The sequence below is a fragment of the Flexivirga oryzae genome (assembly GCF_014190805.1).
Classification (GTDB): Bacteria; Actinomycetota; Actinomycetes; order Actinomycetales; family Dermatophilaceae; genus Flexivirga; species Flexivirga oryzae.
The window spans coordinates 572,013-629,683 of record NZ_JACHVQ010000001.1 but is presented as its reverse complement, the minus strand read 5'-3'; the positions used below and the strand labels follow the sequence as shown (position 1 = coordinate 629,683).

Genomic DNA, 57,671 nt, shown 5'->3' with positions numbered 1-57,671 from the left:
TGCCGACCTGGTGCTCGCCGTGCAGCCCCAGCCGCACCGGCAGCGCCTCGACGCCGTCCAGGCCCAGGACGGTGAACGCGGGCCGGTCCTGGTCGTCCAGGCTCACGTCGACCGCGCGGACCTGCGCGGCCTCTCCCAGGCCGACGGTGACGACCCGTGCCCGGGTGCGGGCCGCCATCGCCGCCACCCGCGGGTCGTCGGCGTTGAGGATCGCCAGCCCCGTCCCGGGCAGCGCCTCGACCAGCTCACCCTTGGTCTGCGCGATGGCCTCCACCGACCCGAACTCCCCCACGTGCGCGGTGCCGACGTTGAGCACGATGCCGACGGCCGGTGGCGCGATGTGCGTGAGGTAGGTGATGTTGCCCAGGTTTGTGGCGCCCATCTCGGCGACCAGGAAACGGGTGCCCGTGGTGACGCGGCACACGGTCAGCGGCACGCCCACCTCGGAGTTGTAGGAGCCGACCGGCGCGACCGTCTCGCCGAGGGGTGCCAGCACCTGCGCCAGCAGGTCCTTGGTGGAGGTCTTGCCGGAGCTGCCGGTGATGCCCACGATCCGCAGGGACGGCGCCAGGTCGACGACGGCGCGCGCCAGGTCGCCGAACGCCTGCTGCACGTCGTCGACCACCACGGTGGGTATGCCGGGCAGCGCCCGCGACCCGAGCACGCCGACGGCGCCGGCCTCGAGCGCGGACGGTGCGAAGTCGTGGCCGTCGGCGTACTCGCCGATGCGGGCGACGTAGAGACTGCCCGGTGCGGCTTCCCGGGAGTCGGTGACCACGGGACCGTCGACCGTCCGGTCGTCGCCGTGCAGCGTGCCACCGGTGATCGCCGCGATGTGCGAGAGAGTGAGCGCGATCATGGCGTGGTCAGGGCTTTTCGCCGCTCATCGCCGGGTGCCTCCTGCGCCGGCCCCGGCATTCGCCCGGGTCATTTCTTCCCCGTCGTCTCGAAGGTCAGCGGGTAGGGCGAGGCCTGCTTCTGGTTCGCCGGGACCCCGGCCTTCTGCAGCGCGTAGCCCATGATCTGGGAGAACACCGGGCCGGCCAGCTGGCCGCCGAACGTGCCGTGGACCGGTCGCTGCAGCGTGACCGCGACGATGTAGCGCGGGTGGTCGGCGGGTGCGAAACCGATGAACGAGGCGGTGACACCGTTGTAGCGGCCCAGCTCCTGGTCGTAGCGGTCGGCGGTGCCGGTCTTGCCCGCCACCGAGTAGCCCTTGACCCCGGCCATCGGCGCCGTACCGGTCTCGGAGACGATGCCCTCCATCATCTTGGTGAGCTTGTTCGCGGTGGCCCGGGAGATGACCCGCTTGGCCTTGCGGTCGTCCTGCGGCGCGGTGTAGTCGTCACCCTCGCCGACCCCGGCGATGAGCTTGACCGGCTCCTTGACCCCGTCGTTGGCGACGGTGGCGAAGACGGACGCCTCCTGGATCGCGGTGCCGGCCAGGCCCTGGCCGAACATCACGGTGAAACGCTGGGTGGCGCTCCAGTCCTTGTATGACGTGAGCAGGCCCTTGGACTCGCCGGGGTAGCCGATACCGGTGGTCTGCCCGAGCCCGAACGCCCGCAGGTACTTGTAGAGCGTGCCCTTGGGCAGCTTGCTGCCCTCGATCATCGTGCCGATGTTGGAGGACTGGGCGAGGACGCCGGACAGGGTGAGCTGTTCGGTGCCGTGCTTCTCCGCGTCGTGGAACGTCTCCCCGGCCCGGGTCAGCAGCGGCGGCACCACCACGTGGGTGAACGGTGTCGCCTTGCCCTCCTCCAGGAGCGCGGCCATGGTGATGACCTTGCTGGTGGAGCCCGGCTCGTACGCCTGGGTGAACGGCTTGGACTGCAGGTCGCTGTTGTCGGCCGCGCCGACGTCGTTGTTGTCGAAGCTCGGGTAGCTCGCGATCGTCTTGAGGTTCTGCTGGGTGTCCATCACCACGACCTCGCCGGACAGCGCACCGGTCTTCTTCACGGCGGCGGCGATGGCGTTCTGGGAGTACCACTGCAGGTCGTTGTCGAGGGTGAGCTTGACGTTCTCGCCGTTGACGGCCGGGGTGTCCTGGTTGTCGCCGGTGGCGATGACGCTGCCGTCCGGCGCCTGCTCGTAGATGTGCTTGCCGGGGGTGCCGTTGAGCACTCCCTGCTCCATCTGCTCCAGGCCGCCGCCGCCCTTGCCGTTGGTGTCGACCCAGCCGATCAGTGGCGCCACCGAGGTGCCCTGGGGGTAGTTGCGCTCGGTGGTGGTCTCGCTGTAGACGCCCGGTATGCCGAGTTTGGCGATCGCCTGCCACTGGCGGGGCGTGGCCTGCTTGGCCAGGTAGGTGAAGCGGGAGTTCTTCTTCAGCGCCTGCTGCATCACGGTGAGGATGGGCTGCGGCTGGACGCCGAGGATGTCCGCGATGTCGGTGGCGGCACCGACGAGGCCGACCTGCTGGACCTGCCCGTCGACCCGTTTCCGGTAGGTCACCGTCGCCGTCGGGTCGTCGGTCACGTTGAACCGGTCGACGCTGGAGGCGAGCACCACGCCGTTGTCGTCGACGATCGAACCGCGCAGTGCGGGCAGCATCGTTGCGTGCAGCCGGGAGTCGAGTGCCTTCTCCGAGACGCCCTTGGCGTCCAGGCCCTGGATGCGCAGCAACTGGGCGGCGAACAGGCTGAAGACGATCAGCGTGACGACCATGAGCATGCGGGCACGGCGTCGCGGGTGTCCGACCCCCAGCGCCACCGGGCGACGCGGGCGCCTCGGCGGGGACGCGGCCGGGCGCCGCCCGGACCCCTTGGTCTTCGCCTTGGACTTCGCCTTCTGCTGCCCACCGGCCGCAGCGGTGCCGACGACCGGGCGCCGGCCGGACCGGGTGTCGGTGCTCTGCGGGCGCGCCCTCCCCCTGCTGCTGTTGCCGGCCCCGGACGCCCGTGTCGAGCCGCTCGGGCGCGCGCTGCGTACACCGGGGCGTCGGGACGTGCTCACGTGGTTACCTCGTGGTCGACTAGTTCGCGGACTTGGTGGACTTGGCGCTCGAGCCGGCGGTGGGCTTCGCCGTGTTGTCGGTCGTGGTGGACTTCGTTGTCGTTCCTTGCTTTTCGGACTTCTTCGCGCCCCCGCGCTCGGTCCTGGTCACCGCCGTCGCCTTCTCCGCGGGCGCCAGCTTGGTCACCAGCAGACTCGACGAGGCCGCACTGACGGCCACCCCCGCAACCCGCGAAGCAGGCGTCGAAGGCAGCGTGTCCACGGTAAGGGCGGAGTCCTTGCCGGACCGGGTCGCCACGCCGAGCTGCTTGCCATCCGACTTGCGCACGTAGCGGACCTTGGCCGCCGGCTCCAGCCCGAGACCCTGGGCCTGCAACGCCAGCTGCTGCGGCGCCGAGATGGTGTCGATCTCGCCGGCGAGCTGCTGTTGCTGGTCGGTCAGGCTCGCCGACCTCGCCTGCAGCTTCTCGATCGCGAAGGACTCCTGCGCCCGGTTGGTGTTGAGCAGCAGGAGGCTGATCAGGCCACCCACCAGCAGCAGGACGCACAGGACGACGAAGCCGGCGCCGGTGTGTTCGGCGGCGTCCTTGGTCTCGACGAGCCGGAGACGCGGCGTTTTCGGGGTCGGCCGCGCCGACCGGCTCGGTCGCGCGGCCCGGGTGGCAGGCCGTGGGAGGGCGGTCAGCTGGCTCATCGACGAAGTCCCTTCGATCTGGACTGCTGAACCCCACGGTTTGTGGGGAGAATACGTTCGGCGGCGCGCAAACGTGCGGACGCCGCGCGCGGGTTGTTGCTGATTTCTTCCTGGGAAGGCTGCTCGGCGCCGCGGGTCAGCAGCGCGAGGTACGGCGCGTGCTCGGGCAGCTCGACCGGCAACCCCGGCGGCGCGGTGCTCGTGGCACCGGCGGCCAGGGCGCGCTTGGTGATCCGGTCCTCCAGCGAGTGGTAGGACAGGACCGCGATCCGGCCGCCGACCGCGAGTGCGTCGACGGCGGCCGGCAGCGCGGCCTCCCAGGCCGCGAGTTCGCCGTTGACCTCGATGCGCAGCGCCTGGAACGTCCGCTTGCCCGGGTGTCCCCCGGTGCGCTGGGACGCCGCCGGGATGGTCTGCCGCAGCAGCTCGACCAGCCGGGCGGAGTCGGTGAACGGCTGCCGTTCCCGCTCGCGCACGATCGCGGCGGCGATCCTGCGGGCGAAGCGCTCCTCGCCGTACGTGCGCAGGATGCGCTCCAGGTCCGCGGCGGCGTAGCCGTTGAGCACGTCCGCGGCGGTCGGTCCGGTGCTCTGGTCCATCCGCATGTCGAGGGGTGCGTCGACGCTGTAGGCGAACCCGCGGTCGGTCTCGTCCAGTTGCAGCGAGGAGACGCCCAGGTCGAACAGCGCACCGTCGATCGCGGTCACGCCGCGCTCGGCGAGTGCGTCGATCGCCTCGTCATACACCGCATGGACCGGCCGGAAGCGGTCGCCGTACGGCGCGAGCCGCTCGCCGGCGAGCGTCAGCGCCTGGGTGTCGCGGTCGACGCCGTAGACGGTGACCTGCGGGCAGGCGGCGAGGATCGCCTCGCTGTGGCCGCCCATGCCGAGCGTGCCGTCCAGGAAGACCGCGCCGGGCTGGTCCAGTGCCGGGGTCAGCAGCTCGGTGATGCGGGCGGCGAGCACCGGCACGTGCCGGTCGGCGGCGCCTGCAGCGGTCACACCCAGCTCCTTGCCCGCGATGCGCGTGTCGATGGTCATCCGTCGTGCTCCCGGTGATCCCTGTGGCTTTTCTGGCTCCTGGTCCCCAGCCGCTCCTGGGCTTCGCCCGTGGCTCCGGCACCGGGGAAGGTGTGCCGGAACGTCGGGGTTGCCGAGCGGATGGAGGCCGGGGGTCAGAACAGCCCGCCAGGAATCACCTCCTCGCCCTGATCGGCGAAGTCGTCCTCGGTTGCCGCGAGGAAGTCGTTCCAGGCCGCGGTGTCCCAGACCTCGACCCGGTTGCCGGTGCCGATCACCGTGCAGTCCTTGGTCAGTCCGGCGTACTCGCGCAGCACGGCCGGGATGGTGACGCGACCCTGCTTGTCCGGGATCTCGTCGGAGGCCGCGGACAGCAGCACCCGCTGGAAGTTGCGGACGGCCCGATTGGTGACGGGTGTGTTGTTCATCTCGGCGGCGAGGTGCTCGAAGTCGGCCATCGCGAAGACGTAGAGGCAGCGCTCCTGGCCACGGGTGATGACCAGGCCGCCGGCGAGCTTGTCGCGGAACTTCGCGGGCAGGAACAGCCGACCCTTCTCGTCCAGCCGAGGGGTGTGAGTGCCGAGAAACATGCACCGCACCTCCTCCGTGGTCCCTGACGCGCGCGCCGCAGCTCATCAACGTGCCCCACCGTACTCCACTTTCCCCCACCTGTCGCCCCCGCGACGGTTCCCGAGAGGCTAACACTCCACATATGTGCAGGTCAGCGCGGTGGAGCGAGGTGGGGAGGTGCTCGGCCTCACTCCCCTGCCGGCCGCGCCGGAGCACGTCATACCCGGACATTCCGCTCCTCTCGACCGCGCGATTCCGCGGCGATCCACCCGAGGCCCGGCCGCCGCGGGCAACCGGCGGCGGGCGGTGGGGAGAAGTGGAGGAACACCGGCAGGGGGCAGAATGGGAGGCGAAAGGTTCGAACATCCCGGGGGTCGGGCAACGATTGGGTTTCAGTCGTTCGCTGAATGAGGTGACCGATCCGCAACCATCAGGCAGGATCGAGATATGTCCTTCACGACCGAGACGGGCCCCGTCACCCCGGCGCCCGTCACTTCACCTGCCGACGATCCGACCACCATCGAGGACGTCCAGCAGGTGGCGACCGCCATCCACCAAGCCGTTGCCTCGGTCATCGAGGGCAAGTCGGAGGTCATCCGCACCGCGGTCGTCGTGTTGTTCGCGGGCGGCCACCTGTTGCTCGAGGACGTTCCCGGGGTCGGCAAGACGATGCTCGCCAAGGCCCTCGCACGATCGATCGACTGCCCGATGCGCCGCATCCAGTTCACCCCGGACCTGCTGCCCAGCGATGTGACCGGGGTCAGCGTCTTCAACCAGGACAGCCGCACCTTCGAGTTCCGGCGCGGTGCGATCTTCGCCAACATCGTCGTCGGCGACGAGATCAACCGCGCCTCGCCCAAGACGCAGTCGGCGCTGCTGGAGTGCATGGAGGAGGGGCAGGTCACCGTCGACGGCCAGACCTACCAGCTGAAGGCACCGTTCCTCGTCATGGCCACCCAGAACCCCATCGAGATGGAAGGCACCTACCCGCTGCCCGAGGCGCAGCGGGACCGCTTCATGACGCGGATCTCGATGGGCTACCCGACACCCACCGCGGAGCTGGAGATGCTCGACGTGCACGGCGGGGCGTCGCCGCTGGAGCGGCTGCAGCCGGTCACCGATGGTGACACCGTCGCCCGGATGGCGCGCCGGGTCTCGGCCGTGCACGCCAGCCCGGCGCTGCGGCAGTACATCGTCGACATCGTCGGCGCCACCCGCGGCAGCAAGGCGCTGCGGCTGGGCGCGTCGCCGCGTGCGTCGCTGCACCTGTTGCGCGCGGCGCGCGCCGGCGCCGCACTGGACGGGCGCGACCACGTCATACCCGAGGACGTGCAGCGGCTCATCGAGCCGGTGCTGGCCCACCGCGTGATCCTGTCCAGCGACAACCAGCACCTGCACCGCGGCGTCGGCGGTGTCCTCACCGAGATCGTCCGTCACGTGGCGGTGCCCTCGGCCGCACGCTGATGGCCGCCGGACGACCCCACACCTTCACCGGCCTGGGCCGCGGGTTCATCAGCGCCGGCATCGTGCTGACCGTCGCCGGCCTGGTGCTCGGCTTCGAGGACATCGTGCGCGTCGGGGTGCTGCTGGTGCTGCTCGCGGTCGGTGCGCTGCTGTTCGCCCGCCGGCCCGCGCCGCGGCTGGAGGTGCGCCGCACCGTCAACCCGCCGACCGCCATACCCGACGAGCGGGCGGAGGTCGAGGTGACGTTCACCAACGTCGACCACCGCTCCAGCCGGCTCTACCTCGCCGAGGAACGCATCGACTACGTGCTCGGCGACCGGCCGCGCTTCGTCGTCGCCAAACTCGAGCCCGGCGCCACCCGGCAGGTGCGGTATGTCGTGCGCAGCCACCTGCGCGGTCGCTACCGGCTCGGCCCGGTGACCCTCACCCAGCGTGACCCGTTCGGGCTCACCCACGTGACCCGGTCGCTCACCAGCACCGACGAGCTGCTCGTCCTGCCGCGCGTCGTGCCCCTGGGCGCCGGTCACCCGCCCGGCTCCGGTGTCGGCAACGACGGCGAGACGCCGCAGATGATCGCGCTGCACGGCGAGGAGGACGTGTCGATCCGCAACTACCACGATGGCGACGACCTGCGGAAGGTCCACTGGCCGGCGACCGCGCACCGCGGCGAGCTCATGGTGCGCCAGGAGGACCGGCCGGCCCGCCGCTCGGCGCTCGTGCTGCTGGACTCGCGCGAGTCCGCACACGCCGGCACCGGCGCCGCCAGCTCCTTCGAGTGGGCGGTGAGCGCCGTCGCCTCCGTGCTCGTCCGGCTCGAGGAGCTGGGCTACCGGACGCAGCTGGTCACCCAGGAGGCGGTCCAGTCCCCCAACGCCGCGCTGATGATCGAGCGTCCGGTCCCGGAGCTGATCGAGGACCTGGCCTCGGTGCAACTGGGCACCGACGAGGACTTCGAGCAGGTGCAGTCCACCGCGCTCGAACACGTCTCGGCCGGCGGGCTCGCGGTCGCCGTCATCGCCGCCGGTGACGACGACACCGCCACCGAGCTGGCCGGGCTGCGGCAGCCGGGTGCGGCGGCGCTCGGCTTCGTCCTGGACCCGTCGAGTTTCGCGCACGGCCGACGCGGCGCCGAGCGCTCCGAACCGAGCGAGGCCGCGCAGCGGGTCCGGGAACGGCTGGCCACCGCCGGCTGGCGGGTGGTCATCGTCGACGCGAAACTGCCCATCCTCGACGCCTGGTCGACGGTCACGAACAAGGCCCTGGTGCAGGTGGGTTCGCTGTGATCACCCGGGCACGACTGGGCGAGGCCGGTCTGGCGCTGCTGGGCTCGGTGGTCGCGATGTGGCCGCTCACGACCCTGCTGCAGGGCGGCGCCTGGCTCTGGGGCCTGGTCCTGTTGTGCGCGTTCGTCGGTGCGGTCGGCGCCTCGATGCGGCTGACCCGTGCGACGCCGGGTGCGATCCTGCTGGTCCAGGTCGTCGCGTTGCTCGTGGTCGTCATACTCCTCAACGTCCACGACCACCTGGACTCCACGTTCTTCAGCGCGATCCACGACCTGGTGCAGGACGCGAACTCGACGGTGCAGCACTCCGCGGCGCCGGCGCCGGTCACGCCGGGCCTGCTGATGATGCTCGAGGTGATCGTCCCGGGGCTCGCCATCGGGGTCGACTTCCTCGCGGTCACCTGCCGGCAGCCCGCGCTCGCCGGCGTGCCGATGATGGTCATCTACATGCTGTCGACGTCCAACACGGGCGACGCGCTCAACCCGGTCTTCTTCATCCTGCTCGCCACCGCCTGGCTGACCATGGTCGCGCACGGCGGCGGCGTCCTGGTGCGCGCCTGGTCGTCGGTGCGGGCGCGCGCGCTCACCCCCACCGTGCACGACGACCAGCTGGGGCTGGGCGGGCTGGCCTCGGCCGCCCGCACCCTCGGCATCGTGACCATCCTGCTCGCGCTGATCATCCCGGTGCTCATCCCGCGCGCCGGCCCGCACTACTTCGCGCAGGGCCTCGGCCGCGGCGGCAGCGGGAACGGCGTCGGCGTCGTCGCCTTCAGCACCACCGTCAGCCTCGCCCGGGACCTGCGCAGCACCAACGGCGCACCGGTGCTGAACTTCCGCACCAGCGACCTGTCGCCGCCACCGTTGCGGGTCACCGCCGGCGGCAGCTACTCCGACGGCGAGTGGTCGGACTTCCCGAGCTCCAACAACCTGATCGAGGCCCAGAACGGCCGGTCGCTCCCCCTCCCGTTCGGCGCGGTGAAGACCGACGACGACTCGGTCGAGCGGCTGCAGGTCTCCAACAACACCATGGACGCACCGGACGTGCCGGCGCCGTTCCCGATCTCGCAGGGCAGCTTCGGCGATGTGCAGTGGGGTTACTCGCGCGACACCCAGCAGCCGTACGTGTCCAAGACCGTCAAGTCGTACGCGGTCGACTACTTCATCCCGCAGCGCGACGCCTACGAGTCGAGTCGCGCCACCGACCCCAAGGAGTTCGCCAACCAGCTGCAACTGGACCCGAAGTCGGCGGTGCGGGTGCGGGCCCTGGCCAAGAGCCTCGGCGGCAACGACACGTTCGACGAGGCGGTGCGGATCCAGAACTACCTGCGCTCGGACCAGTTCACCTACTCCCTGACGCTGGCCCCGCGCCGGACCGTCGACGGCAAGAAGCTGGACCCGCTGTCCAACTTCCTGGTCACCAAAAAGGGTTACTGCACGCAGTTCGCCACGGCGATGATCATGCTGGCGCGCGCGGACGGCATCCCCGCGCGGATGGCGCTGGGCTTCCTGCCCGGCACGCCCGCACCGAACGGCGTCTACACCGTCACCCAGTCCAACGCGCACGCCTGGCCGGAGCTCTACCTGCAGGGGCTCGGGTGGACCCGGTTCGAGCCGACACCCGCCGAACGGTCCGGCGCTGCGCCGTCATACACCGACACCTCGGTGGCAACGGGCGGCGGCCGGGTGCCCGGTCAGAGCACCAGCACGACCAGCGCCTCGCAGGCACCCTCCTCGGCGTCGTCGGCGGCGCCGACCGTGGCCGCAGCACCGAAGGCGAACAGTGGCACGAGCGACCCGCACCTGCTGCGCAACCTGCTCGTCCTGCTCGGGGTCATCGTGCTCGGTCTGCTCGGCGCGCTGGTGCTCCCGCTGGTCGCCCGGCGGCAGCGCGCGTCGATCAGCGCCCGGCTGCGCGAGCACCGACCGGTGGAGGCGCAGTGGCAGGTGCTGCAGACCCGGCTGCACGACCTCGGCATCCCCCCGCCGGAGTCCGAGTCGTCACCGCGTGCGACCGAGCGCTACTACCGGTCCCGGGCGGCGCTGCCGACCGAGGGCGTGACCGCGCTGCACACGGCGATGCAGTCGCTGGAGCACGAGCGGTATGCCGCGCCCGGCACCGCGCCGGCCACCATCGACCCGCAGGCGCGGGAGATCCTGCGCGGCATCCGCCGCCAGCAGTCGTGGACGCAGCGGTTCGCGTCGACGGTGCTGCCCGGCACCGGCCGTGCGGCGTTCGGGCGGGCCATGCGGCGGATCGCCGACTGGCCGTTCCGGGTGATCTTCCGGCAGTCCCGCGACGACTGACCGCGCGGGCGGGGGGCGCGCGCGGAGCGCGGGGGGCGCTCATAGGTCACCCCAGTGGGGACCTACGCGCGGCCGTACCCCGGAAAACCGGTCATACGTCGCCCCAGTGGGGACTCCGGCACGCCGCCAGCCGGATCCCCGGTCATCCGTCGCCCCAGTGGGGACCAACGCGCGGCCGTACCCCGGATCCCCGGTCATACGTCACCCCAGTGGGGACTCCGGCACGCCGCCAGCCGGAAAACCGGTCATACGTCGCCCCAGTGGGGACTCCGGCACGCCGCCAGCCGGATCCCCGGTCATACGTCACCCCAGTGGGGACCAACGCGCGCCGCACCCCGGATCCCCGGTCATACGTCACCCCAGTGGGGACCAACGCGCGGCCGTAGCCCGGAAAACCGGTCATACGTCACCCCAGTGGGGACCCCGGCACGCCGAACGACAGATGCGACACGTCGATGCGTCGAGCTCAGGCAGTCTCGAATCGGATGCGCTCCGGGAAATGGAGCCGCCACTCGTCGCTGATGACCGGCACGCTGACACCACGTTGGGCGAGTCCGTCCCGGACCCGACCGACGGTCTGGCCCGGCGTCGTCCAGATGTCCGGCGAGATCAGCGTGATGAACTTCCACTCGAGATGGTCGAAGTACTCGCGGCGTCGAATATCGCCCGCCCATTGCGCCTTGCGCTCGACGTGCTGGCGCCCGTCATACTCGACAGCCAACTTGATGTCTCGGTAGCCCATGTCGATGCGCCTCAACAATGTTCCGTCGTCGGTGTAGAACCGCAGATCGACGGTCGGTTCGGGCAGGCCGGCCAACACGATCAGCATCCGGGAGCGGGTCTCCTGCGCCGAGTCGACTCGTGACCGCACGAATGCACTCGCTCGACGCGCCACCGCGACACCGTTCGCATGTGACTCGCGGGCGAACCGCACGAGCTCGGCCGGCGTCACGGAGGTGCGGCGCACCAACGAGTCGCCGACGACGACCAACTCGACCAGGTTCGTCGTCGGTGCAAGGTCGACGAACGTCTGGTGGGGAGCCGTGCATCTGACACCCCGCTGAATCCACATCATCGGCGGCTTGCGGTAGCGGTGCGTGCGGATCCCGGGTAGCTCCGACCGCAATCCGTGCGGTACGGCGAGGTGAACGTCAGGGGTGTCCGGGGCAACGCCGCCCAGCCAGCTGACTGCGGAGTTGTGGCTGAGGCCATAGGCGCCCGGAACCATCTCGAGTGCGGCCTGCACCCGGGTCCGGAGATCGAGCGGCCGCTCCGACGATACGTAGCAGTCTCGGTGGAGACGGCGAAAGCTCTTGCCGGTCAGGGCTCGACGGCTCAGGCCGTTGTCGCGCCCGGAGCCGCTCCGGAACGGTGCTTGGGGGTCGAATTCCGTCATACCGCCCAGAGTGGTGCTTCCCGGCTGATCTCCGCAGAACTTATCCACAGGGCTGGGTCGACCGCGGCGGCTGTGGATGGCGTACCGGACTCCCCACCGGGGAGACCCATGAGCGGGTATGACGCCGCCCGCGTACCGCAGTCCCCACCGGGGAGACCCATGAGCGGGTATGACGCCGCCCGCGTACCGGACTCCCCACCGGGGAGACCTATGAGCGGGTATGACGCTGCCCGGCGTACCGCAGTCCCCACCGGGGAGACCTATGACCGGCGGAGCACCCGACACACGCGGAGACACGAAACCAGGAGGATGAACCCCGGACACGAGACAGCCCCCTGGACACGCGACAGCCCCGGCGACGCGGTGTCGCCGGGGCCGTTCGGTATGACGAAGCAGCGTCAGTCCAGGTAGTCGCGCAGAACCTGCGAGCGCGACGGGTGGCGCAGCTTGCTCATGGTCTTGGACTCGATCTGGCGGATCCGCTCGCGGGTGACGCCGTAGACCTTGCCGATCTCGTCCAGCGTCTTCGGCTGACCGTCGGTGAGCCCGAAGCGCATCGACACGACGCCGGCCTCGCGCTCGGACAGGGTGTCGAGCACCGAGTGCAGTTGCTCCTGCAGCAGGGTGAAGCTGACCGCGTCGGCCGGCACGACGGCCTCGGAGTCCTCGATGAGGTCACCGAACTCGCTGTCGCCGTCCTCGCCGAGCGGGGTGTGCAGCGAGATCGGCTCGCGGCCGTACTTCTGCACCTCGACGACCTTCTCCGGGGTCATGTCGAGCTCCTTGGCGAGCTCCTCCGGAGTGGGTTCGCGACCGAGGTCCTGCAGCATCTGCCGCTGGACACGGGCCAGCTTGTTGATGACCTCGACCATGTGCACCGGGATACGGATGGTGCGCGCCTGGTCGGCCATCGCGCGGGTGATCGCCTGCCGGATCCACCACGTCGCGTAGGTGGAGAACTTGTAGCCCTTGGTGTAGTCGAACTTCTCGACCGCACGGATCAGACCGAGGTTGCCCTCCTGGATCAGGTCCAGGAAGAGCATGCCGCGGCCCGTGTAGCGCTTGGCGAGCGAGACGACCAGTCGCAGGTTGGCCTCGAGCAGGTGGTTCTTGGCCTTCTTGCCGTCCTGCGCGATCCACCACAGCTCGCGCTTGAGCTTCATCTCGATCTTCTCGCCCGAGTTGAGCTTCTCCTCGGCGAACAGACCGGCCTCGATGCGCTTGGCGAGCTCGACCTCCTGCTCGGCGTTGAGCAGGGCGACCTTGCCGATCTGCTTGAGGTAGTCCTTGACCGGGTCGGCGGTCGCACCGGCGGTCACGACCTGCTGTGCGGGTGCGTCGTCCTCGTCGTCCTGACGGATGACGAAAGCGTCGGACTCGTTCTCCTCGTCGCTCTTGGCGTCGGCCTCGTCGTCATCGGCCTTCTTGCGGCCGGCGGCGGTCTTCTTGGCGGTGGTCTTCTTCGCCGCCGCCTTCTTGGCGGCCGGTTTCTCGGCAGCGGCCTCGTCCTCGGCGGAGGCGCCGGGAGCCTTCTTGGCCGCGGCCTTCTTGGCAGCCGGCTTCTCGTCGCTCGTGTCGTCCGCCGGCTTCTTCGCGGTGCTCTTGGCTGCCGCCTTCTGGCTGGTGCCGCGTCGTGTCGTCGTGGTCGCGACCGCGCGCGCCGCGTGCTCGGTGTCCAGAGTCACCGCGATGCCCTGCTCGTCCAGCGCCCGCAGCACGGTCTTCATCCGCTGCGGAGCGATCTCACTGACCTCCAGTGCATCCTTCAGCTGCGTGCTGTCGATCGAGCCGTTCGCAAGGCCGGCGGCCATCAACTGTTGCAGCGCGGGATGCGCGAATTCCGCCGGCAGGGCCGGGGCTCCGGGGGTTTTCGACACTGGGTCCACCAACTACCTTCCAAGACTTTCGGCCCGCAGGTATACGGACATCACTACGCTGCCGTCCGAGGAGGACGGCCGACCGAGGTTGGGGTTGCGACGCGATCGCGAAACCGGGCTGGTCCGACCCGGCCGCGAGCACTTCCTCACCATTATAAAACGAGTCTGGGCACAGAACATTCCATCGCCCCGTCGCCGCCCCTCGGCGTGGCGTGTGCACGCACCCGAAAACTGCTGGGCCGCAGGCAGATCCGCCTCGCTGAGGCCTATTCAGAAGGCTTGACCGCAAGCACCGGACACGCCGCGTCGAGCAGGATCCGCTGCGCGTTCGCCCCCAGGATCAGCTTGCCGACCGGTGACCGGCGCCGCAGCCCGATCACCAGCAGATCCGCGGACTCGTCCTCGGCGATCCGCAGCAGTTCGTCGGTCGCGTCCTGCCCGGGCGCGACCGTGCGGACCTCGTAACTGACGTCCTGCTCGGCGAGCGCCTCCAGTTGTGCGTGTGCGTCCGGGGCCTGGTCCTCCCCGTCGGAACGGGCCGAGTCCAGGACGACCAGCGGGGTCCCGCGCACCACTGCTTCGGATGCCGCGCGCCGCAGCGCCGCCGCGCCCTCCTTGGTCGGCACGTATCCCACGACGACAGCCACTGTGCGATCACCTCTTCCGGCACACCCCCGATCCGAGGGGTAACGCCGACGCTACCGGACGGCCGCCACGCAGGGGCACGCCGTTCGGTGACCTGGGTCACGTCAGCCGGCTGCGCGCACCGGCCATCGGTGTCCACGGGCGTCCGCCACCGTCTCGGTCACGATGGCACCCACCTGCTCGGTCTCGATGAGGAAACCGTCGTGTCCGTGACCCGAGCGCATCATCCGGACGTGCCCTCGTCCGTATGCCGCAACCATCTCCTCGGACAGCGCCGCCGGGAAGAGCCGGTCGGTGTCGACGGCCGCGACCCGCAGCAGCCCCTGGTAGGAGCCGAGAACCTCCACCAGGCTCCCCCGCCCACGGGTCACGTCATGGGTGGCCATGGCGGCGGTGAGCTGCACGTAGGCACCCGCGTCGAAGCGCCCGACGAGTTTCCCCGCCTGGTGGTCCAGATAGCTCTCGACCGCGAACCGGCCGTCACACAACGGGTCCTCGCCGACCTGGGCACGCGTGCCGAAGCGGTCGTTGAGCTCGTCGGCGCTGCGGTAGGTCGTGTGCGCGATGCGGCGGGCGATCCCCAGGCCGGCGGCCGGGAACCGGCCGGTGCCGTAGTAGTCGCCGCCGACGAAGTCCGGGTCGGACGTGATGGCGAGGTTCTGTGCCTGGCCCCAGGCGATCTGGTCGGCGGTCGCGTGGGCGGCGCTGGCCAGGATGAGCGCCGACCGGGTCCGGTCCGGGTGGCCGGCGGCCCATTCGACGGCGCGCATACCGCCCATGGACCCGCCGAGCACCAGGAACCAGGCGTCGATGCCCAGCTCGTTCGCGACGGCCGCCTCGACCGTCACCTGGTCACGGATCGTGGTTCGCGGGAAACGCGAACCCCACGGCTTCCCGTCGGGGGCGATCGAACCGGGTCCGGTGGTGCCGCGGCAGCCGCCGAGCACGTTCATCGCGACGACGAACAACTCGTCGGTGTCCAGCGGCCGGCCGGGACCGATCAGCCCGGGCCACCAGCCGGGCGTCGGCTGGCCGGGACCCGCCTCGCCCTCGACGTGGGAGTCGCCGGTGAGCGCGTGCTCGACGAGGACCGCGTTGTCGGCTCCGGGTGCGAGACGTCCCCAGGTCTGGAACGTGACGACGACCTCGGGCAGGACCTTGCCGCTCTCCAGGACGACGTCGGTCAACCGGATCGCGCGCGCGTCGGGATTCGCGTCGTGCGGCGGTGCACACCATCGCGTCGCCGGGTGTATGACGGTCACCTGCCACTCCTCGAGCCCCAAGGGGCCAGGTGGCCCCGCGCTTGCCGAACCGCATGGTGCGGTCGACCTTGTCCTCACCCGGGGCACCCCACCGCGGTGGAGGGTTGCCGCCCAGCCAGCCGGGGCTGTGTCCGCCGAAATCAGCGGACGCTGGGACTCATGACGGGTATGACGGTAGCAAAATCGCGGGACCACGTCGAAGTGGTCGCCGGGTGCGTCTCACGGGGCGGGCAGCGTTCGCCGGTCCGCGCCCCGGTGGTGTCAGGCCGGTCGCTGTTCACCGTCGCCCGGACGCAGCCCGGCGTTCAGCGCCTGCGCGAAAAGCAGCGCGAGACGGCAGTGCCGGTCGATCTCGAGCGCCCGTGCGACCGCGATCGAGGCCAGCGCGCCGTTGCCGCTGGTCCAGCGGATGCCGGCGAGCAGCATCAGCACCGGCACACTGCGGGGCGGTGGGATGCATGCCACCCAGTCCTCCAGTCGTTGACCGAGGGTCGCCACCGGATCGTCGAACGAGTCGACCTCCCGCAACCACATGGGTGGCAGGCCCAGGTGGTGCGGATCGATCGGCGCGTCCACGTCGATCAGCTCCCCGGGCAGGAAGTCGGGCATCAGCCAGGACAGCACCTGGTCGCGGATCGTGATCGAGCCGACGGCGACGGTCGCGGCCGCGAGCGTGTCGACCGGCACCGCGTGGACCGGGGTCAGGCCGTCGAGCATGACCCGGGGCAGCGCCTGCGCGGTGTCGATCGGCAACGGCTCCCCGGCGGTGATCCGTGCCTCGACGGCGCGGGCGACGAGCGGGTGCCGGACCTCGAGCCGTCGAACCAGGTCGGCGCGGTGCTCGGCCGGGACCACACCACGCGCGACCCGCTCGGCCACCGGCGCGACGTCGATCGCGGGCGGCACCGGCGCCCACTCCCGCGGACAGATGTCACAGGAACACTGCTCGGCACGCCACCGCGCCACCCCGTTCTGGACGAGCAGGACGTGCGAGATGTCTGCCGAGATCGCGCGCAGCGAGTCGCCCAGCTCCAGCACGAAGAGCCGGTCCGCGGCACCGAGCCCGTCGTAACAGACCACCAGGACCTCGTCCGGGTCGCTGCGCGCGAACGTGGTCACGACGTGCGCGACCACGTCGGGGACCTCGGCGCTGGTGGGCCGGTCGCACCGGGCGGTGAGGCAGATGTGCCCGGCGCGGATGCCGATCACGACAAGACAGTGCCGGGGGACGAAGCCGAGGTTGTAGGGCAGGTAGGCGACGATCTCGCCGATGCCGTGCACGCTGGAGGTCATGCACCGCAGCGTGCGACGGCGGCCGGGTGGCCGGACAGCGCCCGTCATACCGCCTGGGGAGGGCGACTCACCCCGGCAGGGGGATGTGGACGGCCGCGGTCAGGACAGCCGCTCGCCCTTGATCGTGTCGCCGCGCCGCTGCTCCCATTCCAGGAAACGGTCGGTGTCGCGGGTGAGCGTGCTCGCCAGCCAGGCCAGCACCACGGCGTCGTCGGCCAGCCCCACCACCCCGACCAGGGCCTCGGGCAAAAGGTCGATCGGCGAGACGACATACGCGGCGGCCGCCGCCAGCAACGCAAGGTGCCCCGCGCTGACGCCGGTGTATTCGCCGCGCGCGACCGCCTTGGTCATCCGCGGCAGGCACGCGACCCGGGTGGTGATCGTCGGCCCACCCGGCTCGATCGCTTCCTGCAGCGCATCGGAGATGCGCCGCATCGCGGCCCACCGCACGCTCGGCAGGCGCGGCATGTCAACGTCCCCCGGCGCGCAGCAGTCGCTCGGTGGGCGGGAATTCCTTCCGGGCACCCTTGGCGATGCGCGACAGCAGGAACGCGTCCAGCCCGGCACCCATGACGCCGCCGGCCACCGGGATGCCCTTGCCGAGCTTGGTGAACAGTTTGTCGCCGAGCTGGCCGATCAGCCGGAACCCGACCGCCTTGTTGACCACCATGACCGCGGGCGGCGGCAACTGGCTGCTGGCGAGGTTGGCCAGCCGCCCCGTGCTCACGACGCCGGCCTTGCGGAGCACGTCGTCGGCGTCGCCGCCCACCAGGGTGAGGAGTATGGCGGTGCGCGTGCCGGGATCGGTGAGGTCGTAGCCGCGCAGGTGCGCGATCGCGGCGACCATCCGGGTGTTGATCAGGTAGAAGCCGGTGAGGTTGACCGGCAGCGCGACCGCCATGGTGACGAATCCGCCGAGGCTGGTGACGAACCCGGCGCTCGCCGCGAGCCGCCGGTGCTGGGAGACGACCTTGTCGATCGCCCGCTCGCGGTCGGCGGGGTGGTCCTCGAGCGCGGCCCGGGCCACGTGTTCGGCGCTGTCGAAACCCGCCTTGCCGTCGATGCCGATCGAGATCAGCCGCTGCGACAGGCTGAGCGCGGTTCCCCCGAGCGGCCCCTTGTCGAGGGGAACGGGCTGCTTGCCCTTCTTCTTGCTGCTCTTCTTCCTGCCCACCATTCCCCCATCCTGCCAGCCCGTCGGAGCCGAGGAAGTGACGACAGTAGCCGGTCCCTCGGGCGAAGCCGGCGCGCGGCACGCGCGGGTCGTCATACACGGGTGCGGACCCGCCACTCCCAGGGCGTAACGTTGCGTTATGGCTTACCCCAAGGATTCGAGCGCGGAGCTCGCAGACTACGCACACCCCGAGCGCCTGGTGACCACCGGCTGGCTCGCCGAACAGCTCGCCGGTGACCACCCCGGCCTGGTGGTCCTGGAGTCCGACGAGGACGTCCTGCTCTACGACACGGGCCACATCCCCGGCAGCTTCAAGCTCGATTGGCACACCGACCTGAACGACCCGGTCACCCGTGACTTCGTCGACGGAGAGGCGTTCGCCAAGGTCATGTCCGAGCGGGGTATCGGCCGCGACACCACCGTGGTGATCTACGGCGACAAGTCCAACTGGTGGGCCGCCTACGCGCTGTGGGTGATGACGCTCTTCGGGCACGAGGACGTCCGGCTGCTCGACGGCGGCCGGTCCGCGTGGATGGCCGAGGACCGCGAGATGACCCGCGAGGTGCCGACCGCGAAGGAGGCCGACTACCCGGTCGTCCAGCGCGACGACGCCCCGATCCGCGCGTTCAAGGACGACGTACTGGCGCACCTGGGCAAGGCGATGGTCGACGTGCGCTCCCCCGGCGAGTTCAGCGGCGAACTGCTGCACATGCCCGACTACCCGCAGGAGGGTTCGCTGCGCGGCGGCCACATCCCCGGCGCCCGGTCGGTGCCGTGGGCGAAGGCTGCGCGTGAGGACGGCCGGTTCAAGAGCCGTGCGGACCTGGAGGGGCTCTACCAGTCGGAGCAGCAGCTGGCACCGGACGAGGACGTCGTCGTCTACTGCCGGATCGGCGAGCGCTCCTCGCACACCTGGTTCGTGCTGACGCACCTGCTGGGCTTCGGCAAGGTGCGCAACTACGACGGTTCGTGGACGGAGTGGGGCAACGCGGTGCGCGTCCCGGTCGAACAGGGAGACCCGACCACGTGAGTGCCGACCTCCCCGCGCCGCTGGCCGAGCTGATCGACGACTTCGGCTCGGTCGGGCCGAAGGATCGCCTGCAGCTACTGCTCGAGCTGAGCGAGGAACTGCCCGACCTGCCCGCGCGGTATGCCGACCATCCCGAGCAGTTGGAGCAGGTGCACGAGTGCCAGACACCGCTGTTCCTGGCGGTCGAGGTGACCGACGGGGACGTGCACCTGTTCTTCAACGCGCCCAAGGAAGCGCCGACGACGCGCGGTTTCGCGGGCATCCTGCACACCGGGCTGGACGGGCAGCCGGCACAGGTCGTGCTGGACGTTCCGGACGACATACCCTTCAAATTCGGACTCGCCGAGGCCGTTTCCCCGTTGCGCATGCGGGGAATGGTCGCCATGCTCTCTAGGATCAAGCGGCAGACCAGGGCTCAAGTGGCGGACTGAAGGGGGCCGCGGAGTCCACGACACTGAAATCCGAATGCGTTAGGTTGCGCCATATGAACTCCTTGGGCAATAAGAAGTTACTTGCCGTGCCCGCGGTCGTCGCGGTCATCGGGCTGGTGTTGCTGATCATCGGGCTGCTCAGCGGCTCGAGCGTGAAGCTCACCCAGTTCAGCAACGGCAGCACGTTGTCGATGGACGGCGGCTTCTCGGTCTACAGCCAGACCGCGGCCGATCGCACCGCGACCACCTGCAGCGTCGACGGCACCACGATGGGACGTCCGACCAAGGACTTCTCGGTGACCGTCGACGGCACGAAGTACTACGAGGTGGCGCGCAGCACGGCGTCCAAGGGCTCGGTCACGTGCCAGGACAACTCCGGTTCGTTGTATGCCGGGAAGCGTGCCGACAAGATCGGTGGTGGCTTCCACACCACGGGCATCGTCCTCGGCGTGATCCTGATGGTGCTCGGCATCATCGGTGCCGCGGTGCTGTTCCTGCTCGGCAAGAAGCGGGGCGGGGCCGGCGACTCGACGACCGGTGGCGACGGCTCCTACGGCCAGGCCGGGTACGGCCAGCAGCAGGGCCAGGGGTACGGCCAGCAGCCGGCATACGGCGCGCAGGGCCAGCAGCAGGCGTACAACCAGGGCTACGGGCAGCAGGGCCAGGGCTACGGCCAGCAGCAGGGGTATGGCGCGCAGCAGCAGGCGTACGGCCAGCCCCAGGACCAGCAGCAGGGCTACAACCAGGGGTACGGCCAGCAGCAGGGGTACGCCGGGCAGCAGCAGGGTTACGGCCAGCAGGCCGGCCAGGGCTACGGCCAGCAGCAGGCGCCGAACACGCCGTCCTACGGACAGCCGACGGCGCCGCAGCAGAGCTACGGCCAGCAGGCCCCGCAGGGCTACGGGCAGCAGGGTTACGGCCAGCAGCAGGGTGGTTACGGCCAGCAGCAGGGGCAGTCGCAGGGTCAGCAGGGCTACGACCCGCAGAGCCAGCAGCAGGGTTACGGCCAGGGCCAGGGCGGTTCGCCATACGGTCAGCAGCCGCCGCAGGGTGGCTACGGTCAGCCGGCACCGTACGGGCAGCAGCCCGCGCAGCCCGCACCGTCCGGCACGCCGGAGCAGGCCCCGCAGCAGTCCGCCCAGGACTTCGCGGACGCGCCGACGCAGGCGGTGTCGACGGACGACATCAACGCCCAGGCCGCGCCGTCCGGCGATTCCCCGTCGGCACCGGCCGACAACTCGGAGGCGCCGACGCAGACCGTGTCCAGCGATGAGGTGAACCGGCTTTCCTACGGCCAGGCGTCGACCCCGGCATACGAACAGCCCGGTTACCAGGGCGGGTCACCCAGCCCCTCGACCGGAGACGACCAGGTTCAGCCGCCGTCCTACGGCAGCGGCGACCGCTCCGACGAGCCGACGCAGGCGATCACCGGGCTCCCCCCGTCGACCGGCGCGCAGCCGGGCGATCAGGGTGACATCCACGAGCAGGCCACCACGGCCGTGCCCGCGGTCGACGACCAGCAGGCGCAGAACAACCCGTGGGTGCCGCAGCAGAAGCCGGAGGGCGAGTCCGGCGAGGGTGACGGTCAACAGGGCGGCGGTCAGCACTGACGATCTGCTGACTCCAGCTCGCGACGAGCCCCGCATCGGATATCCGGTGCGGGGCTCTTCGCATGCACCGAGGCGATGTGACGCAAGTCGGCGGACAACGGGGGCGGCTGGCCGGCGCCGGGCCGCGACGGCGCAGTGGTGGCGGGAGCCGTCGTACCGACGCGACATGATGGGTCCAGCGCACCGGCCGTCCGGTGTGCAGGACCCATGCTCGAGGAGACCCATGTCGGTGCGCGGTGCGCTGTATGCCGTGACGGTGCACGGTGACCGGGCGGTGTGCGCAGCGCCGGACGGGGTGCGGTTCGACGGTGCGGTTGCGGACCTGGTGCGCTTCGTCGAGCAGACCGACGCGTCGGTGGCCGACCTGCGGTGGGTGTGGTGGGCGGCCGCCGAGGCTGCGACCCCGCTGGTCCGGGCGGGGCTGCACCTGCGGCGCTGCTGGGACCTGACCGAGGCGCATCGACTGCTGGTGGGTGGCTTCGATGCCGGTGCCGACGAGATCTGGGCCGCCGCGGCCGGACTCGACCCGGCGGAACGTCCGGCGCCATCGTCGGGCGATCTCTTCGACCTGCGACCGGACGACGACGCTGTCGTCGGGTCCGACGGCTACCTCAATCCGTCGTGCCTGCAACCCGATTGGCGGTCGGCGCACCTGGTCGACCTGGCGCGGCTGGCGCTGGTGACCGCGGACCGGCAGGGTGCGCTGCTGGCGGCGCGCCCGCACGGGGTGAGCACGGCGACCAGCGAGTCCGGCGCGGCGCTGCTGTGCGTCGAGCTGACCGAGCACGGGTTGCCGATCGATCGCCCGGTGTTGGAGCGACTCATCACCGCGACAGCCGGTCCGCGGCCGAGGGACGAGGCGCACGCCGATCAGATCCGCGCCGCCCGGGATGAGCTCGTCCTGCAGCACGTGCCAGGTCGCGGGACGACCGACCTGCGCAATCCGGCGCACGTGCGGGATCTGTTGCGGTCCCTGGGTGTTCGTGTGGACGACACGCGGGCGTGGCACCTGGAGCCCTACCGTGACCTGCACCCGGTGGTCGGGGCGCTGCTCGACTGGCGCAAGGCCGAGCGCATCGCCACGACGTACGGGTGGTCCTGGCTGGATCGCTTCGTCGGCACGGACGATCGGCTACGCGGTGCGTGGACGGCGTGCGACGGCGGCGCGGGCCGGATGACGGCCGGCGCCGGCCTGCACAGCCTGCCCACTCCCCTGCGCCCGGGAGTCGCCGCCGCACCGGACCACGTGTTGGTGCGAGCCGACCTCGGCCAGGTCGAACCGCGAGTCCTGGCGGTCGTTTCCGCCGATCCGGACTTCGCGGCCGCAACCGCGCAGGACGACCTGTATGCGACCGTCGCCCAGCAGCTGCACCTGGACCGCCCGGCCGCCAAGATCGCGGTGTTGGCAGCCATGTACGGGCAGACGTCCGGACCGGCCGCCGACGCGCTGCAGCGGATGGAGCGCACCTACCCGCGGGCGCTGCGGTACCTGCGGGCGGCGGCCGAGCGCGGTGAGCACGGCGAACCGGTCGTCACGTATGGCGGACGCCTGGTCCGCAGCAGGCTGGCGGCGGACCAGGCGGGCCGGCGCGCGATCGGCCGGTTCACCCGCAACGCGGTCGTGCAAGGAGCCGCCGCGGAGTTCTTCAAGGCGTGGGCGCTCACCGTCCGGGACGCGGTCCGGCCGTTCGGTGGCCGCATCGTGCTGTGCCTGCACGACGAGTTGCTGGTGCACGCCCCGGCGTCATACGCGACCGAGACCGCGCAAGCGGTGGATGACGCGCTGCAGGCCGCCGCGCGCCGGTGGACGGGCGGCGCCCCGGTGCGGTTCGTCGCCGATCTGAAGGTCGTGCAACGCTGGTCGGAGGCGAAAGGCTGAACGCACCGGCGAGTCGGCGGTGGCGTGGCGGGAGTCGACCCTGGGGGGACCTATGACCGGTTTCCCGGCCGACGGCGTACCGGAGTCGCCCCTGGGGGGACCTATGACCGGTTTCCCGGCCACCCGCGTACCGCAGTCGACCCTGGGGGGACCTATGACCGGTATCCCGACCGACGGCGTACCGGAGTCCACCCTGGGGGGACCTATGACCGGTATCCGGACCGGCGGCGTACCGGAGTCGCCCCTGGGGGGACCTATGACCGGTTTCCCGGCCACCCGCGGACCGGAGTCCACCCTGGGGGGACCTATGACCGGTATCCGGACCGGCGGCGTACCGGAGTCGCCCCTGGGGGGACCTATGACCGGTTTCCCGGCCGACGGCGTACCGCAGTCCACCCTGGGGGGACCTATGACCGGTATCCCGGCCGGCCGCCCGCGGGCTATCTCAGAAAGTCCGGGCCGTCGTAGCCCTTGCCGGGCTCCTCGTCGGTGGTGTGCTCCTCGTCGCGCAGAAACTGCTCCAGCTCCGCGCCGATCTCGTCCGCGCTGGGCAGTTGCGCCATCTCGGTGGCCAGCAGGTTCTGCCGCTTCAGGCCCTCTGTGAAGGCGTCGTACTGCTCCTCCAGCCCGTGCACCACCTCGCCGACCTCGTCGTTCTCCTCGATCTGCTTGGCGATCTCGGCACGATTCAGCCCGGCGATCGCGGCTAACTCCTGGATGGGTATGGCGAGCCCGGTCAGTCCGGTGATCGCCTGCAAGGCGGCGACGGCGGCGTCGCCGAAGTCCATCTGCGCCAGGTAGTGCGGCACGTGGACGGCGAAACCGACGGTGTCGACGCCGGACTCGCCGAGGCGCAGGTGCATCAGGCTGTCCAGCGAGCCGGGGATCTGCACCGCGCCGAAGAGTGCTTCGTTGTCGGGGATCAGCGACGGTTTGCTGGCGAACTTCGTCATACCGACCGGGCGGGTATGCGGCACGCCCATCGGGATGCCCTGTGCGCTGACCACCAGCTGCACCCCGAGCCGGCGGATCAGCTGGCGGATCGCCTCGATCATCCGCTCCCACTGGTAGTCCGGCTCCGGGCCGGCCAGCAGGTAGAAGGGCGTGCCCTCGGCGTCGATCATCCGGTAGAGCAGCAGCGTGGGGTCGGCGTAGTCGGTGAAGTGGTCACGGTCGAAGGTCATCACCGGCCGCCGGCCGCGGTAGTCGAGCAGCTGGTCGACGTCGAACGACGCGACGACGGTGTGCTCGAGGGTGCCGAGCAGGTGCCCGGTCAGCAGTTGCTGGGTGTTGCCGGCGTCGATGAGTCCGCCGAGCGACACCACCATGGTGTGTGCGCCGAGCGCACTGGCGTGGGTGTCGGTCTCGAGCTGGTAGAGCTCTCGCGGGTCTTGCACGACATACTCCTGGATCGGGGGGCTTCATCAGTGCGAACGCCGCGCGGCGCCGCGGGATTCCCTCAGCGCCCGGTCGCGTCCTCCACCGCGTCCATGGCCTTGAAGATCCGCTTCGCCGAGACGGGTCGCGCGGTGCCCAGGCGCTGCGCGAAGAGGCTCACCCGCAGCTCCTCGATCTGCCAGCGCAGGTCCATCACGTCCGGGTCGGTATGGCGGGCGGCGGGCACCGCGGCCAGCACCTTCTGCCGCTCCTCCTCGACGACCGCGACCTCGTCGGCACGCTGGCGGTCACGCGCCAGGTCCCCCGGTGCCTTGTCGATCCGCACCAGCATCGCGCGCAGGTACCTGTCCAGGTCGCGCAGCCGCGCCAGGCCGGTGCCGGCGACGAACCCGGGGTGGACCAGGTCGGCCCGTTGCCGCTCCAGTTCGGCGCGCAGGCCGGTGAGCGACGACTGCGTCATCGCATCCAGCGCCAGCCGGACCTCGCGGGCGTGGTCGAGCACCGGAGCCAGCGCCTCGACGACCGCGACGACGCGGGGCGCGAGCTGCTGCCGCACGACCCGCAGCGCCTCGTCGAACTGCGCACCCTCGCGGACGGTGCCGTCCGGCAGGTCGCGGGCGACGATGTCGTCGACGGCCGCCGCGAGGACGTCGTCCATCAGGACGCGCATGCCGCCGTGCGGGTTGTTGCCGAGCGCCAGCCGCTGACGCGTCGTGAAGAGTCCTTCGATGCGTTTCCACGGCACATCGACATTGAGCAGGATCAGCCGGCGTATGCCGAGGCGGGTCGCGTGCGCCTGCTCGGACGCCGTCGGCAACACCTCCAGCGACACGGTGTCGCCGTGGTCGACGAGCGACGGGAAACCCTGGATGGTGCGCTTGCCGTGCCGCTGCTCGTACGTCGCCGGGAGGCGGCCGAGGTCGCCCCAGGCGGTGAGGCCGGTGCGCTCGATGTCCGCCGCCGCCCGGGACACGGCACCGCGCACCTTGCCCGCGAGCTGCTCCTGCAGCGCCTCGAGGTCCTTGCCCTCGGCGAGCTTGCGGCCGCGGGAGTCCTCGACCCGGAAGGTGATCCGCAGGTGGTCGGGGACGCGGCTCCAGTCCCACTCCCCCGGCGCCACCGCGACCCCGGTCGCAGCACGCAGCGCGTGACCGAGCTCATCGGTGATCGGCCCGGCGTCCGGGTCGAGCCGGGCCAGGACGCGACGGGCGTGGTCGGGTGCCGGGACGAAGTTGCGCCGGGTCGCCTTCGGCAGCGCCCGGATGAGCGCAGTCACGAGCTCCTCGCGCAGACCGGGCACCAGCCAGTCGAACCCGTCGGGTGTCACCTGGTTGAGCTGGTCGAGCGGCAGGTGGACCGTCACCCCGTCGGCGTCCGCGCCCGGCTCGAACTGGTAGGTGAGGCGCAGCTTCAGGTCGCCCTGGCGCCACGTCTTCGGGTAGTCGGTCGCATCGACGGCGTCCGCCTCGTCACGCAGCAGGGTGTCCTCGGTGAGCGTCAGCAGCTTCGGGTCCTGGCGTTGCTCCTGCTTCCACCACGAGTCGAAATGCGCTGCTGAGACGATGGATCCGGGGATGCGAGCGTCGTAGAAGTCGAAGAGTTCGTCGTCACCCACGAGGAGGTCGCGGCGCCGCGCGCGTGCCTCCAGGTCGGCGATCCGCGCCACCAGCTGGCGGTTGTCGCGGAAGAACTGGTGCCGGGTCTCCCAGTCACCCTCGACCAGTGCGTTGCGGATGAACAGCTCCCGGGAGAGCTCCGGGTCGACCGTGCCGTACGCGACCAGTCGCCCGGCGACGAGCGGGACGCCATACAGCGTGACGCGCTCGGCGGCCATCACGGCGCCGCGTTTGCGCGACCAATGTGGCTCTGCGTACTGCCTTTTCACCAAATGCTCGCCGAGCCGCTCGGCCCAGGCGGGGTCGATGCGCGCGTTCGTGCGGGCCCACAGCCGGGTGGTCTCAACGAGTTCGGCGGACATCACGTAGTCGGGCTGCCGCCGGAAGAGGGTGGATCCGGGCTGGATGGAGAAGCGCGCGCCACGCGAGCCCTGGTAGTCGCGTTTGTCCGGGTCGCGCAGCCCGATCTGCGACAGCAGCCCGCTCAGCAGCGCCTGGTGGATGGCGTCCTCCCCTGCCGGGTTGTCGCTCGGCATGAGGTGCTGCCGTTTGGTGATCTGCTTCAGCTGTGCGTGCAGGTCCTGCCACTCCCGGATCCGCAGGTAGTGCAGGTATTCGCGCTTGCACATGCGGCGGAAAGCACTGCTGGACAACGCCTTCCGCTGCTCCTTAATGTAGCGCCACAGATTCAGCAGGGTCAGGAAGTCGCTCGTCTCGTGCTTGAACCGAGCATGCGACTGATCGGCCTGTGCCTGCGCCTCGGCAGGGCGTTCGCGGACGTCCTGGATGGACAGTGCGGCGACGATGACCAGCACCTCGCGCAGCGAACCGTTCTCGGCCGCGGCGACCAGCATGCGCGCCATCCGCGGGTCGACCGGGAGCGCGGCCAGCGTCCGCCCGGTCCTGGTCAACCGTCGACCCTGTTGCGTCCCACGCTCCTCCACAGCGCCGAGTTCCTGCAGCAGCCGCACGCCGTCGGTGACCTGCCGCGGATCCGGTGGCTCGATGAACGGGAACCGGCTCACGTCGCCCAGGCCGAGGGAAGTCATCTGCAGGATGACCGACGCGAGATTCGTGCGCAGGATCTCCGGCTCGGTGAAATCCGGCCGGGCGTCGAAGTCGGCCTCGGAGTAGAGCCGGATGCAGACACCGTCTGCGACGCGGCCGCAGCGGCCGGAACGCTGGCGGGCGGACGCCTTGGAGATCGGCTCGATCGGCAGGCGCTGCACCTTGGTGCGCTGGCTGAAGCGCGAGATGCGTGCGGTGCCGGTGTCCACGACATACCGGATGCCGGGGACGGTGAGCGAGGTCTCGGCGACGTTGGTGGCCAAGATGATCCGCCGTTTCCCTGACCGGCTGAAGACGCGGTGCTGCTCGGCCGCGGACAGCCGGGCGTACAGCGGCAGGATCTCGGTCGACGGCAGCTCCAGAGCGGTCAACGCGTCTGCGGCGTCACGGATCTCACGCTCACCGGAACAGAACACCAGAACGTCCTGCGGACCTCCGTCCCCACGGGCTTCGGTCCACAGCTCGGTCACCGCGTCGGCGATGCCGGTGACCTGGTCGACGTCCACCTCCTGCCCGCTGAGTTCTTGGTCGCTCCTCCTCGGACTCCGCTTCGGCCGGGTGCTCGCACGCTCGCCCCCAACCTCCGCTGCGTCCTTCGTCACAGTCTCGACCTCGCGCACCAGCGGGCGGTAGCGGACCTCCACCGGATACGTGCGGCCGGACACCTCGATCACCGGCACCGGCGGGCGGCCCTCGATCGTGAAGTGGTCCGCGAAGCGCTGCGGGTCGATGGTCGCAGAGGTGATGATCACCTTCAGGTCGGGGCGGCGGGGCAACAGCTGCCGCAGGTAGCCCAGGATGAAGTCGATGTTGAGCGACCGCTCGTGCGCCTCGTCGATGATCAGCGTGTCGTAGCGGCGCAGGTCCCGGTCGTGCTGCAGCTCCGAGAGCAGCACGCCGTCGGTCATCACCTTGACCAGCGAGTCCTTGGTGGAGTGATCGGCGAATCGCACCTGATAGCCGATGGTTTCGCCGAGCGTGACGTCCAACTCCTCGGCGATCCGCTCGGCGACGGAGCGTGCCGCGATGCGCCGCGGCTGGGTGTGCCCGATCAGGCCGTCCAGCCCGCGCCCGAGCTCCAGGCAGATCTTCGGCAGCTGGGTCGTCTTGCCGGAGCCGGTCTCTCCTGCGATGACGACGACCTGGTGGTCACGGATCGCGTCGGCGATCTCGTCCCGTGCGGCGCTGACCGGCAACTGCGGTGGATAGCCGATCGTCGGCACGAGGGTGCTGCGGTGCTCGTGGCGTGCGCTGCGCTGCTCCGGTGTCTCGCGCGGCGGCCGGCGGTTGCCCTGTCGTCCGCCGCTGCGGCCGCGACGGCCGCGGGACCGGCGGCTGGAGGGCGCGGTGGGGTCAGGTGTCGTCATGGTGATCCCGGCCATTGTCGCAAACCCGGATGACGCGCGTCGCACGCATTTCGCCGCACCGCCCGGACGCACCGCCATACCTGCTCAGACCGAGCGCGCCACCACCTCCCCGAAGAGGTCCTCACCGTCGACGTCCAGTCCGCGGGCGACGAACCACTTGGCGACGTTCATGCAATCGCGTTGCAGCATGTCCATGCCGTGCGGGTTGCCGAAGAGGTCGACGGTCTGGGGCAGATCGATCAGCACCAGGCGCTCACCCGCCACCAGCAGGTTGTATGCCGACAGGTCGCCGTGCACGCACCCCAGCCCGGCCAGGCCGGTGATGGTGTCGCACAGCTGGACCCACAGCGACTCCAACAGGTTTCGATCCGGACGTGTCGCGGCCAGCCGAGGCGCAGGCGCTCCGTCGCTGTCGGTGATGAGCTCCATCAGGATCTCGGTGCCGTCGACCTGGGCGGGGTAGGGCACCGGCAGTCCGGCCCGGTGGAAGCGCACCAGCGCCTCCCACTCCGCCCACGCCCACATGCCGGCCGCGACGGTCTTGCCGAAGGACGTGCTCTTGGCGAGCGCACGTGCCTCGCGGCCGCCCTTCTTGGGCAGCTTGCGGCCCTCCGTGTACGCGGTGTTGCGGTGGAACGTGCGGTGGGTGTTGTCGCGGTAGCGCTTCGCAGCCAGGACCACGCTCCGGTCGTCGAGCGGCGCGGACCGCTCGAGCAGGAAGACGTCGGCCTCCTTGCCGGTCTTCAGCACCCCGAGCTCGGTGTCGACCGCGGCATCATCGGTGATGATCCAGTCCGGCCACGGTTCGGGACCGCGGCTGAGCGGCTGACAACTGCCCCAGGTGGACCAGCGCTGGCCGGGTTCGAGATCACCGATCTGCTGGTAGTCGAAGGTGAATCGCGCATCGAGCGCGCCGTCGAGGTCGTCAGTGGAGGCAGACGCCTCCGGGTGGTGCGTCATACGGGAAGCTCCGATCGAGAAGGCGGAAGGTGGGCAGACTGCCCCGGACTTCGGTCATGACTGACTCCTCTCGATCTGGACGGCTGCAGCCGTCGGTGCGTGTGCGCCCACCCTGTCGGCCCTTTCGCAGGCGGTCAACCGATTATTCGATCAACCACGGATCGACCGGCATACCGAACGGTCAGGCACCCTTGGCTGCGCTGAAGCCCTGCGCGAGATCGGCGATGATGTCGTCGACGTGCTCGATGCCGACGGACAGGCGGACGAGCCCGGGTGTCACCCCGGCGGCCAGCCGGTCCTCGTCCGGGCCCTGCGAGTGCGTGGTCGACGCGGGGTGGATCGCCAGCGAACGCACGTCGCCCATGTTGGCGACGTGCGAGTGCAACGTCAGCGCCTCGACGAACTTCCTGCCCGCCTCGACCCCTCCGGCGATCTCGAACGCCAGCACCGCTCCGGCCCCGAGCGGCGTGTATTTCTGCGCCAGTTCGTAGTATTCGTTGTCCGGCAGCGAGGCCCACCGGACCGACTCGACCTGGTCGTGCCCCTGCAACCACTCGGCGACCCTGCGGGCGTTCGCGATGTGTCGCTCCACACGCAGGCTGAGCGTCTCCATGCCCTGCTCGATCAGAAACGAGTTGAACGGCGAGATCGCGGCACCCATGTCGCGCAGCAACTCCACGCGCGCCTTGAGGATGTAGGCGAGGTTCGCCCCGAGCGGGCTGCCGACTCCGAGGTCCCGGGCGTAGACGAGGCCGTGGTAGGACTCGTCCGGGGTGTTGAAGCCCGGGAACTTCTCCGGATCCTTGGCGAAGTCGAAGTTGCCACTGTCGACGATCACGCCTCCGATCGCGGTGCCATGGCCGCCGAGATACTTGGTCGCGGAGTGGATGACGATGTCGGCCCCGTGCTCGATCGGACGCAACACGTAGGGCGTTGCGATGGTGTTGTCGACGATCATCGGCACTCCGTGGTCGTGCGCAACACCGGCGACCAGCTCGATGTCGAGGATCTCCGACTTCGGGTTCGAGATGGTCTCCGCAAAGACCAGCTTGGTGTTGGGGCGGAACGCTGCGGCCCAACCCTCCGCGTCGGTGCGGTCCTCGACGAACGTGGTCTCGATGCCGAGCCTGGCCAACGTGTGCTTCAGCAGGTTGTAGGTGCCGCCATACAGGCTCGGGCTCGCGACGATATGGTCGCCGGCCCCGACGATGTTCAGGAAGGCGAGCGTCTCCGCCGCCTGACCGGACGAGACCAGCAGTGCGCCGACGCCGCCTTCCAGGCTGGCAACGCGCTTCTCCGCGACGTCGGTGGTCGGGTTCATCAGCCGCGTGTAGATGTTGCCGAATTCCTTGAGCCCGAAGAGATTCGCCGCGTGCTCGGTGTCGTTGAACTGGAACGACGTGGTCTGGTAGATCGGCAGCGCCAGCGAGCCGGTGGTGGGGTCCGCAGACTGTCCCGCGTGAATCTGCCGCGTCTCGAACGACCAGTCGAGTGTTGCGTCGGTGCTCATGATGAACCTCCGTGCTCGATTCGGCCCCAGCGATCCGGGTTGTCGGCTGGCAGCCGTGACCTGGCCCAGATGTTAACCCGGTGTGCGGGAGGGCGTTCCGGCCCGCTCGACGTGCGGATCACCGGCGTGGGGGTCGGCCGCCCTTGACCTGCATTCGCTACTTAGTTAGATTGCTAGCATGCCAGCAAGCGAGAAGACGCAGTTCAACGTGTATCTCCCACCGGACCTGATCCGCGCGGTCAAGCACCGCGCGATCGACGACAGCATGAGCCTCTCGGCACTCGTCGAGCAGGCGCTGCGCAACTACCTTGATCAAGGAGCCATCCGATGACCCTCTTCGTGCAACCCATCCGTTTCACCGACAACCTCGACGATGTGACGAAACTCCTGGTGTCACTGGGGCTTTCGGTCAACATCACCAGCGACAAGGGCGGCTGGGTGGAGCTGTCCGGGCAGACAGGCACCGTCGCCCTGCACAGCGCCTCCGACTCGGCCATGGGCGTGCCGCCCGGCGCGACCTGCCTGTCCTTCGCGGAGACCGAACTCGAAGCATTGGCACGGCAACTCGTCGCGAGCGGCTTTGCCAACGACGGGCACCCGGACGAGTCGATGGTGTATGACGAGGCCTACGGCCGTGCGATCACGATCACCCTCGGCGGCGACCAGCTCGTCATCAACGGTCGGTCCGACGATCTGTACGGCTACTCCAGCACCGGCATCGAGCCCGGCATCGGCGACCTCCGGGTCACCCCGATCCGCTTCGTGGACGACCAGGCTCCCGACCGGCGGCTGCTCGAGGCGCTCGGTTTCACGGTCGTCGGTGACGCCGGCGAGCACTTCACCCAACTCACGCTCCCGGGTGCCGGCGGCTCGGTCGGCCTGCACCACACCGGTGGCGGGATTCCCGTCATACCAACGCCGTTCGCGGTGCAGCTGACCTTCGAGACGACCATTCCGCTGGCCGAGATCATCCAGCGCTCCGAGGCTGCCGGCGCGAGCGCGCAACTGCACGAGTCCGAGTTCGGCGACTACGTGACCATCAGCGACCCGGACGGCCAGGAGATCCAGGTGCACGCAGCCTCGGCATGACGACGGCCTGTGAGCGCGGGATCGCGCTCTCGTCGGCGATGTGTCATTCGCGGCCCAATCCTCGGCCGTCGTGACGAGATCCGTTCCCACAGCATGCTTCTCGTGCCGCGAGTCGACGACGTGGGAATGGCCGTACGGCGACCATCAGTCCGACGGCCTGCCGCGGAACCGTGCCACGACCCGGTAGAGGATCGGGTCCTCGTCACCGTACGGCGACAATCCGTCCGACTCCTGATCACTGACCACCTGGAAACCGCACCGCCCTTCCAACGCCGCCCGGAACTCGGCCGCGCTCTGGAAACGCCGGTAATGGTTCCCGAACGTCTTCTTCCGCTTCTCGTCCTTGTCGGTCCGGAACTCCGCCGCGAACACGTCCCCCGCACGCGCCACCGACCGGATGTGCGCCAGCACCTCCTCCTGCACCTCAGCGGTGACCGAGTGCAGGAAGAACCGCAGATAGAACAACACGTTTCCTGCGTGCTGGCCCCGGAACCGCTCGAGAACGGCCCCCAGAGCGGCCGGATCCGAGACGTCACACACCTCGAACACCGCCCGATCCGCGACACCCAACTGCTCGGCGCGGGCCGTCGCACCCTGCACGGCAACCGCCGACTGATCGATACCCAACACGGTGCGCCCACTCTGCGCGAACGCGAACGAATCATGGCCGTCACCACACCCGATGTCGACCACCGCCCCAGGCAGCCCGTCGAGTTCGCTCACCGCGGCGAAGAACGTCGACCCCCCACTACTCGTGTGATGCGCATAGAAATTCGACCAGTACACCCGGTCGCGTTGCACGATCGTCAGGATCCCGTCCTCGGCAACCTCTCTGCGGGCGTGCCACCAGTGGAAACCCGGCTTCGGCAGCCGCCAGTCGTCCCCATAGATGTGGGCGACCAGCGGTTCCGGGTTGATCGGCCGCAGCACCTGGCCGCCGGAGAAGTCGACCGGCTCGGTGCCGACGAAGTCGTCCGTGGTGTAACCGCGGGTTCCGGCGACACCCCATGGGAACCGCAACCGCCCGCCCGGATCGAAGTAGAGGTGGAAGAGATCGATGCGGTACGTGCGATCCTCCGGGTCGTGGATGTGCAGCACCCGTTGCCGCAGGTCGACCTCGAACCCCACCTCGATCAGTGCCATGGCGATGTCCACGAGTTCCTCGGCCGCTTCGCGACCGGTGCGATAGCGCGAGATGTATGCCGAGTCGAAGTCGGCGTCATGGCTGATGTAACCGCCCTCGCGCACCGACCCGAGCAACGTCCCGTAGGCGATGAACACGTCATACCCGAAACGCTCGGCGACGACCTCACGCACTGTGGAGTAGATCGCGGCGATCCGTTGCTGCCACTGCGTATCGAGCCGTTTGGAGAGCATGATCCGACCCGTCTGGGTCAGCGTGTACCCCTGATCCAACTTGCGCCGTAACGCCCGGAGGTTGGAGGCACCGTCGGTGCGTGCCCGGAAGAAGAGCCCGTGCCCCGTGATCGGCAACGGTTGCCCGTCGAAGGTCACGCTGATCCGGTCGCCCTTGTTCAGGTAGGGCCAGATCTCCCGGATCTGGAACGAGAACGTTCTCGCCTCGTAGCCGTCGGGAGCGTTCCGGCGCCCGTCCACCCGACCGGCGGCCACCCCGGCGCCGGCCCGCCGCGGGCGTGTTGCCGCCTGCGCCGACGGCGGCCCTTCGTCCTCCGGGGCAAGCCGCATCCCGCTCAGGGTGCCCTCCGCGGTCGGATAGGTGGAGGAGAGCTCGATCGATCCGAGCTGCAGAGTGACCGGTGCCGGGGCGGTTTGGACCGACACCATCACCCAGCCGGCGATCTGGGTGTCCCCCAGACGCTCGACCATCCCGACGGCGGGCCGTGCCGACCCGGTCAGTTGCTCGTGAACCCGGCCGCGAACCACCCGGGTCGCCCGCCGCCACCGCAGCAGTCTGGTGCGTTGTCCCTCGGGGATCCTGTCGATCACCTGTCGCCGTACCGATGCCTTCGACATCCGTTCGTCACCTCCCCAGATTGTGCTGTGGCCATACCGTCCGGCTATGGCTGACCCGGTCCACCGCCCGCGTCACTCCCGGAACCGTGCCACGACCCGGTAGAGGATCGGGTCCTCGTCACCGTACGGCGACAATCCGTCCGACTCCTGATCACTGACCACCTGGAAACCGAACCGCCCTTCCAACGCCGCCCGGAACTCGGCCGCGCTCTGGAAACGCCGGTAATGGTTCCCGAACGTCTTCTTCCGCTTCTCGTCCTTGTCGGTCCGGAACTCCGCCGCGAACACGTCCCCCGCACGCGCCACCGACCGGATGTGCGCCAGCACCTCCTCCTGCACCTCAGCGGTGACCGAGTGCAGGAAGAACCGCAGATAGAACAACACGTTTCCTGCGTGCTGGCCCCGGAACCGCTCGAGAACGGCCCCCAGAGCGGCCGGATCCGAGACGTCACACACCTCGAACACCGCCCGATCCGCGACACCCAACTGCTCGGCGCGGGCCGTCGCACCCTGCACGGCAACCGCCGACTGATCGATACCCAACACGGTGCGCCCACTCTGCGCGAACGCGAACGAATCATGGCCGTCACCACACCCGATGTCGACCACCGCCCCAGGCAGCCCGTCGAGTTCGCTCACCGCGGCGAAGAACGTCGACCCCCCACTACTCGTGTGATGCGCATAGAAATTCGACCAGTAGACCCGGTCGCGCTCAGCCGTTGTGAGCACGGCGTCGTCGGCGACGTCGGTGCGCGCATGCGGCCAGTGGAACGCGGGTTTGGGCAGTCGCCAGTCGTCCCCGTAGAGGTGGGCGACCAGCGGTTCCGGATTGATCGGCCGCAGCACTTCGCCGCCGGGAAGGTCGACCAGTTCGGTGCCGACGAAGTCGTCCGTGGTGTAACCGCGCGTCCCGGCGACACCCCAGGGGAACCGTAGGCGCCCTTCGGGGTCGAAGTACAGGTGGAACACATCGATGCGGTACGAGGGGTCCTCGGGGTCGTGCACGTGGAGCAGACGCTGCCTCAGGTCGACCTCGAGGCCGGCATCGATCAATGTCATGGCGACGTCCAGCAACTCCTCGGCCGCTTCCCGACCGGTGTGGAATTGGGAGATGTATGCCGAGTCGAAGTCCGCGTCGTGACTGATGTAACCACCTTCCCGCACCGACCCGAGCAAGGTCCCGTACGCGATGAACACGTCATACCCGTATCGTTCGGCGACGACCTCGCGAACCTTCGTGTAGAGGCCGGCGACCCGACGTTGCCACTCCTCGTCGAGCCGCTTCGACAGCACGATCTCGCCCATCTGGGTGAGGATGAAGCCCTCGTCAAGGCGCTCTTGCAGCAGCCTCAGGTTGTATTTGCCGTCCTTGGTGGCGCTGAAGTAGATCCCGTGTCCGCTGATCGGAAGCGGCTGTCCCTTGTACCTGACGGTGACGCGGTTGCCCTGCCGCAGATATGCCCAGATGTCACGAACCTTGAAGGTGAAGGACCGTTCCTCGAATCCGTCACGAACATTCCGGCGACCGTCCGCGCGGCCAACTGCGACGCCGGATCCCACGGCCCGCTTGAGCGCGGTGCCCTGCGCGGTCGGCGGACGCGCACTGTCCTGAGCGATCTCCATACGGGCCAGAGCGCCACCCGGCGTGGGGTAGGTGGAGGAGAGCTTGATCGGGCCGAGGTGCAGGCTCACCGGTGCCGGTGGTGCCGAGGTCGGCACCATCACCCATCCGAATATCTGCGCCTCGCCCAGCCGCTCAACCATACCGATCACCCGGGCGGGTGGCTTCTTGACGGGCCGACCGGGCTTGCCCTGCAGCTCGTTCACGGCGCGCTGCACTCGGCGTAGCCCGTTGCGAGGCCGCTGCGGGATCTGATCGAGCACACGCCGCCGCAACGATGCCATTCGCCAACCAACCTCTCCGGACAACGCATTCGTGGGTTCGAGGTTGCCTCTCACTCCTTGGAGTTCAGTCAACATACCTGCAACGTGCCCCCGGTTGGGTCCGAATCTACGGCCGGGGTGGTTTCTCGTCCGCGCTGTCAGAGCAACTGCGCGAGCGAGTAGATCACCAGACCGACCAGGCCGCCCACCACGGTGCCGTTGATCCGGATGAACTGCAGGTCACGCCCGACGTGCAGCTCGATCCGGCGGGAGGCTTCGTCGCCGTCCCAGCGCTCGATGGTCTGGGAGATGACGGTCGAGATCTCGTGCCCGTAGGTCGTGACGACGTGCCCGGAGATCTCGCCGAGACGCCGGTCCAGCGAGGCGCGCAGATTGTCGTCGGTGACGATCCGGTTGCCCAGGTCCGAGATCGCCCGCACGAGGCGCTCGCGCAGATCGCTCTCGGGGTCGTCGAGCGACTCCACCACCACGCGTTTGATCGACTGCCACATGGCCACCAGCGAGTCACCGACCGACGGGTGGGACAGGACGCGCACCTTGAGCGTCTCGGCACGCTCCATGGTGGCGGGGTCGTTCTGCAGGTTGTCGGCGAGCTTGGCCAGCAGGTCGTCGATCGCGCGACGCACCTGGTGGTCCGGGGTGTCGCGTATGTCGGCCAACCACCGCACCAGTTCCACGTGCAGACGCGCGGCGACCGTGTCATCCAGCCAACGCGGCGACCACCACGGCGCCCGGCTCCCGATCAGCGAGGTCACCGTCGGTTCGTTGTCACGCACCCAGTCGTGCAGTTCGCGGACGACCAGGTCGACCACCTGACGGTGCGAGTCGTCCCGGACGACACCTTCGAGCAGGCTGCCGAGCAGTGGCGAGACCGGCTCGCGCGCGAGCCGCGGCAGCAGCACCCGGCCGAGGAAATCCCCCACCTCGGCGTCGCTGATCGAGTTGATGCCCTTGGCGAGCGCGGGCGCCGACTCGGTGACCACCCGCCCGGCGTTCGCCGGGTCCGACAACCACCGGCCGACCCGCATCGGGACCTGCGCGGTCGCCAGGCGCTGCTGGACGTTCTCCGCGGTGAGGAAGTTGTCGGTGACGAAATCCTCGAGGCTGTGCCCGATGCTGTCCTTGCGCTCGGGGATGATCGCGGTGTGCGGGACCTTCAGACCGAGCGGGTGCCGGAACAGCGCCGTGACCGCGAACCAGTCGGCGACGGCACCGACCATCGCCGCTTCGGCGGCGGCGTTGACATAGCCCCAGACGCCGCCCCGGCCATGGGTCACGACGAAGACGACCGCGGCCAGCACGAGCAGTGAGCTCGCGGTCAGCCGCATCCTGCGCAACCGGGTGCGGCGCTGTTCGTCGGCGGGGCTCAGCGTCATACCCGCTGCGCGCATCCGGACCTGATCAGTTCGTCCATGCGACCGGAGCTTCGCTGTTGTCGGCGAGCCCCGGGAGGTAGAGGAACGTGTACTTCGTGTAGTCCTGACCGGCCGGCACCTCGTAGACCAGGGTCCCGCTGTAGGTCTTCTCCTTCGTCTCGCCGATGGTGACGACACTGAACTTCTCACGCTGCGGCACGATGTCGGCGATCGAGTTGTAGTCGCAGACGTTGTTCTTGGTGTCGCGCAGCGTGAAGTCGGTGCCACCGAAGACGCTGTTGTTGCCGGACTTGTACTTCACCGTCACCTTGACCAGGAGGTAGACCTGCCCCTCGTCGGGTCCGAAGATGTCATTCGGGTCGCCCTTCTTGGCGACCGGCTTCGCCGGCGTCATCGTGACGGTCCCCTCGTACTTCTGGGTGACGTCCAGCGGCGAGCCCCACTTGGCCTTCTTGGTGCTCGGCCCGGGCGCGGCCGGGGTGCCGAAACTGTCGTCGGTCGTGCACACCTGCGACGGGTCGCCGGACGACGACGTCGGCGCCGCAGAGACCGTCGGAACACCGGTGTCGCTGGACCCGGCCGTGTCGCTCGGTGCCACGGTCGGCACGCCGTTGTCGGTGCCGGAGTCCGTCGGCTGGTCCGCGGTCGACGCCGCGGTCGCTGCGGTGGATGCCGGAGCCTGGACCGACGGCGCGCTGTCGTTGCAGCCCGCCACGGTACCGACGGCCAGCGCCATCGGCACCACCCCGAGCAGGATCCTGCGGTGCGCTTTGATGGTCATGGTTTGGAACCTCTTCCCCTTGTTACTTGGTCCACGCGACGGGCGCGTTGGCGCTCTTGCTGTCGAGCGAGTCCGGCAGGTACATCAGCGTGTACTTCGTGTAGTCCTGGTCGGCCGGCACGTCGTAGACAAGGGTGCCGATGTAGCTCTTCTGGGTCTTGGACATGGTCACCGAGTCGAAGCGCTGCCGCTGCTGGACCACACTGCTGAGCAGGTCGCTGTCGCAGACGTTGTTGTGGCTGTCGCGCAGCGTGAAGAAGGTGTCGCCGAGAAAGTTGTCGTCGCCCGACTTGTACTTCACCGTCACCTTGATCAGCAGGTAGACCTGGCCGTCCGGCGGGCCGAAGAAGTCGTCCGCTGCGGGCTTCTTGGCCACCGGCTTCGCGGCGCTCATCGAGACCGTGCCGGCATACTCCTGCTTCAGGTCCAGGGGTTTGCCCCATGCGGCCTTCTTGGTGCCCGGAGCGAGCACGGCGGGAGTGCTGAGGCTGTCGGGGTCGGCGGTGCAGACCTTCGCGGGGTCGCCCGTGGCTGCCGTGGTCGGCTCCGTCGCGGGGCGGTGCCTGCACCGATGGTGCGCTGTCGTTGCATCCGGCGACGACGCCCACTGCGAGCACGGTCGGCACCACGCCGACAGCAAGCCTGCGCAAAGCGGTGGTGGTCATGATCGTTGCCAAGCCTTTCTCGATGGAGCGACCGACTGCTCGCCGGCGCCGCGGGGTGCGGGCTCAGGGTACGCGAACCGTCCACACCTCCGGCTTACCGGAGGCGTGCTCGTCCTTCGCGAACTCACGGGCGCCCTCACCGACCGGAATTCCCTGATGGGTCGCCGCCTGGCTGATCGCGGTGGCGATCCGGTCCCACACCGCGGCTCCCTGCGGGAAACCCATCTCCCAGGTCATCGCCTCCACCCCGATCACGGTGCGATCGGGCATCAGTTGTGCTCGCACGCGGGGGTACGAGCCGTCGATCTGTATGACGATCGCGCCCTGCTCGGGATGTATGTCGGTGACCCGGTCATCCGACGTCGCGATATGGCTGATCAGTTCCCCCGCGCGCGTCGGGTCGGCGCCGAGGGTCAAGGTGCGCCCCATCATCGTCAGGTGCTTGGTCGCCGGGCCGGCCGTGATGGCGCGGCCGAAGTTGCCGTCGATGGCCCGGTCGCGCACCTGCTGGTGGGCGGCGGAGACCTTCGACTTCATGAAGTACCACAGGAACGATCCGACGATGATGACGAGCAGCACCACGATGAGTTTGGCGAACACGGCGTCCAGTATGCCGATCCGGCGGCCCGCGGAGCGTCAGCGGATCGGCGACGCCGGCCGCTGGGAGTATGCCGGGCGCGGGTAGGACACCACGCGGACCAGTTCGGCGAGCGTGTCGAGTGAGCCGGCCAACCGCGCAGGCGGGACGTTGAGCCGCAGCGGCACACACAACAACCGGGTGCCGATGCTGCGGACCACGACCTCGGGCGCCGGCGGCTCGTCGGCGTGGGCGTAGATCAACAGCCCCGCCTCCAACCCGAGCGCCGCCGCGTAGGCGAGCAGCGGGTAGAAGTCCGACCCGTCGTGCCGGGCGGACGCCAGGTGGTAGGCGACGTTGCCGACCAACGCCGGTCGCTGGTCGCGGCGCAGCAGCACATCCGGCGTGAAATGCCACTGGTCCTGGACGTCGAGCGCGTACTGCGGCTGCTCCTCCAGGCTGATGTCCGGCCAGAGCCGGCCCGCCAGCTCGACGGTGATCCAGCGGCGGAACAGGTCGTCCATGTCGACCATGAACGCGTGCGCCGTCTGCTCACCCTCGAGGTGGCGGATCGTGATGCCGTCCAACGCCTTGCGGGCCAGCTCCAGCGCCGGGGCGTAGTGCTCGTTGAGGCGGGTGATCGGTAGGTCGCCGTGGTGCTGGTCGGGTGTGGTGGGCTCGACTCCTTCGAAACGCTGCACCAGCCGGAGCCCGTCACGTCGTACCAGCGGCGGCAGGTCCGGCCAGCTGAGCACCTGGCGGACCGCGCACAGCAGCAGCCGGTTCTCGGCGATGTCGGGGGTGAACTCGTCATACCGGCACGGTGGTGCTGCGGCGTTCCACGGCCGGGTGGCGAGCTGATCGACCAGCAGCCGCCCGCGGATGGTGCTGGTGTCCTCCTCAAGCGTGACGTATCCGTGCAGCAGCCCGCGCCGGGTCGCGGTGTCGATCGCCCGCAGCAGGAACGCGGCGACCCCGTCGACCAGTTCACTGTCGCCGGACCAGCCGACGCTGTCGCTCCCCCACGCATCCGGGGGCAGGCCCGCGGAGAACATCGTGAAGAGGTTCTCCATCGGCGCACGCGGCTCAACGCGGATGGTGCAGTCGGGCACCACGAGGGCCCCGACCCAGGAGCCGGTGCGCAGGACGACGCGCTCCGGGTCGGTCGTCGCGACGACGGTGATCTTGTCGGCGGCGGCCTCCAGCAGCGCCACCCGTGCCGCCGCGGACAACCGCAACGGCGCGCTGTCGCTGTGCTCGCGCAGCAACACCTCGTTCACGGGATCGGCACGCCGCTCATGGGGTGGTCGCTGCCGGTGGCGGCTCCTCGCCGGCGGCCGCGCGTGCCTTCGGGCCGTGCCGCTCCAGCACGCTCTGCCAGGTGAACGTCCGCAGCACCTCCTCGCGCCCGTAGAACTGGTCCTCGATGAACGGATAGACGCTGTAGGTCCAAATGCGTTGCAGCGCAGCGTCATTCAAGCCATCGACCATGAAGTGGCTATGCCCGATCTGCAGATGTGGGCCGCGCAATGCACGCCGCAATTCGTCGTTGACCAGGTCCACGACACCGGCGACCCAGACCGGGCCGTCGTGCGCCTGCAGCCAGCGCCGCAACAGTCCCTCCATCGGGCCTTCGTGCGGCATGAACGGCACGAAGTGGAAGCGTCGGCGCAGGGCGGCGTCGACCAGCGCGATCGAGCGGTCGGCGGTGTTCATGGTGCCGATGAAGTACAGGTTCGGCGGCAGCTCGAAACCCTCGTCCGGCCGGTACGACGTCATGACCGACTGCGACCGGTACTCCAGCAGGTACAGCAGTTCCCCGAAGACGCGTGGCAGGTTCGCCCGGTTGATCTCGTCGATCAGCATGATGTGCGGTGTCGTCGGGTCCGCCTCAGCGGCCTCGGCGAGCATGGCGAGCGGTCCCTTGCGCAGCTCGTAGACCATCTGACCGTCGGCGTCCAGCCTCGGCCGGAAACCTTCGAAGAAGTCCTCGTACGACGTCGACGGGTGGAACTGCACCACCTGCCGCTTGGTGGAGTCCGGCTGCAGCGCTGCGGCCAGACGCTGCGCGAGGTAGGTCTTGCCGGTGCCGGGTGGGCCGTAGAAGATGATCTGCTTCTTGTCCTCCAACAGGCCGTGCACCTCCCGCAGGAAGTCCTCGTCGACCAGCAGTTCGGCGGCGGCCTCGGCGATCAGGTCCCGCTCGGGGTCGGCGACCGACTCCCCCTTGTGCAGCAACCAGAGCGCGAATTGCACCTGGCCCCAAGGGTCTCCGGGCAACAACGGCTCGAGTCGCGCCCGCAGCCGGTCGTTGATGACCACGTGCAAGCGAGCCCGGTTCGGGGTGTCGATCTTGGGGAGTTCGACACCGACCGCACGAGCCACGGCGATCTTGCCGTCCGCCCCACCCAGCGAGTGGATCGGCAGGTAGCGGCCCGGGTGGACGATCGCCATCAGCTTCATCACGACCGCTTCACCGAGGCCGGGTGCGGGCATCCCGTCCCCGAGGATGTGCTCGATGCGCGCGACGTCGTCGCCGTCGCCCCACAGCAGTTCCTTGATCGCGCGCGCGAACGCGTCGAGGCCGGCCGCGTCCATCGTCGCCAGACTGGACTGCAGCACCGAGTGGGCGCCGGGGTGACCGTAGGCCCGGCCGTTGAGCAGCCGGCGGAACGCCGCCAGGTCGAACGCGTCGAGCCCGGCCGGCTCCAGTGCCTGGGCGAGCGAGCGGCGCTGCTCCTGGTGCCAGGCGTCGCGTCCGCCCGGGTAGGGGCGCTCGGCAGCGAAGCGTTCCAACTGGGCGAGCAGATCCAGGTCGACCGGCCCGGTCGGGGTCGGCTCCTTGCCCGACATGACCTCGACGAGCGGCCCGAGCCGGCGCACCGTGTCGACGATCTGGTCCGCGAAGTCGGCCCGGCCGAGTGCCTCTGGATGGGGCCACCACCGGCCGACATACACCTCACCGCCGGGGTATTCGCGATCAACCGGCTCCACCCGGTCGGGGCTGCTGGTGGGGCGCAGGTGGAAGAACCGCAGGTCCTCGGGCAGGTGCTGCTCAACGACAGCGCCGATCTCCTCGTGCCGCGCGGCCGAACCGGGCCCATCCCAGCCGGAGTGCAGCCCGACGGCGACACCGGACCGGGTGATCCACAGCCGGAATCCGGGAGCGCCGGTCCCGCCGGGCAACGCCCAGGTCGCGTGCGCGTCGACGCGGTACGGCGCGTCCTTCGACTGGCCGGTCCTGGTCTGCAGGTTGGTCTCGTGCAACCGCACCCCGGTCACCTGTTGCAGCGGGCCGACCAGTGATCGCGCGGTCAGCGTGGCGGTGCCGCGCAGTTGCAGCGCGAGCCCGGCGGCGCGCGCCTCGGAGTCGGCGTCGGGGTAACCCAGGCCCGGTTTGTAGCCCGCGATCAGCTCGGCGGCCTCCTCGCAGATGTCGGGCAGCGCGGTGCCGAGACCGACGAACGACTGCTTGCTGCCGAGGTAACCGATCAGCCGCTCGGCCAGCCGGGGGTCGTCGGGTTCGAAGTTGCGGCACAGCTCGGCGAACGCCACGTAGCGTTCGGAGTGGCTCAGGTGGCGCCCCATCCAGCCCAGGGTCTGGAACGGGTCGGAGCCGCCGGGCCACAGGATCGGCCAGTCACTGCGCACATCGGTCGACCAGAAGACCGACAGTGCGGTCGGTACGCGGCTGCCGTCCAGCTTGCCCTCGGTGTACTCCTCCAGGGCGCGGATCCGCAGTGCCGCCTCGTCGTCGTTGTGCGGGGTCTGGGTCGTTTCGACGAGCAGGTCGGCCAGGTCGCGCTCGTAACCCTCCGCGGTGCTGCGCAGCTGACCCAGCCAGGTCGGCAGGTTGGACGCGTGTTGCGCGTACGGCCCGGGGCGACGCGACCAGACCGCGAACCCCTCGACGAACGCGTGCAGGTCACGACTCACCGCGAGGGTGCCGAGCAGCTGGCGAGCCTCCGCGACTCGGTCGTTTCGCAGCGAATCCACTTGGTGCCACAGGGTTTGCGCGGCTGGGTCGTTGTTCGCGGCAACCTTGATCAACTCGTACGTCGCCCTCCAGCGGCGCAGGTCGCGCTGCCGCACCGGGCTCGGCCCGTTGGTTCGTTGGGCGCGCTTGACCTCGAAGCCGAGGCTCTCCAGGTGCGCGCCCACCTCGTCGGCCGGCGGCAACGACACCGGGGTGAGCGGACCGAAGTCCGCGCGGGCGAAGCCGTGCGCCGCCGCCGCGATGGCGGGGGCGTCATACACGACGCCTCCCTCGTGCAGCACGTGGTCGACGTCGGGGTCGAAACCGTATGCCGCGAGGAACGATTCCCGTCCCTGGGACCGCCATTCCTGGAGGGCGGCGAGTACATCGTCTCGGGTGATGTCGGCAAGGGCCACGGTGTCTGACAGCTCCGGGTGTCGCAGGTGGAACGGGGGAAACGGATCGACCGCACAGGCTACGTGATGTCGCTGTACGCCGCGATGCGCACGGTGAAAGTTGCCCACACGCACGATCAGTTTGGCACGATGGCGCAGTGCCCACCGACCTGCGCGACAGCGACGTCAACTTCTCCGGCGAGTTCGTGCCCGACCCGGACACCGCACTCGGGCGGCTGATGACCCGCATCTGCATCGGGACCGACAGCCGCGACGAGCTCGAGGACCGGCTCCGCTGGGAGATCGCGACCGACACCGCGCTGCGCGACGCGGACATCACCGAGGCCGCTGTCCCGGAGGTGGTGGACTGGCTGATCAGGGATCACAACAAGCACGTGCTCTTCCCCAGTCACCTGGCGCTCGGGCTGATCAGCGGACTCGAGCGGCTGACCGGTGAAGGGGTGGTGTTCGGTTTCGGCGAGGGTTCGGACGTTTCGCAGGCACTGACCGCCGTGTCCAACGCGGCGAACACCCTTGCCGGCGAAGGGCATCCGGTCGAGGGCTACTGCTTCAGCACGGTCTCCGACGTCGAACGGATGATCTTCGAGCAGCGGCTCTACATCGGTTTCGGCGTGTTCAACGAGACCGGCGAGGGGGCTCTCGCCGTGGGCGAACACATCGCGCGGGTGTTCCGGGAGAACGACCTGCCGCTGGACTGGGACGGCAGCGAGGACCACCGCATCCAGGTGGTGGGTTCGTATGCCGTCCCCTACATCGACGCGCCCGCGGACGAGGGTTAATGTCGCGATCGTGGACATCGAACGCGTCATGGACCGGATCACCGTCGAACGGCTGCGGGCGCGCGGCTCGGTGAAATGGTCGGTGACGCGCGGCGATCAACTGGGTGCGTTCATCGCGGAGTCCGACCTGCCGCTGGCACCCGTCGTGACCGACGCCATCACCGGTGCCGTCGCCGACGGCCTGACCGGGTATCTCCCGACGCCGGCCGCGGCGGCGACCAGCGCCGCATGCGCTGCCTTCCAGCAGCAGCGGTTCGGGTGGGCGGTGGACCCGTCGCAGGTGCACCTGCTGCCGGACGTGCTCGGAGCGTTCGCGTTCACCCTCGGTCACCTGGTCGAGCCGGGCACGCCGGTCGTGCTGCCCACCCCGGCATACATGCCGTTCCTGGAGCTTCCCGGCGCGGTCGGGCACGAGCTGCGCACCCTGCCGATGGATCAGGTCGGCGGCCGGTTCGTGATCGACCCCGAGCGGCTGGCGACCGCACTCGAGGGCGGGCTACTCGTCGTCATCAACCCGCACAACCCGACCGGGCAGGTCGCCACCCGTGCGGAGCTGCTCCAGATCGCCGACGTCGTCGAGCGCACCGGGTCGAGCGTGTTCGCCGACGAGATCCACTCTCCCCTGGTCTATTCCGGCAGCCGGCACGTGCCGTACGCGTCGCTGGACGAACGCACCGCCGCCCACACGGTGACCGCGGTGTCCGCGTCGAAGGGCTGGAACCTGCCCGGCCTGGCCTGCGCCCAGCTGATCCTCACCTCGCCCGAGCTGGAACGCCGCTGGAAGGATTCACCGTTCGTGACCCGGCACGGGACGTCACCGCTGGGCGCGGTCGCCGCGACGGCGGCATACAGCCCGGACGGTGTCGCGCACCTGGATGCGACGGTCGACTACCTGCGACGCGGACGCGATCTGTTCAACGACCGCATCGCACAGGCGCCGAGCATCGGCTACACCCCGCCCGCCGCGACCTACATCCACTGGCTCGACGTGCGCGAGACAGGTTTCGGCCCGAGCGAGGTTCGCCGTGCCGGAGTGCTTGGCACCGACGGATCCGATTGCGGGACAACCGGGTTCCTGCGCCTGACGCTCGCCACGTCACATGCCGTCGTCGGGGAGATCGCCGATCGGCTGGTGAAGCTGACGTCCTGAGACTCCACGAAGGAGCGGAGGACTTCGTGGGGATCAGCTGATGACGCGCAGCTGGATCGTCTCGGGCATCTCCCGCAGCGCCGCCACGGCGGCGTCCGGCAGCTGCGCGACGTCGGTGACGACGTAGCCGTTCTCGCCACGGGTGTTGAGCAGCTGACCGTCGATGTTGACGTCGTGGTCGGCCAGGATGCTGTTGACCTTGGCGAGCACGCCGGGGGTGTTGCGGTGCAGATGCGTGATGCGGTGCCCGCCCGGACGCTGCTCCAGTGTCAGGGAGGGCAGGTTGACGCTGAGGGTGGTCGTGCCGCGGTCGATGTAGTCGCGCAGCTTGCTGGCGACGAATCGCCCGATGTCCTCCTGCGCCTCCTCGGTGGAACCACCGACGTGCGGGGTGAGGATGACGTTGGGGATGTTCTGCAGTGGCGACTCGAACGCCTCGCCGCGCTTCTTGGGCTCGGTCGGGAAGACGTCGACGGCGGCACCGGCGATGTGACCGGACAGCAGGTTCTCGCGCAGCGCGTCGTAGTCGACGACGAACCCGCGCGACAGGTTGAGGAACAGCGCACGCGGTCGCATCCGGGCGAACTGCGCGGCGCCGAAGAAGCCGGCGTTGCCGGAGCGACCGTCCACGTGCAGCGTGATGACCTCGGCCGTCTCGAGCAGCTCGTCGAGGCTGTCGCAGCGGTGCGCGTTGCCGAGCGCCAGCTTGTCGTCGGTGTCGTAGAAGAAGACCTGCAGACCGAGCATCTCGGCGACCACGGACAGCTGCGAGCCGATGTTGCCGTAGCCGACGATGCCGATCTTGCGGCCGCGGATCTCGTGGGCGCCCTTGGCGTTCTTGTCCCACACGCCCTTGTGCAGCGAACTGTCCTTCTCGGTGAGCCGGCGCGCCATCGCGATGATTTCGCCGATGGCCAGCTCCACCACACTGCGGGTGTTGGAGAACGGCGCGTTGAAGGTGGCGATGCCGCGTGCGGCCGCCTCCCCCAGCGCGATCTGGTTGGTGCCGATGCAGAACGCACCGATCGCGGTGAGCTGGGTCTTCTCCAGCACCGTCGGTGTGATCTCGGTCTTGGACCGCAGCCCGACGACGTCGACGCCCTGCAGGGCGTCGACCAGCTCGGACTCGTCCAGCGCTCCAGTGCGGGTTTCGACCTCGAATCCCGCGTCACGAAGGATGGACTCGGCCAACGGGTGGATGCTTTCCAGGAGCAGCGCCTTCACAGTGCGCAGTGTCCCATCCTCGGCGCGGCCGCTCGGCACCGCGTCCGGCATTCGAACAATTGATCCGTATGCCGGACCGGCTATGCGTCGGCCGACGCCGCCAGCGCGTGCACGGTGTCGCGGGTGCTCTCGTAGAGGTCGCGGTAGAGCCGGTAGCGCTCGTCATACACACCTCGCGCCTCGGCCGTCGGCCGGCAGACGGTGCGGGGCGGATTCCAGTCGCCGATGGCCACGTCGATGACCTGGGTGGCCGCGAGGTAAGCCGCGCCATACGACGCCCCGACGGTCTGCTCGGGGATCAGCTGCTCCCGGCCGGTCACGTCGGTGACGATCTGCGGCCACAGCTCGCTCGTGGCGCCGCCGCCGACAGCGATCACCCGACTGATCTGCGCGCCGGCCGTCAGCATCGTCTCCAGGTTGTGCCGCACCCCGAACGCGGTGGCCTCCAACGCGGCTCGATAGATGTGCGCCCTGGTATGGGACAGCGTCAGGCCGGCGATGACGCCGCGCGCCGACGGGTCCATGATCGGTGTCCGTTCCCCGGCGAAATACGGCAGCATCAGCAGGCCCTCGGCGCCCGGCGGCACCCGGGCGGCCTCACCGGCGAGCTGCGCAAAGTCCGCGCCGCCGTACAACTCCCGTAACCAGGCGGTGATCGCGCCGGAGGTCGCCATACCCCCGGCCAGGCTGTAGCTGTCGGCGTAGGCACCCACCGGTCCCCACAGGGCCGGCAGCTGCACCGGTTCGGTGAGGGTGTTGATCAGGAACATGGTGGTGCCGTACATGAGCATCAGGTCACCCGGGTTGTGCGCATCGGCACTGATGGCTTCCGACCAGGCGTCGATGGTGCCCGTGATCACCGGAATACCTTCGGGCAGCAGGGTTTCCGCGGCTGCTGCGGCCGTCACGTGACCAGCGCCCTCGTCGGCCCACTGCAGCGGCGGCAGCTCGATGCCGGGCGCGACGGCGTCGGCCCAGTCCCGGATCCAGGCGTGCTCGTGGACGTCGTAGAGCGGCGTGGTCTGGCTGGCCGAGTGGTGGTCCAGCACGTAGCTGCCGGTCAGCTTGCGGACCAGCCAGGAGGAGGCCATGAAGAGACGGCGGGCGCGCCGGTATGCCGCAGGTTCGGCGTCGCGGACCCACGCGATCTTCGCGGCGGCGGCCTGACTGGACATCGCCGACCCGCACCGATGCAGGATCTGCTCGGCGCCGAACAGCTCGTCGCACTCGTCCTGTTGGCGCTGGGACCGGGTGTCCACGCCGTAGAGGATCGCCGGTCGCACCGGCCGGTCGTGCTCGTCGACGAGCAGCACGCACGGCCCCATCCCGCTGACGCCGACCGCGGCCACCTCGAAGGGTCCGGAGCCGACGAGTTCCCTGGTGATGTCGCGGAAGTCGTCCCACCAGACGTTGCCGTCCATCTCGACGTGACCCTGCTTCGGGCGGTCCACCCGATGGTCCCGGGTCGCGAGCGCGAGCACGGCCCCGGTCGGGTCGACGAGCACGCCCTTGCTGCTCGAGGTCCCGATGTCGACACCGAGGAACACCTGCGTCATTCAGGTGAGCGTACTGCGGCTGTTCCTCGGCCGAGGCTGCCGCATGAACGGTCGCGACGTTCCCACCCGGGCTATCCTCGATGCATGCCGCTCCTTGATCGCATCGCCATCGACCCGGAGGTCGCCCACGGGCGTCCGACGGTGCGTGGAACCCGTATGCGCGTCGGCGACGTGCTCGCCCTGCTGGCCGCAGGTGCCAACGAGGCTGAAGTCCTCGACGACTATCCGTATCTCACGGCGGAAGACATCAAGGCCTGCCTCGAGTACGCCGCGGCGCTGGTCGACCACGCGATCCTGACCGCATCGTAGGCCGTGCGGTTCCTCATCGACGCCCAGTTGCCACCGGCACCGGCCCGGCTTCTGCGCGAGCACGGGCACGAGGCCGACCACATCATCGACATCGGGCCGGGTGATGCGTCCGACCGGGAACTGTGGCGGTTCGCGCTCGATAATCAGGCTGTCATCGTGACCAAAGACGAAGACTTCTCGAACATGATCGCCCACGGCGGTGAAGCACCATCGGTCGTCTGGGTGCGGATTGGCAATACCCGCCGCACCGTCCTGCTGGCATGGTTCGAGCCGCTGGTCGACGAGATTGTGCGCCTGATCGAAGATGGCCAGCGCCTCATCGAACTACGATGACACTCAAACCCGGCCGTCCGACTGTGTCAGTTCGTCGCTTCGCGCGGGGCCGTGCGCGTCACCGCCTTGGCAGAGATGTCTACCAAGGCGGATGCGCTCAACCCGCGCTCTTGGGCGTAGGAGCGGGCCCGAAGGCTTGTTCCGCACCCAGGTCCTCGCTCGCGCGCAACGTGGTGAAACTCGTGGACCAGAGTCGTGCGTACTGCAGACATCGTCGCCGGGTGTGACGAATCGACAGCAAGGACCACGGATCGCGCACTGTAGGTATATCCACCACAACCCCAACTCGGGATCACCATGTCGGGTGCGTCGACCGCGAAGACATCGAGACGGTCCAGCTGCAAGACCTCCCGGACCAGCCGGACAGCCGCCTGATGTCCGTCCTTGAGCACCGCCAACTGCTCCCCGGAGTACACACCAGATCCGGTGGGTAAGTGGAGGTCGATCGCGCCGGTCACAGCATCACCGTAGGAGACACCAGACACCAGAACCACCACCGATCAGCGCCCCCGAGAGGTCAGTTTTCGACCAGCAGCACCGGGTCAGAATTCATACCCGTGAACCATGCTGGCATCCGTGAACATCCCTGAGCGTCATCGGCCCTCGACCGAAGATGGTCGAGGGCCGATGGCTTGCTGCATTCAACGCAGCATCGCGCGGTTTCAGCTGCAGCCGCTGGTGGAGCCGCAACCCTCGCAGACGTAGCAGGAGCCGGCGGGACGCATCTTGGTGCCACAGGTCATGCACATCGGTGCGTCGGCGGCCTTGCCCTGGAAGCGCTCCATCAGGTCCTGGGACGAGTGGATCTCACCGGACACCACGCGGGCGTCGGCGGCACCGGAGCCGGACCGGTAGTCCAGGTCTGCGGCATCGGTCTCCGCTGCGTGGGAGTCGGTGGCCTCCTCGCGCTTCGTGGTAGTGCCGACGGACTGCGAATAGGACTCGACCTCGTCCGCCACCTCATCGGCGTCCGCCTCGGACTCCTCGGTGTAGGAACCGGTTTCGAGCTGCCGGGCCCGCTCGGCAGCCGTGTGGATGCCCAGGTAGGACCGGGTGTCGAAGTCGAGGTGGTCCAGCGCCAGGCGACGGAAGACGTAGTCCATGATCGACTGCGCCATCCGGACGTCCGGGTCGTCGGTCATACCGGCCGGGTCGAACCGCAGGTTGGTGAACTTCTCGACATACGTCTCGAGCGGCACGCCGTACTGCAGACCGACGGACACGGCGATCGAGAAGGCGTCCATCATGCCGGCCAGGGTCGATCCCTGCTTGCCCAGCTTGAGGAAGATCTCACCCAGCTTGCCGTCGTCGTAGGTGCCGGCAGTGAGGTAACCCTCGGCACCCGCGACCGCGAACGACGTGGTCTCGCTCTTGCGCCGCTTGGGGAGCCGACGACGCACCGGGCGGTACTCGACGACCTTCTCCGGCTCGACGTCCTCGCTCTTGGCCGACTTCTTGCCGTCGGACAGCGGCTGCCCGACCTTGCAGTTGTCGCGGTAGACCGCCAGCGCCTTCAGACCGAGCTTCCAGCCCTCCAGGTGCACTTCGGCGATGTCCTCGACCGTCGCGCTCTCCGGCAGGTTGACGGTCTTGGAGATCGCACCGGACAGGAACGGCTGCGTCGCGGCCATCATCCGCACGTGGCCCATCGGGGCGATCGCCCGCTCACCCATCGCGCAGTCGAAGACCTCGTAGTGCTCCGGCTTCAGACCAGGGGCGTCGATCACGTGGCCGTGCTCGGCGATGTGCTCGACGATCGCCTCGATCTGCTCGGTCTGGTAGCCCAGCTTCTTCAGCGCCCGCGGGATGGTCTGGTTGACGATCTGCATCGAGCCGCCACCGACGAGTTTCTTGAACTTCACCAGCGAGAAGTCCGGCTCGATGCCGGTGGTGTCGCAGTCCATCATGAAACCGATGGTGCCGGTCGGCGCGAGCACCGAGGCCTGCGCGTTGCGGAAGCCGTTCTTGGCACCGGCCTCGACCACCTCGGCCCAGGCCCGGGTCGCGTAGCGGTGGATCTCGGAGTCCATGGCGTCCAGCGTGTGCACGGCGTCGTTGGCCGCCTGGTGCTTGCGCATGACCCGCTGGTGCGCGTCGGCGTTGCGGGCGTAACCGTTGTAGGGCCCGACGATCCCGGCGAGCTCGGCGGACCGCTTGTAGGCCGCGCCGGTCAGCAGCGAGGTGATCGCCGCCGCGAGGGCGCGACCGCCCTCGGAGTCGTAGCCGTGGCCGGTCGCCATCAGCAGCGCGCCGAGGTTGGCGTAGCCGATGCCCAGCTGGCGGTAGTCACGGGTGGTCTGGCCGATCGACTCGGTCGGGAAGTCGGCGAAGCAGATCGAGATGTCCATGGCGGTGATGACCAGCTCGGTCACCTTCTGGAAGGTGGCCGCGTCGAAGGTGTCGTCCTCGCGCAGGAACTTCAGCAGGTTGAGGCTGGCCAGGTTGCAGGAGCTGTTGTCCAGCGACATGTACTCCGAGCACGGGTTGGACGCGGTGATGCGGCCGGTCTCGGGGTTGGTGTGCCAGGCGTTGATCGTGTCGTCGTACTGCAGACCCGGGTCGGCGCACTCCCAGGCCGCCTGGTTGATCTTGTCGAAGAGGGTGCGTGCGTCGACCTCCTCGATGACCTCGCCGGTATGACGGGCGCGCAGCCCGAACGATGCTCCGTCCTCGACGGCGCGCATGAACTCGTCGGTGACGCGCACCGAGTTGTTGGCGTTCTGGTACTGGACCGAGGTGATGTCCTTGCCGCCCAGGTCCATGTCGAAGCCGGCGTCGCGCAGCGCACGGATCTTGTCCTCCTCGCGCGCCTTGGTCTCGACGAACTCCTCGATGTCGGGGTGGTCGACGTCGAGCACGACCATCTTGGCTGCCCGGCGGGTCGCGCCGCCGGACTTGATGGTGCCCGCGGAGGCGTCGGCGCCGCGCATGAACGAGACCGGGCCCGACGCGGTGCCTCCGGAGGACAGCAGCTCCTTGGAGGACCGGATGCGGGACAGGTTGAGGCCGGCACCGGAGCCGCCCTTGAAGATGAACCCTTCCTCCTTGTACCAGTTGAGGATCGAGTCCATCGAGTCGTCGACCGACAGGATGAAGCAGGCCGAAACCTGTTGCGGCGACTTGGTGCCGACGTTGAACCACACCGGCGAGTTGAAGCTGAACACCTGGTGCAGCAGTGACCAGGTCAGCTCGTGCTCGAAGATCTCGGCGTCGTCGTCCGTGGCGAAGTAGCCGTGCTCCTTGCCGGCGCGCACGTAGGTCAGCACCACGCGGTCGATCAGCTGCTTGAGGCTGTTCTCCCGCTCGGGGGTGCCGAGGGCGCCGCGGAAGTACTTGGTGGTCACGATCGTGGAGGCGTTGAGCGACCAGCTGTCGGGGAATTCCACTCCGCGCTGCTCGAAGATCGTCTCCCCGGTCTTCCAGTTCTGCTGGACGACGTCACGCCGCTCCCAGGTCACCTCGTCGTAGGGGTGGACACCAGGGGTGGTGAAGATGCGCTCGACGGTCAGCCCCTTGCGCGTGGCGTTGCCCTGCCGGGCCTGGGGGCCGGCGTCTGCCGTGTCGGTCATGTCCAACTTCCTTTCCACCTGCCGGTGGTCGACTCTGCTGCTGTTGTGTCGGTGTTACTGGTGTTGCTGTAGCGCTGTGCCGGATCGTCGGGCGACCCGCTCAGTCGTCGGCGTGCTGCCGTTGCGGCTCCACCCCGGTGGGTGGTCGTTCCGCGCGGAGCAGTGCGATCGCGGACTCGAAGTCCTCCAACCCCTCGAAGGCCTGGTAGACGCTCGCGAACCGCAGGTAGGCCACCTCGTCGAGCGTCCGCAGCGGGCCGAGGATGGCCAGGCCCACGTCGTGGGCGTCGATCTCCGCGGCGCCCTGCGCCCGGATCGACTCCTCGACCTCCTGGGCGAGCAGTGCCAGCTGGTCCTCGGTGACCGGCCGTCCCTGGCAGGCCTTCCGGACGCCGATCAGCACCTTCTGCCGGCTGAACGGTTCGCTGGCGCCGGAGCGTTTCACCACCGTCAGGCTGGCCGTCTCGAGCGTCGAGAAGCGCTTGCCACAGTTGGGGCACTGGCGACGCCGCTTGATGCAGGTGCCGTCCTCGCTGGTGCGGCTGTCGACGACCCGACTGTCGTCGTGTCGACAGAACGGACAGTGCATGCGCGACCCCTCTCCCGCGTCACCCAGCACCGGCTTCCGGCCCGTCCGCCGCACGCCTCGGCCTGTGGACGGGACTGTGGGTAATCGGTGGATGAACTGGGGATGACCGGACTGTTCATGTGGACTAGATGTGGATAAATCCCATCCGTGTAACTACTAGATGTAGGGATATTAAGCCGATCCCACCACAAGTGCAAGAGGGGGCGTGTCGACCCGGAAAAGTGCTGGTCAGGCGCCCGGGGACGGCGCGTCGCAGCCTCTCACCGAGGCAGTTGCAGGTGCTCCCCGGCGACCACCTGGAGGCTGTTGAGATCGTTGGCCAGAGCCACCTTGGTGACGGCGTCGGAGACCAGCATCGAGGGGTAGGCGCGGTGCGCGATCTCGGACAGGGTCTGCCCGGACTGCACCGTCACGCCGCGCGGCGCGGCTGCCGGTGTGGTGGCCCACGCCTTGGCCGCGGCGCCGGCGCCCACGAGCAGTGCTGCGGCGACGACGACACCGATCAGGCGGCGACCGCGTGCGGTCAGTCGCAGGCCGGTGGATTGCACCCGGACACCGACGGCACGTCCGCCGCCGCAAGCCTGCGGGCCGGTCGGGACCGCACGCAGGTGGCGGCGCGCCGGGCGCGGGTCGGCCGGGGCATCCCATTGGGCGAGTGCACTCATCTCTTCCTCCTGAAGCTGCGATGCGACGACTGACGCACGACCCGGACGGTGGGCCTGGACCGAACACCCGTGCGATCGGACACCTGTCGGATTTATAGCACGGATGTTCGACCGGGTCGAGACACGCGTCGTACAGATGTTTGGAACTTGTGTCCTAAACCCATACGCTGTTTTCACGAAGCCAAGGCAAGCACCGACCACCGACAACCGGGTCCGGACAGCCGTCCGCGCACCCTGCTGGCCGACCGCTTTCGAGCAACTTCGCCGAGGAGGAGATGGCCGCGATGGCAGATGTGCACGAACTACCCGACCGCAGGGGCGAGAGCCTCACGACCCGGCAGCGCAAGGTGCTGGAGGTGATCCGCAACTCGGTCGATCGGCGTGGCTACCCGCCGAGCCTGCGCGAGATCGGTGACGCGGTCGGCCTCACCAGTCCCAGCTCGGTCGCGCACCAGCTGACGATGCTCGAGCGCAAGGGTTACCTGCGCCGCGACCCCAACCGGCCGCGTGCCATGGAGGTCATCGACCCGGACGCGACCGACATGCGCGGCTACCGCGGCGGTTCCAGTGTGCGCGGCGCCGACGACTCCGGGGTGGACGAGACGGGGCTGGGCGACCAGCGACCGTCCCCGTCGTACATCCCGGTGGTCGGCCGCATCGCCGCCGGTGGCCCGATCCTCGCCGAGGAGGTCGTCGAGGACATCTTCCCGCTGCCCAAGCAACTCGTCGGCGAGGGCGACCTGTTCCTGCTGAAGGTGGTCGGCGACTCGATGGTCGACGCGGCCATCTGCGACGGCGACTGGGTCGTGGTGCGCCAGCAGCCGACGGCGACCAACGGCGACATCGTGGCCGCGATGCTCGACAACGAGGCGACCGTCAAGACCTTCAAGCGGACCCGCGGCAAGGTGTGGCTGCTGCCCCACAACGACGCCTACGACCCGATCGACGGCGACGACGCGACGATCCTCGGCAAGGTCACCGCGGTTCTGCGGCGCGTGTGACGCAGGTCGGGCCAACGGACAAGTTGCACAAGGAAGATCGGGGTCCCTGCGAAGTATCGGAGGAGCGAAGCGGGGGAGAACTTCGCGGGGTGATCATCCGGTGAGCGCGTCGGCCACACCGGTCAACGTCTCCCCCAGCGGCGCATCGACGCGCACCGACACCTCCTCGTCGGTCGCGCGCGTCCAGCCGTGGGTGATGACGGCGACCGGGATGCCCTCCCGGACCGCGCGGCGCACGAAGCGGTAACCGGACATCACAGCCAGCGACGAACCGAGGACGAGCACCGCACGCGCGGCAGCGACATACGAGAAGCATTGCTCGACCAGCGTTTTCGGCACCGACTCCCCGAACATCACCACGTCCGGCTTGAGCAGGTCGGAGCCGCACACGACGCAGTGCACCAGCCGGAACCCGGCGATCAGCGATTCGGCGATCGCGACATCGCCGTCGGGGCGCAGCGGGCCGTCCGCGGACCGGTCGAAGTCCGGATTCGCCAGCCGCAGCCACTCGTCGACCGTGCCACGGGCGTAGTGCTCGCCGCACTGCATGCACACGACCTGTTCGAGGCTGCCGTGCAGCTCGGCGACGTCGACCGCACCGGCGGCCTGGTGCAGTCCGTCGACGTTCTGGGTGATGATCGGGCCGAGGTAGCCGGCGGCCTGCAACGCCGCGACCGCATAGTGACCCTGGTTCGGGCCGGCCGAGGCGAACCGTGGCCAGCCGACGTAGGAGCGCGCCCAGTAGCGGCGCCGCGCCTCCCGGTCGGCCAGCAGTTCCTGCGCCGTCATCGGCGCGAACCGGCGCTTGCCGTCCGCACCGCGATAGTCGGGTATGCCGGACTCGGTGGACAGGCCGGCACCGGTGAGCGCGACCACCCCGCCACCGCTGATCAGCTCGGTCAGCGCCGCCAGGTCGTTCAACTGCCGATGACCGTCACCGTCGTGGCGGCCGTGACCGCGACCATCGCCGCGCTGGCGGCCTCCTGGGCACTGCGGATGGCCGCGGCCGCCGCACCGGCCGCCCAGTCCCGCTCGCCGACGGCCTTCGCGCGCTTCTTCAGCTCACGGCCGGAGACACCGAACTGGCGGCTGTCATAGACCCTGGTGATGACATCCGCCGCGGCGAGCAGGGCGACGAGCGACCCGGTGTGCAGATCCGGCTGGGCGGTGCCGGCGAGCACCCGGCCGCCCGCGTCCACGAGCCGGGCTCGCCCGGCCACGTCGAGCACGGGATGCCGCGGTGGCTGCAGGAATCCGCCCTTCTCGCGCCGTACCGCTCCGTCCGCCACGAGTCGGTCGTAGGTGCGGTCGGTCTGGCCCTTCGCCACCGCCGGCAGCACGCGCGCCGGCTTCTTGCCGGCCTTCGGCGCGAAGATCGCGAGGGCATGGTCGAGCAGCGGATCGCCACCGGGCCGGGCGTCGAGCACGACCAGCCGACCGTCCTTGACCGCGATCCGCCCGCACGCTGCCAACTCGCACAACACCGCTCCGGCCAGTGCCAGGTCGAGACGGGATTTGTCCGTGAACGGCCTGCCGTCGGCGCGCGTCGCCACGAGCAGCACTTCCGCACAGATGAGCATGTCTCGACAATAGGTCGTCCGGGCGGCGGACGCCTCCGTCCCCGGGCGGAACCGGTCACCCGCCACAAGGATTAGCGTTTTCCGGGAAGAGTTGTTAATTAATAACGAAATGTTATCCTTGGTCACATGATTGACGCGGCAGGCCTTCGGGTGATCAAGGCCATCAGTGACCACGGCAGCTTCACCGCAGCTGCCGCTTCGTTGGGCTACTCCCAGCCCGCCATCTCGCAGATGGTGCGGCGCCTGGAGGACCGCACCGGCACGGTGCTGGTCGAGCGGCTGGGACGCAGCGTGCGGCTCACCGAGGCCGGGCAGGTGCTGGCACGACACGCCAACCCGGTGCTGGCCGCGCTCGACGCGGCCGAGTCGGAGGTAGCCGCGATCGCCGGGCTGCGCGCCGGGCGGGTGCGGCTGATGGCCTTCCCGTCGTCGTCCTCGACCCTGGTGCCGCGCGCCCTCTCGCTGGTCAAGCAGCGTTTCCCGGACGTGCACGTGACCTTCAGCGAGGCGGAGCCGCCGGAGGCGTTCGCCGCGTTGCGTTCCGGCGAGTGCGATGTCGCGGTGACGTTCGCCTACGAGGGCACGGACCTGGCGCGGGCCGACGAGGACATCGACTCCTTCGTCACCCGCAAGCTGCTCGAGGACGAGGTCCGCCTCGCCCTGCCGTTGGACCACCCGCGCGCGAAGTCCAAGAAGGTCAAGCTCAGTGACATGGCCGACGAGCCGTGGATCGCCGGGTGCCCACGATGTCGTGGTCACCTGCTCTCCCTCGCCGAGCGGGCCGGCTTCAACCCCGACGTCGCCTTCGAGACCGAGGACTACGTCGCGGTGATGGGCCTGGTCTCCGAGGGACTCGGCGTCTCGCTGGTCCCCGAGCTCATCCGCCGGTCGGCCGGCAACCCCGGTGTGGTCACCCTGCCGATGGACCCGGCCTCCCGCCGCACGGTGTATGCCGTGACGACCCCCGACCTGCAACGCGTCCCGGCCGTGTCCGCCACTCTCGACGCATTGTGCGAGGCAGCGCGGGCCAAGAGCGTCTGCGGCAACTGAGCTCGGTCATAGCCCTCCCCTGGGGCGACCTACGCACGGCCAGCACCCCGAACACCGGTCACAGCCCTCCCCTGGGGCGACCTACGCACGGCCAACACCCCGAACACCGGTCATACCCCTCCACTGGGGCGACCTACGCACGGCCAGCGCACCGGAACCGAATGAGTCGGGACGGCTGAAACTCACCGCCTGGCCACCAGCGGCCGGCCGTCGCGCACGACGATCGCGACGTCCCCGCCGCGGTCGGTGCGCTCCACCACCGAGTTGGTCTCCCGCAGCAGG

48 protein-coding genes and 1 riboswitch (2 of these 49 cut by a window edge) are annotated in these 57,671 nt (G+C 69.3%); of the genes, 15 read left to right on the top strand and 33 right to left on the bottom strand.

Translation table 11 applies throughout. The annotated features are described in order from the left end of the window. From FHU39_RS02905 to mraZ, 5 genes are all read right to left on the bottom strand, one after another. Positions 1–859, bottom strand: partial view of a UDP-N-acetylmuramoyl-tripeptide--D-alanyl-D-alanine ligase gene (locus tag FHU39_RS02905; protein WP_183318822.1) — the 5' portion only. 551 nt of this gene lie to the left of the window's left edge; only the first 859 of its 1,410 coding nucleotides appear in the window; its start codon is at positions 857–859; its stop codon lies beyond the left edge, outside the window. 68 nt (positions 860–927) lie between these two features. After that, positions 928–2,955 (bottom strand): peptidoglycan D,D-transpeptidase FtsI family protein, encoded by a 2,028-nt coding sequence (locus tag FHU39_RS02900; RefSeq protein WP_343065711.1) that lies wholly within the window; start codon positions 2,953–2,955, stop codon positions 928–930. A 19-nt stretch (positions 2,956–2,974) separates the two neighbouring features. Continuing rightward, a complete protein-coding gene (gene ftsL, locus FHU39_RS02895) occupies positions 2,975–3,649 on the bottom strand; it encodes a cell division protein FtsL (protein ID WP_183318820.1) in 675 nt (224 codons plus the stop codon). After that, positions 3,646–4,689: a 16S rRNA (cytosine(1402)-N(4))-methyltransferase RsmH gene (rsmH, locus tag FHU39_RS02890; protein ID WP_183318818.1), complete on the bottom strand. Its 1,044-nt coding sequence runs from the start codon at positions 4,687–4,689 to the stop codon at positions 3,646–3,648. Before rsmH ends, ftsL begins: the two co-directional genes overlap by 4 nt. Positions 4,690–4,823: 134 nt before the next feature. Continuing rightward, positions 4,824–5,258, bottom strand: coding sequence for a division/cell wall cluster transcriptional repressor MraZ (mraZ, locus tag FHU39_RS02885; protein WP_183318816.1), 435 nt, complete (start codon positions 5,256–5,258; stop codon positions 4,824–4,826). A gap of 427 nt (positions 5,259–5,685) precedes the next feature. On the opposite strand from mraZ, the gene FHU39_RS02880 reads away from it, so the two are divergent. From FHU39_RS02880 to FHU39_RS02870, 3 genes are read left to right on the top strand one after another with little or no spacing between them, the layout of a single operon-like run. Continuing rightward, positions 5,686–6,702, top strand: a complete 1,017-nt coding sequence (locus tag FHU39_RS02880; protein WP_183318814.1) for an AAA family ATPase — start codon at positions 5,686–5,688, stop codon at positions 6,700–6,702. Beyond that, positions 6,702–7,985 (top strand): DUF58 domain-containing protein, encoded by a 1,284-nt coding sequence (locus tag FHU39_RS02875; protein WP_183318812.1) that lies wholly within the window; start codon positions 6,702–6,704, stop codon positions 7,983–7,985. Before FHU39_RS02880 ends, FHU39_RS02875 begins: the two co-directional genes overlap by 1 nt. Next, entirely contained in the window at positions 7,982–10,288 is a 2,307-nt protein-coding gene (locus tag FHU39_RS02870) for a transglutaminaseTgpA domain-containing protein (protein ID WP_183318810.1), read from the top strand. The genes FHU39_RS02875 and FHU39_RS02870 overlap by 4 nt, the downstream gene beginning before the upstream one ends. A gap of 466 nt (positions 10,289–10,754) precedes the next feature. Here the strand turns inward: FHU39_RS02870 and FHU39_RS02865 are convergent, their stop codons facing one another. The 7 genes from FHU39_RS02865 to FHU39_RS02835 all read right to left on the bottom strand — a co-directional run bounded on the left by FHU39_RS02865 (position 10,755) and on the right by FHU39_RS02835 (position 17,938). Beyond that, positions 10,755–11,684: a hypothetical protein gene (locus tag FHU39_RS02865; protein ID WP_183318807.1), complete on the bottom strand. Its 930-nt coding sequence runs from the start codon at positions 11,682–11,684 to the stop codon at positions 10,755–10,757. A 398-nt stretch (positions 11,685–12,082) separates the two neighbouring features. Continuing rightward, positions 12,083–13,495, bottom strand: coding sequence for an RNA polymerase sigma factor (locus tag FHU39_RS02860; protein ID WP_246336307.1), 1,413 nt, complete (start codon positions 13,493–13,495; stop codon positions 12,083–12,085). A 332-nt stretch (positions 13,496–13,827) separates the two neighbouring features. After that, positions 13,828–14,208: a universal stress protein gene (locus FHU39_RS02855; RefSeq protein WP_183318803.1), complete on the bottom strand. Its 381-nt coding sequence runs from the start codon at positions 14,206–14,208 to the stop codon at positions 13,828–13,830. A gap of 102 nt (positions 14,209–14,310) precedes the next feature. Continuing rightward, complete coding sequence (metX, locus tag FHU39_RS02850) at positions 14,311–15,468, bottom strand: homoserine O-acetyltransferase MetX (protein WP_343065710.1); 1,158 nt, start codon at positions 15,466–15,468, stop codon at positions 14,311–14,313. 32 nt (positions 15,469–15,500) lie between these two features. Beyond that, positions 15,501–15,633, bottom strand: a riboswitch (SAM riboswitch). Between the two features lie 96 nt (positions 15,634–15,729). Beyond that, complete coding sequence (locus FHU39_RS02845) at positions 15,730–16,761, bottom strand: DUF4192 domain-containing protein (protein ID WP_183318801.1); 1,032 nt, start codon at positions 16,759–16,761, stop codon at positions 15,730–15,732. A gap of 99 nt (positions 16,762–16,860) precedes the next feature. Continuing rightward, positions 16,861–17,229, bottom strand: coding sequence for a YkvA family protein (locus FHU39_RS02840; protein WP_221185100.1), 369 nt, complete (start codon positions 17,227–17,229; stop codon positions 16,861–16,863). A gap of 1 nt (position 17,230) precedes the next feature. Further along, the gene (locus FHU39_RS02835) at positions 17,231–17,938 is read right to left on the bottom strand and encodes an EcsC family protein (RefSeq protein ID WP_183318797.1); all 708 of its coding nucleotides are present in this window, start codon (positions 17,936–17,938) and stop codon (positions 17,231–17,233) included. Between the two features lie 136 nt (positions 17,939–18,074). Between FHU39_RS02835 and FHU39_RS02830 the strand changes: the two genes are divergently transcribed. From FHU39_RS02830 to FHU39_RS02815, 4 genes are all read left to right on the top strand, one after another. Then, a complete protein-coding gene (locus FHU39_RS02830) occupies positions 18,075–18,965 on the top strand; it encodes a sulfurtransferase (RefSeq protein ID WP_183318795.1) in 891 nt (296 codons plus the stop codon). After that, on the top strand, positions 18,962–19,396 hold the full coding sequence (locus FHU39_RS02825) for a SufE family protein (protein WP_183318793.1): 435 nt from the start codon (positions 18,962–18,964) through the stop codon (positions 19,394–19,396). The genes FHU39_RS02830 and FHU39_RS02825 overlap by 4 nt, the downstream gene beginning before the upstream one ends. An 86-nt stretch (positions 19,397–19,482) precedes the next feature. After that, positions 19,483–21,006: a hypothetical protein gene (locus FHU39_RS02820; protein WP_183318791.1), complete on the top strand. Its 1,524-nt coding sequence runs from the start codon at positions 19,483–19,485 to the stop codon at positions 21,004–21,006. 223 nt (positions 21,007–21,229) lie between these two features. Next, on the top strand, positions 21,230–22,885 hold the full coding sequence (locus FHU39_RS02815; protein WP_183318789.1) for a DNA polymerase: 1,656 nt from the start codon (positions 21,230–21,232) through the stop codon (positions 22,883–22,885). A gap of 440 nt (positions 22,886–23,325) precedes the next feature. Here FHU39_RS02815 and FHU39_RS02810 read toward each other — a convergent pair whose 3' ends face one another. The 4 genes from FHU39_RS02810 to FHU39_RS02795 form a co-directional block, all read right to left on the bottom strand. Further along, on the bottom strand, positions 23,326–24,282 hold the full coding sequence (locus FHU39_RS02810) for a PAC2 family protein (RefSeq protein ID WP_183318787.1): 957 nt from the start codon (positions 24,280–24,282) through the stop codon (positions 23,326–23,328). Positions 24,283–24,344: 62 nt separating this feature from the next. After that, positions 24,345–28,334, bottom strand: a complete 3,990-nt coding sequence (gene hrpA / locus FHU39_RS02805) for an ATP-dependent RNA helicase HrpA (RefSeq protein ID WP_183318785.1) — start codon at positions 28,332–28,334, stop codon at positions 24,345–24,347. Between the two features lie 84 nt (positions 28,335–28,418). Beyond that, positions 28,419–29,294 carry a serine protein kinase RIO gene (locus FHU39_RS02800; protein WP_183318783.1) on the bottom strand — a complete coding sequence of 292 codons (876 nt, stop codon included), beginning with the start codon at positions 29,292–29,294 and terminating at the stop codon, positions 28,419–28,421. 181 nt (positions 29,295–29,475) lie between these two features. After that, entirely contained in the window at positions 29,476–30,804 is a 1,329-nt protein-coding gene (locus FHU39_RS02795) for a bifunctional o-acetylhomoserine/o-acetylserine sulfhydrylase (protein WP_183318781.1), read from the bottom strand. 178 nt (positions 30,805–30,982) lie between these two features. Between FHU39_RS02795 and FHU39_RS02790 the strand changes: the two genes are divergently transcribed. Both FHU39_RS02790 and FHU39_RS02785 read left to right on the top strand, forming a co-directional pair. After that, complete coding sequence (locus FHU39_RS02790; protein ID WP_183318779.1) at positions 30,983–31,135, top strand: ribbon-helix-helix domain-containing protein; 153 nt, start codon at positions 30,983–30,985, stop codon at positions 31,133–31,135. After that, entirely contained in the window at positions 31,132–31,893 is a 762-nt protein-coding gene (locus FHU39_RS02785) for a hypothetical protein (RefSeq protein WP_183318777.1), read from the top strand. Before FHU39_RS02790 ends, FHU39_RS02785 begins: the two co-directional genes overlap by 4 nt. 144 nt (positions 31,894–32,037) lie before the next feature. Here FHU39_RS02785 and FHU39_RS02780 read toward each other — a convergent pair whose 3' ends face one another. The 8 genes from FHU39_RS02780 to FHU39_RS24885 form a co-directional block, all read right to left on the bottom strand. Next, on the bottom strand, positions 32,038–33,888 hold the full coding sequence (locus tag FHU39_RS02780; RefSeq protein WP_183318775.1) for a methyltransferase domain-containing protein: 1,851 nt from the start codon (positions 33,886–33,888) through the stop codon (positions 32,038–32,040). Positions 33,889–33,960: 72 nt separating this feature from the next. Next, on the bottom strand, positions 33,961–35,715 hold the full coding sequence (locus FHU39_RS02775) for a methyltransferase domain-containing protein (protein ID WP_183318773.1): 1,755 nt from the start codon (positions 35,713–35,715) through the stop codon (positions 33,961–33,963). A 215-nt stretch (positions 35,716–35,930) separates the two neighbouring features. Next, positions 35,931–37,169 (bottom strand): DUF445 domain-containing protein, encoded by a 1,239-nt coding sequence (locus FHU39_RS02770; RefSeq protein WP_246336145.1) that lies wholly within the window; start codon positions 37,167–37,169, stop codon positions 35,931–35,933. 25 nt (positions 37,170–37,194) lie between these two features. Continuing rightward, entirely contained in the window at positions 37,195–37,950 is a 756-nt protein-coding gene (locus FHU39_RS02765) for a DUF4352 domain-containing protein (protein WP_183318771.1), read from the bottom strand. A 22-nt stretch (positions 37,951–37,972) separates the two neighbouring features. Then, positions 37,973–38,422 (bottom strand): DUF4352 domain-containing protein, encoded by a 450-nt coding sequence (locus FHU39_RS02760; RefSeq protein ID WP_183318768.1) that lies wholly within the window; start codon positions 38,420–38,422, stop codon positions 37,973–37,975. Between the two features lie 256 nt (positions 38,423–38,678). Further along, positions 38,679–39,215 carry a hypothetical protein gene (locus FHU39_RS02755; RefSeq protein WP_183318766.1) on the bottom strand — a complete coding sequence of 179 codons (537 nt, stop codon included), beginning with the start codon at positions 39,213–39,215 and terminating at the stop codon, positions 38,679–38,681. Positions 39,216–39,251: 36 nt separating this feature from the next. Then, positions 39,252–40,472 (bottom strand): 5-methylcytosine restriction system specificity protein McrC, encoded by a 1,221-nt coding sequence (locus tag FHU39_RS02750; RefSeq protein ID WP_183318765.1) that lies wholly within the window; start codon positions 40,470–40,472, stop codon positions 39,252–39,254. A 16-nt stretch (positions 40,473–40,488) separates the two neighbouring features. Continuing rightward, on the bottom strand, positions 40,489–43,584 hold the full coding sequence (locus FHU39_RS24885; protein WP_183318763.1) for an AAA family ATPase: 3,096 nt from the start codon (positions 43,582–43,584) through the stop codon (positions 40,489–40,491). A gap of 137 nt (positions 43,585–43,721) precedes the next feature. Between FHU39_RS24885 and FHU39_RS02740 the strand changes: the two genes are divergently transcribed. Together FHU39_RS02740 and FHU39_RS02735 are read left to right on the top strand one after the other, a co-directional pair. Further along, positions 43,722–44,363 (top strand): DUF6891 domain-containing protein, encoded by a 642-nt coding sequence (locus tag FHU39_RS02740; RefSeq protein ID WP_183318761.1) that lies wholly within the window; start codon positions 43,722–43,724, stop codon positions 44,361–44,363. Positions 44,364–44,373: 10 nt separating this feature from the next. Next, positions 44,374–45,513, top strand: a complete 1,140-nt coding sequence (locus tag FHU39_RS02735; protein ID WP_183318759.1) for an aminotransferase class I/II-fold pyridoxal phosphate-dependent enzyme — start codon at positions 44,374–44,376, stop codon at positions 45,511–45,513. A 33-nt stretch (positions 45,514–45,546) separates the two neighbouring features. On the opposite strand, the gene serA is transcribed toward FHU39_RS02735, so the two are convergent. Continuing rightward, the gene (gene serA, locus FHU39_RS02730; RefSeq protein ID WP_343065709.1) at positions 45,547–46,737 is read right to left on the bottom strand and encodes a phosphoglycerate dehydrogenase; all 1,191 of its coding nucleotides are present in this window, start codon (positions 46,735–46,737) and stop codon (positions 45,547–45,549) included. A gap of 80 nt (positions 46,738–46,817) precedes the next feature. Continuing rightward, entirely contained in the window at positions 46,818–48,293 is a 1,476-nt protein-coding gene (locus tag FHU39_RS02725) for an FGGY-family carbohydrate kinase (RefSeq protein WP_183318755.1), read from the bottom strand. An 84-nt stretch (positions 48,294–48,377) separates the two neighbouring features. On the opposite strand from FHU39_RS02725, the gene FHU39_RS02720 reads away from it, so the two are divergent. After that, positions 48,378–48,602 (top strand): DUF433 domain-containing protein, encoded by a 225-nt coding sequence (locus tag FHU39_RS02720; RefSeq protein WP_183318753.1) that lies wholly within the window; start codon positions 48,378–48,380, stop codon positions 48,600–48,602. Positions 48,603–48,605: 3 nt separating this feature from the next. Continuing rightward, a complete protein-coding gene (locus FHU39_RS02715) occupies positions 48,606–48,935 on the top strand; it encodes a DUF5615 family PIN-like protein (RefSeq protein ID WP_183318751.1) in 330 nt (109 codons plus the stop codon). A gap of 26 nt (positions 48,936–48,961) precedes the next feature. On the opposite strand, the gene FHU39_RS02710 is transcribed toward FHU39_RS02715, so the two are convergent. From FHU39_RS02710 to FHU39_RS02695, 4 genes are all read right to left on the bottom strand, one after another. Continuing rightward, on the bottom strand, positions 48,962–49,393 hold the full coding sequence (locus tag FHU39_RS02710; protein ID WP_183318748.1) for a DUF2268 domain-containing putative Zn-dependent protease: 432 nt from the start codon (positions 49,391–49,393) through the stop codon (positions 48,962–48,964). 204 nt (positions 49,394–49,597) lie between these two features. Then, positions 49,598–52,504, bottom strand: a complete 2,907-nt coding sequence (locus tag FHU39_RS02705; RefSeq protein ID WP_183318746.1) for a vitamin B12-dependent ribonucleotide reductase — start codon at positions 52,502–52,504, stop codon at positions 49,598–49,600. Between the two features lie 100 nt (positions 52,505–52,604). Beyond that, on the bottom strand, positions 52,605–53,093 hold the full coding sequence (gene nrdR / locus FHU39_RS02700) for a transcriptional regulator NrdR (RefSeq protein WP_183318744.1): 489 nt from the start codon (positions 53,091–53,093) through the stop codon (positions 52,605–52,607). Between the two features lie 260 nt (positions 53,094–53,353). Continuing rightward, positions 53,354–53,758 (bottom strand): hypothetical protein, encoded by a 405-nt coding sequence (locus FHU39_RS02695; RefSeq protein WP_183318741.1) that lies wholly within the window; start codon positions 53,756–53,758, stop codon positions 53,354–53,356. Between the two features lie 284 nt (positions 53,759–54,042). Here FHU39_RS02695 and lexA point away from each other — a divergent pair, with 284 nt between their 5' ends. Beyond that, the gene (gene lexA / locus FHU39_RS02690; protein ID WP_183318739.1) at positions 54,043–54,759 is read left to right on the top strand and encodes a transcriptional repressor LexA; all 717 of its coding nucleotides are present in this window, start codon (positions 54,043–54,045) and stop codon (positions 54,757–54,759) included. Between the two features lie 93 nt (positions 54,760–54,852). On the opposite strand, the gene FHU39_RS02685 is transcribed toward lexA, so the two are convergent. Beyond that, entirely contained in the window at positions 54,853–55,680 is an 828-nt protein-coding gene (locus FHU39_RS02685; RefSeq protein WP_183318738.1) for a Sir2 family NAD-dependent protein deacetylase, read from the bottom strand. Further along, a complete protein-coding gene (locus FHU39_RS02680) occupies positions 55,677–56,339 on the bottom strand; it encodes a GOLPH3/VPS74 family protein (protein WP_183318736.1) in 663 nt (220 codons plus the stop codon). Before FHU39_RS02680 ends, FHU39_RS02685 begins: the two co-directional genes overlap by 4 nt. Before the next feature lie 126 nt (positions 56,340–56,465). On the opposite strand from FHU39_RS02680, the gene FHU39_RS02675 reads away from it, so the two are divergent. Then, a complete protein-coding gene (locus FHU39_RS02675; RefSeq protein WP_183318734.1) occupies positions 56,466–57,389 on the top strand; it encodes a LysR family transcriptional regulator in 924 nt (307 codons plus the stop codon). A 182-nt stretch (positions 57,390–57,571) separates the two neighbouring features. Here the strand turns inward: FHU39_RS02675 and FHU39_RS02670 are convergent, their stop codons facing one another. Then, positions 57,572–57,671, bottom strand: partial view of a ComEC/Rec2 family competence protein gene (locus FHU39_RS02670; protein ID WP_183318732.1) — the 3' portion only. Its footprint extends 2,291 nt past the window's final position; only the last 100 of its 2,391 coding nucleotides appear in the window; the start codon falls outside the window, past its right edge; the stop codon is at positions 57,572–57,574.

What these genes read in the sequence shown, in the direction of transcription:
- ftsL (WP_183318820.1), bottom strand. Translation starts at nt 3,649, where the DNA reads ATGAGCCAGCTGACCGCCCTCCCACGGCCTGCCACCCGGGCCGCGCGA.
- rsmH (WP_183318818.1), bottom strand. Translation starts at nt 4,689, where the DNA reads ATGACCATCGACACGCGCATCGCGGGCAAGGAGCTGGGTGTGACCGCT.
- mraZ (WP_183318816.1), bottom strand. Translation starts at nt 5,258, where the DNA reads ATGTTTCTCGGCACTCACACCCCTCGGCTGGACGAGAAGGGTCGGCTG.
- FHU39_RS02880 (WP_183318814.1), top strand. Translation starts at nt 5,686, where the DNA reads ATGTCCTTCACGACCGAGACGGGCCCCGTCACCCCGGCGCCCGTCACT.
- FHU39_RS02875 (WP_183318812.1), top strand. Translation starts at nt 6,702, where the DNA reads ATGGCCGCCGGACGACCCCACACCTTCACCGGCCTGGGCCGCGGGTTC.
- FHU39_RS02865 (WP_183318807.1), bottom strand. Translation starts at nt 11,684, where the DNA reads ATGACGGAATTCGACCCCCAAGCACCGTTCCGGAGCGGCTCCGGGCGC.
- FHU39_RS02860 (WP_246336307.1), bottom strand. Translation starts at nt 13,495, where the DNA reads ATGGCCGCCGGCCTTGCGAACGGCTCGATCGACAGCACGCAGCTGAAG.
- FHU39_RS02845 (WP_183318801.1), bottom strand. Translation starts at nt 16,761, where the DNA reads ATGACCTCCAGCGTGCACGGCATCGGCGAGATCGTCGCCTACCTGCCC.
- FHU39_RS02840 (WP_221185100.1), bottom strand. Translation starts at nt 17,229, where the DNA reads ATGCCGCGCCTGCCGAGCGTGCGGTGGGCCGCGATGCGGCGCATCTCC.
- FHU39_RS02835 (WP_183318797.1), bottom strand. Translation starts at nt 17,938, where the DNA reads ATGGTGGGCAGGAAGAAGAGCAGCAAGAAGAAGGGCAAGCAGCCCGTT.
- FHU39_RS02830 (WP_183318795.1), top strand. Translation starts at nt 18,075, where the DNA reads ATGGCTTACCCCAAGGATTCGAGCGCGGAGCTCGCAGACTACGCACAC.
- FHU39_RS02815 (WP_183318789.1), top strand. Translation starts at nt 21,230, where the DNA reads ATGTCGGTGCGCGGTGCGCTGTATGCCGTGACGGTGCACGGTGACCGG.
- hrpA (WP_183318785.1), bottom strand. Translation starts at nt 28,334, where the DNA reads ATGACGACACCTGACCCCACCGCGCCCTCCAGCCGCCGGTCCCGCGGC.
- FHU39_RS02800 (WP_183318783.1), bottom strand. Translation starts at nt 29,294, where the DNA reads ATGACGCACCACCCGGAGGCGTCTGCCTCCACTGACGACCTCGACGGC.
- FHU39_RS02795 (WP_183318781.1), bottom strand. Translation starts at nt 30,804, where the DNA reads ATGAGCACCGACGCAACACTCGACTGGTCGTTCGAGACGCGGCAGATT.
- FHU39_RS02790 (WP_183318779.1), top strand. Translation starts at nt 30,983, where the DNA reads ATGCCAGCAAGCGAGAAGACGCAGTTCAACGTGTATCTCCCACCGGAC.
- FHU39_RS02785 (WP_183318777.1), top strand. Translation starts at nt 31,132, where the DNA reads ATGACCCTCTTCGTGCAACCCATCCGTTTCACCGACAACCTCGACGAT.
- FHU39_RS02780 (WP_183318775.1), bottom strand. Translation starts at nt 33,888, where the DNA reads ATGTCGAAGGCATCGGTACGGCGACAGGTGATCGACAGGATCCCCGAG.
- FHU39_RS02770 (WP_246336145.1), bottom strand. Translation starts at nt 37,169, where the DNA reads ATGACGCTGAGCCCCGCCGACGAACAGCGCCGCACCCGGTTGCGCAGG.
- FHU39_RS02765 (WP_183318771.1), bottom strand. Translation starts at nt 37,950, where the DNA reads ATGACCATCAAAGCGCACCGCAGGATCCTGCTCGGGGTGGTGCCGATG.
- FHU39_RS02725 (WP_183318755.1), bottom strand. Translation starts at nt 48,293, where the DNA reads ATGACGCAGGTGTTCCTCGGTGTCGACATCGGGACCTCGAGCAGCAAG.
- FHU39_RS02720 (WP_183318753.1), top strand. Translation starts at nt 48,378, where the DNA reads ATGCCGCTCCTTGATCGCATCGCCATCGACCCGGAGGTCGCCCACGGG.
- FHU39_RS02705 (WP_183318746.1), bottom strand. Translation starts at nt 52,504, where the DNA reads ATGACCGACACGGCAGACGCCGGCCCCCAGGCCCGGCAGGGCAACGCC.
- nrdR (WP_183318744.1), bottom strand. Translation starts at nt 53,093, where the DNA reads ATGCACTGTCCGTTCTGTCGACACGACGACAGTCGGGTCGTCGACAGC.
- FHU39_RS02695 (WP_183318741.1), bottom strand. Translation starts at nt 53,758, where the DNA reads ATGAGTGCACTCGCCCAATGGGATGCCCCGGCCGACCCGCGCCCGGCG.
- lexA (WP_183318739.1), top strand. Translation starts at nt 54,043, where the DNA reads ATGGCAGATGTGCACGAACTACCCGACCGCAGGGGCGAGAGCCTCACG.
- FHU39_RS02680 (WP_183318736.1), bottom strand. Translation starts at nt 56,339, where the DNA reads ATGCTCATCTGTGCGGAAGTGCTGCTCGTGGCGACGCGCGCCGACGGC.
- FHU39_RS02675 (WP_183318734.1), top strand. Translation starts at nt 56,466, where the DNA reads ATGATTGACGCGGCAGGCCTTCGGGTGATCAAGGCCATCAGTGACCAC.